The 57,252-nt window shown below is 61.0% G+C and carries 51 protein-coding genes (2 of these 51 only partly in view); 28 read left to right on the forward strand and 23 right to left on the reverse strand.

Annotated features, from left to right (window positions below; all coding sequences use genetic code 11):
- A protein-coding gene (gene mltF, locus HXW87_RS09005; protein ID WP_080963251.1) for a membrane-bound lytic murein transglycosylase MltF crosses the window boundary here: on the reverse strand, window positions 1-269 show its beginning. It extends 1,192 nt beyond the left edge of the window; only the first 269 of its 1,461 coding nucleotides appear in the window; it begins with the start codon at window positions 267-269; its stop codon lies beyond the left edge, outside the window.
- Between the two features lie 285 nt (window positions 270-554).
- Here mltF and purL point away from each other — a divergent pair, with 285 nt between their 5' ends.
- From purL to HXW87_RS09020, 3 genes are all read left to right on the forward strand, one after another.
- Window positions 555-4,451, forward strand: coding sequence for a phosphoribosylformylglycinamidine synthase (gene purL / locus HXW87_RS09010; RefSeq protein WP_239778786.1), 3,897 nt, complete (start codon window positions 555-557; stop codon window positions 4,449-4,451).
- A 5-nt stretch (window positions 4,452-4,456) separates the two neighbouring features.
- Window positions 4,457-4,768 (forward strand): YqfO family protein, encoded by a 312-nt coding sequence (locus tag HXW87_RS09015; protein ID WP_131671492.1) that lies wholly within the window; start codon window positions 4,457-4,459, stop codon window positions 4,766-4,768.
- A 1,150-nt stretch (window positions 4,769-5,918) separates the two neighbouring features.
- Window positions 5,919-6,281, forward strand: a complete 363-nt coding sequence (locus tag HXW87_RS09020; RefSeq protein WP_047292716.1) for a DUF6124 family protein — start codon at window positions 5,919-5,921, stop codon at window positions 6,279-6,281.
- A gap of 122 nt (window positions 6,282-6,403) precedes the next feature.
- Here HXW87_RS09020 and nagE read toward each other — a convergent pair whose 3' ends face one another.
- From nagE to HXW87_RS09055, 7 genes are all read right to left on the reverse strand, one after another.
- Window positions 6,404-8,119: an N-acetylglucosamine-specific PTS transporter subunit IIBC gene (nagE, locus tag HXW87_RS09025; RefSeq protein WP_239778787.1), complete on the reverse strand. Its 1,716-nt coding sequence runs from the start codon at window positions 8,117-8,119 to the stop codon at window positions 6,404-6,406.
- Window positions 8,120-8,154: 35 nt separating this feature from the next.
- Complete coding sequence (gene ptsP, locus HXW87_RS09030) at window positions 8,155-10,668, reverse strand: phosphoenolpyruvate--protein phosphotransferase (RefSeq protein WP_239778788.1); 2,514 nt, start codon at window positions 10,666-10,668, stop codon at window positions 8,155-8,157.
- Window positions 10,669-10,810: 142 nt separating this feature from the next.
- Complete coding sequence (locus HXW87_RS09035; protein WP_121183832.1) at window positions 10,811-11,833, reverse strand: SIS domain-containing protein; 1,023 nt, start codon at window positions 11,831-11,833, stop codon at window positions 10,811-10,813.
- Window positions 11,814-12,920, reverse strand: coding sequence for an N-acetylglucosamine-6-phosphate deacetylase (nagA, locus tag HXW87_RS09040; RefSeq protein ID WP_239778789.1), 1,107 nt, complete (start codon window positions 12,918-12,920; stop codon window positions 11,814-11,816). Before nagA ends, HXW87_RS09035 begins: the two co-directional genes overlap by 20 nt.
- A gap of 30 nt (window positions 12,921-12,950) precedes the next feature.
- Entirely contained in the window at window positions 12,951-13,691 is a 741-nt protein-coding gene (locus HXW87_RS09045) for a GntR family transcriptional regulator (protein WP_179294940.1), read from the reverse strand.
- A gap of 273 nt (window positions 13,692-13,964) precedes the next feature.
- Window positions 13,965-14,480, reverse strand: a complete 516-nt coding sequence (locus tag HXW87_RS09050) for a L,D-transpeptidase family protein (protein ID WP_041063109.1) — start codon at window positions 14,478-14,480, stop codon at window positions 13,965-13,967.
- A gap of 92 nt (window positions 14,481-14,572) precedes the next feature.
- A complete protein-coding gene (locus HXW87_RS09055) occupies window positions 14,573-15,124 on the reverse strand; it encodes an NUDIX hydrolase (protein ID WP_047292729.1) in 552 nt (183 codons plus the stop codon).
- A gap of 146 nt (window positions 15,125-15,270) precedes the next feature.
- On the opposite strand from HXW87_RS09055, the gene HXW87_RS09060 reads away from it, so the two are divergent.
- The 5 genes from HXW87_RS09060 to purT all read left to right on the forward strand — a co-directional run bounded on the left by HXW87_RS09060 (window position 15,271) and on the right by purT (window position 18,539).
- Window positions 15,271-15,870 carry a CoA pyrophosphatase gene (locus tag HXW87_RS09060; RefSeq protein ID WP_239778790.1) on the forward strand — a complete coding sequence of 200 codons (600 nt, stop codon included), beginning with the start codon at window positions 15,271-15,273 and terminating at the stop codon, window positions 15,868-15,870.
- 47 nt (window positions 15,871-15,917) lie between these two features.
- Complete coding sequence (locus HXW87_RS09065; RefSeq protein WP_239778791.1) at window positions 15,918-16,442, forward strand: gamma carbonic anhydrase family protein; 525 nt, start codon at window positions 15,918-15,920, stop codon at window positions 16,440-16,442.
- On the forward strand, window positions 16,439-16,654 hold the full coding sequence (locus tag HXW87_RS09070) for a DUF1289 domain-containing protein (RefSeq protein ID WP_047292731.1): 216 nt from the start codon (window positions 16,439-16,441) through the stop codon (window positions 16,652-16,654). The genes HXW87_RS09065 and HXW87_RS09070 overlap by 4 nt, the downstream gene beginning before the upstream one ends.
- A gap of 136 nt (window positions 16,655-16,790) precedes the next feature.
- Window positions 16,791-17,258 carry a VUT family protein gene (locus HXW87_RS09075; RefSeq protein WP_239778792.1) on the forward strand — a complete coding sequence of 156 codons (468 nt, stop codon included), beginning with the start codon at window positions 16,791-16,793 and terminating at the stop codon, window positions 17,256-17,258.
- Between the two features lie 99 nt (window positions 17,259-17,357).
- Window positions 17,358-18,539, forward strand: a complete 1,182-nt coding sequence (gene purT, locus HXW87_RS09080) for a formate-dependent phosphoribosylglycinamide formyltransferase (protein ID WP_003221968.1) — start codon at window positions 17,358-17,360, stop codon at window positions 18,537-18,539.
- A gap of 118 nt (window positions 18,540-18,657) precedes the next feature.
- On the opposite strand, the gene HXW87_RS09085 is transcribed toward purT, so the two are convergent.
- The 3 genes from HXW87_RS09085 to ccsA all read right to left on the reverse strand — a co-directional run bounded on the left by HXW87_RS09085 (window position 18,658) and on the right by ccsA (window position 22,344).
- Complete coding sequence (locus HXW87_RS09085; RefSeq protein ID WP_239778793.1) at window positions 18,658-19,974, reverse strand: MFS transporter; 1,317 nt, start codon at window positions 19,972-19,974, stop codon at window positions 18,658-18,660.
- Window positions 19,975-20,277: 303 nt separating this feature from the next.
- Entirely contained in the window at window positions 20,278-21,519 is a 1,242-nt protein-coding gene (locus HXW87_RS09090) for a CNNM domain-containing protein (RefSeq protein WP_239778794.1), read from the reverse strand.
- A gap of 12 nt (window positions 21,520-21,531) precedes the next feature.
- Window positions 21,532-22,344, reverse strand: coding sequence for a cytochrome c biogenesis protein CcsA (gene ccsA, locus HXW87_RS09095; protein WP_045122140.1), 813 nt, complete (start codon window positions 22,342-22,344; stop codon window positions 21,532-21,534).
- Between the two features lie 195 nt (window positions 22,345-22,539).
- On the opposite strand from ccsA, the gene ffh reads away from it, so the two are divergent.
- From ffh to HXW87_RS09125, 6 genes are all read left to right on the forward strand, one after another.
- Window positions 22,540-23,916: a signal recognition particle protein gene (ffh, locus tag HXW87_RS09100; protein WP_041063139.1), complete on the forward strand. Its 1,377-nt coding sequence runs from the start codon at window positions 22,540-22,542 to the stop codon at window positions 23,914-23,916.
- A gap of 261 nt (window positions 23,917-24,177) precedes the next feature.
- On the forward strand, window positions 24,178-24,429 hold the full coding sequence (gene rpsP / locus HXW87_RS09105) for a 30S ribosomal protein S16 (protein WP_003185073.1): 252 nt from the start codon (window positions 24,178-24,180) through the stop codon (window positions 24,427-24,429).
- 5 nt (window positions 24,430-24,434) lie between these two features.
- Window positions 24,435-24,971 (forward strand): ribosome maturation factor RimM, encoded by a 537-nt coding sequence (rimM, locus tag HXW87_RS09110; RefSeq protein ID WP_047292745.1) that lies wholly within the window; start codon window positions 24,435-24,437, stop codon window positions 24,969-24,971.
- Window positions 24,972-24,974: 3 nt separating this feature from the next.
- Complete coding sequence (gene trmD / locus HXW87_RS09115; protein ID WP_003221981.1) at window positions 24,975-25,727, forward strand: tRNA (guanosine(37)-N1)-methyltransferase TrmD; 753 nt, start codon at window positions 24,975-24,977, stop codon at window positions 25,725-25,727.
- A 45-nt stretch (window positions 25,728-25,772) separates the two neighbouring features.
- Window positions 25,773-26,123 carry a 50S ribosomal protein L19 gene (gene rplS / locus HXW87_RS09120; RefSeq protein ID WP_003175895.1) on the forward strand — a complete coding sequence of 117 codons (351 nt, stop codon included), beginning with the start codon at window positions 25,773-25,775 and terminating at the stop codon, window positions 26,121-26,123.
- A gap of 149 nt (window positions 26,124-26,272) precedes the next feature.
- The gene (locus HXW87_RS09125; protein ID WP_108181783.1) at window positions 26,273-26,686 is read left to right on the forward strand and encodes an acyl-CoA thioesterase; all 414 of its coding nucleotides are present in this window, start codon (window positions 26,273-26,275) and stop codon (window positions 26,684-26,686) included.
- A 107-nt stretch (window positions 26,687-26,793) separates the two neighbouring features.
- Here HXW87_RS09125 and HXW87_RS09130 read toward each other — a convergent pair whose 3' ends face one another.
- Window positions 26,794-28,602 (reverse strand): sodium:proton antiporter, encoded by a 1,809-nt coding sequence (locus HXW87_RS09130; RefSeq protein ID WP_239778795.1) that lies wholly within the window; start codon window positions 28,600-28,602, stop codon window positions 26,794-26,796.
- A gap of 108 nt (window positions 28,603-28,710) precedes the next feature.
- Here HXW87_RS09130 and xerD point away from each other — a divergent pair, with 108 nt between their 5' ends.
- The 7 genes from xerD (at window position 28,711) to HXW87_RS09165 (ending at window position 35,938) form a co-directional block, all read left to right on the forward strand.
- Window positions 28,711-29,607, forward strand: coding sequence for a site-specific tyrosine recombinase XerD (gene xerD / locus HXW87_RS09135; RefSeq protein ID WP_239778796.1), 897 nt, complete (start codon window positions 28,711-28,713; stop codon window positions 29,605-29,607).
- A 236-nt stretch (window positions 29,608-29,843) separates the two neighbouring features.
- Window positions 29,844-30,575, forward strand: a complete 732-nt coding sequence (dsbC, locus tag HXW87_RS09140; protein WP_007967782.1) for a bifunctional protein-disulfide isomerase/oxidoreductase DsbC — start codon at window positions 29,844-29,846, stop codon at window positions 30,573-30,575.
- A gap of 131 nt (window positions 30,576-30,706) precedes the next feature.
- Window positions 30,707-32,011: a homoserine dehydrogenase gene (locus tag HXW87_RS09145; protein WP_095667423.1), complete on the forward strand. Its 1,305-nt coding sequence runs from the start codon at window positions 30,707-30,709 to the stop codon at window positions 32,009-32,011.
- 66 nt (window positions 32,012-32,077) lie between these two features.
- Window positions 32,078-33,487, forward strand: coding sequence for a threonine synthase (gene thrC / locus HXW87_RS09150; RefSeq protein ID WP_027610971.1), 1,410 nt, complete (start codon window positions 32,078-32,080; stop codon window positions 33,485-33,487).
- A gap of 119 nt (window positions 33,488-33,606) precedes the next feature.
- Window positions 33,607-34,959, forward strand: a complete 1,353-nt coding sequence (locus HXW87_RS09155) for a transporter substrate-binding domain-containing protein (protein WP_239778797.1) — start codon at window positions 33,607-33,609, stop codon at window positions 34,957-34,959.
- 127 nt (window positions 34,960-35,086) lie between these two features.
- A complete protein-coding gene (locus tag HXW87_RS09160; RefSeq protein WP_239778798.1) occupies window positions 35,087-35,494 on the forward strand; it encodes a response regulator in 408 nt (135 codons plus the stop codon).
- A 162-nt stretch (window positions 35,495-35,656) separates the two neighbouring features.
- Window positions 35,657-35,938, forward strand: a complete 282-nt coding sequence (locus HXW87_RS09165) for a DUF3509 domain-containing protein (protein ID WP_027610974.1) — start codon at window positions 35,657-35,659, stop codon at window positions 35,936-35,938.
- 176 nt (window positions 35,939-36,114) lie between these two features.
- Here HXW87_RS09165 and HXW87_RS09170 read toward each other — a convergent pair whose 3' ends face one another.
- Both HXW87_RS09170 and HXW87_RS09175 read right to left on the reverse strand, forming a co-directional pair.
- Window positions 36,115-37,074, reverse strand: coding sequence for a TIGR02285 family protein (locus HXW87_RS09170; protein ID WP_239778799.1), 960 nt, complete (start codon window positions 37,072-37,074; stop codon window positions 36,115-36,117).
- Window positions 37,022-38,221: a CaiB/BaiF CoA-transferase family protein gene (locus HXW87_RS09175; RefSeq protein ID WP_041063181.1), complete on the reverse strand. Its 1,200-nt coding sequence runs from the start codon at window positions 38,219-38,221 to the stop codon at window positions 37,022-37,024. Before HXW87_RS09175 ends, HXW87_RS09170 begins: the two co-directional genes overlap by 53 nt.
- Before the next feature lie 146 nt (window positions 38,222-38,367).
- On the opposite strand from HXW87_RS09175, the gene HXW87_RS09180 reads away from it, so the two are divergent.
- The 4 genes from HXW87_RS09180 to HXW87_RS09195 all read left to right on the forward strand — a co-directional run bounded on the left by HXW87_RS09180 (window position 38,368) and on the right by HXW87_RS09195 (window position 42,652).
- Window positions 38,368-38,910, forward strand: coding sequence for a YaeQ family protein (locus HXW87_RS09180; protein ID WP_041063193.1), 543 nt, complete (start codon window positions 38,368-38,370; stop codon window positions 38,908-38,910).
- Between the two features lie 55 nt (window positions 38,911-38,965).
- Entirely contained in the window at window positions 38,966-40,675 is a 1,710-nt protein-coding gene (gene recJ, locus HXW87_RS09185; RefSeq protein WP_121183852.1) for a single-stranded-DNA-specific exonuclease RecJ, read from the forward strand.
- 253 nt (window positions 40,676-40,928) lie between these two features.
- The gene (locus tag HXW87_RS09190) at window positions 40,929-42,035 is read left to right on the forward strand and encodes an NADH:flavin oxidoreductase/NADH oxidase (protein ID WP_121183854.1); all 1,107 of its coding nucleotides are present in this window, start codon (window positions 40,929-40,931) and stop codon (window positions 42,033-42,035) included.
- An 83-nt stretch (window positions 42,036-42,118) separates the two neighbouring features.
- The gene (locus HXW87_RS09195; protein ID WP_182403936.1) at window positions 42,119-42,652 is read left to right on the forward strand and encodes a GNAT family N-acetyltransferase; all 534 of its coding nucleotides are present in this window, start codon (window positions 42,119-42,121) and stop codon (window positions 42,650-42,652) included.
- A 125-nt stretch (window positions 42,653-42,777) separates the two neighbouring features.
- Here HXW87_RS09195 and HXW87_RS09200 read toward each other — a convergent pair whose 3' ends face one another.
- On the reverse strand, window positions 42,778-44,406 hold the full coding sequence (locus HXW87_RS09200) for a glucan biosynthesis protein D (protein WP_145597587.1): 1,629 nt from the start codon (window positions 44,404-44,406) through the stop codon (window positions 42,778-42,780).
- 393 nt (window positions 44,407-44,799) lie between these two features.
- On the opposite strand from HXW87_RS09200, the gene HXW87_RS09205 reads away from it, so the two are divergent.
- Window positions 44,800-44,985: a hypothetical protein gene (locus tag HXW87_RS09205; protein ID WP_041063212.1), complete on the forward strand. Its 186-nt coding sequence runs from the start codon at window positions 44,800-44,802 to the stop codon at window positions 44,983-44,985.
- 106 nt (window positions 44,986-45,091) lie between these two features.
- Here HXW87_RS09205 and HXW87_RS09210 read toward each other — a convergent pair whose 3' ends face one another.
- The 8 genes from HXW87_RS09210 to HXW87_RS09245 form a co-directional block, all read right to left on the reverse strand.
- Window positions 45,092-46,576, reverse strand: a complete 1,485-nt coding sequence (locus HXW87_RS09210) for an amino acid permease (RefSeq protein ID WP_239778800.1) — start codon at window positions 46,574-46,576, stop codon at window positions 45,092-45,094.
- Window positions 46,577-46,788: 212 nt separating this feature from the next.
- Window positions 46,789-48,213: a gamma-aminobutyraldehyde dehydrogenase gene (locus HXW87_RS09215; protein WP_239778801.1), complete on the reverse strand. Its 1,425-nt coding sequence runs from the start codon at window positions 48,211-48,213 to the stop codon at window positions 46,789-46,791.
- Window positions 48,214-48,377: 164 nt separating this feature from the next.
- Window positions 48,378-49,187, reverse strand: coding sequence for an ABC transporter permease (locus HXW87_RS09220; RefSeq protein WP_047292776.1), 810 nt, complete (start codon window positions 49,185-49,187; stop codon window positions 48,378-48,380).
- On the reverse strand, window positions 49,177-50,112 hold the full coding sequence (locus HXW87_RS09225) for an ABC transporter permease (RefSeq protein WP_047292778.1): 936 nt from the start codon (window positions 50,110-50,112) through the stop codon (window positions 49,177-49,179). Before HXW87_RS09225 ends, HXW87_RS09220 begins: the two co-directional genes overlap by 11 nt.
- 1 nt (window position 50,113) lies before the next feature.
- Window positions 50,114-51,151 carry an ABC transporter ATP-binding protein gene (locus HXW87_RS09230; protein WP_047292780.1) on the reverse strand — a complete coding sequence of 346 codons (1,038 nt, stop codon included), beginning with the start codon at window positions 51,149-51,151 and terminating at the stop codon, window positions 50,114-50,116.
- A 224-nt stretch (window positions 51,152-51,375) separates the two neighbouring features.
- The gene (gene ydcS, locus HXW87_RS09235; RefSeq protein WP_095667415.1) at window positions 51,376-52,527 is read right to left on the reverse strand and encodes a putative ABC transporter substrate-binding protein YdcS; all 1,152 of its coding nucleotides are present in this window, start codon (window positions 52,525-52,527) and stop codon (window positions 51,376-51,378) included.
- An 83-nt stretch (window positions 52,528-52,610) separates the two neighbouring features.
- Complete coding sequence (locus tag HXW87_RS09240) at window positions 52,611-54,068, reverse strand: gamma-aminobutyraldehyde dehydrogenase (protein ID WP_239778802.1); 1,458 nt, start codon at window positions 54,066-54,068, stop codon at window positions 52,611-52,613.
- A 130-nt stretch (window positions 54,069-54,198) separates the two neighbouring features.
- A complete protein-coding gene (locus HXW87_RS09245) occupies window positions 54,199-55,113 on the reverse strand; it encodes a LysR family transcriptional regulator (protein ID WP_007954670.1) in 915 nt (304 codons plus the stop codon).
- A 177-nt stretch (window positions 55,114-55,290) separates the two neighbouring features.
- Here HXW87_RS09245 and HXW87_RS09250 point away from each other — a divergent pair, with 177 nt between their 5' ends.
- Together HXW87_RS09250 and HXW87_RS09255 are read left to right on the forward strand one after the other, a co-directional pair.
- The gene (locus HXW87_RS09250; protein ID WP_047292787.1) at window positions 55,291-56,013 is read left to right on the forward strand and encodes a tellurite resistance TerB family protein; all 723 of its coding nucleotides are present in this window, start codon (window positions 55,291-55,293) and stop codon (window positions 56,011-56,013) included.
- A gap of 354 nt (window positions 56,014-56,367) precedes the next feature.
- Window positions 56,368-57,252, forward strand: the 5' portion of a protein-coding gene (locus tag HXW87_RS09255; protein ID WP_041063242.1) for a methyl-accepting chemotaxis protein. 738 nt of this gene lie beyond the right edge of the window; the window shows 885 of its 1,623 coding nt (coding positions 1-885); it begins with the start codon at window positions 56,368-56,370; its stop codon lies beyond the right edge, outside the window.

The raw sequence follows: 57,252 nt of genomic DNA on the forward strand, positions 1-57,252 counted from the left end.
TCGTCGAGGTTGTCGGCGGTCTCGATCTTCAGTTCGACCCCCAAATCGTCGGCGAAGCGCTTCACCAGCTCGTATTCGAAGCCGGTTTCACCGCTGCGATCCTGAAAGTAGGTGGCGGGGCTGTTACGGGTAATCACCCGCAGCACACCATCCTCCTTTACGCGCTCGAGTGTGTTGGGTTTATCAACACAGCCGCCGAGCATCAGGAAGAGTCCGGTTGCGATCAGCCATTTGGCGTACCGCGGACGCAAAGCCGTTGGGAAAAACATGTGCGCAGTATACGCAAACGGCTGCGGGCGCCATATCTCGACAGTGAGGGGCTTGTCTGCTAGAGATCACAAAACCGCACGAAACCCCGCAGGAATGGGGCTGAACGGCATTTTGTGACAGAAAAAATAAGCGTGGCCCGCACACGCTCGAAATTTGACTTCAAAGGCAGAAACACAGATTGATATCCGAGTGCAACCGTGCGTAGCGTTTCGGGTGATGTTGAGGGCGGTTTAGGCTAGAATGCACGGCCTCAAAGCACACCCCTTCCCGAGGCTGTCCCGAAGATGTTGATCCTGCGCGGCGCTCCTGCCCTTTCTGCCTTTCGCCACAGCAAACTCCTTGAGCAACTGAGCCAGAAGGTTCCAGCTGTCAATGGCCTGTATGCTGAATTCGCTCACTTCGCCGAAGTCACCGGCGTCCTGACCGGCGACGAACAGCAGGTGCTTGCGCGCCTTCTGAAGTACGGCCCAAGCGTTCCGGTACAAGAGCCGACCGGCCGTCTGTTCCTGGTGTTGCCGCGTTTCGGCACCATCTCGCCATGGTCGAGCAAGGCCAGCGACATCGCCCGCAACTGCGGCCTGAGCAAGATCCAGCGTCTGGAGCGCGGCATCGCGTTCTACGTGGCCGGCCAGTTCAGCGACACCGAAGCCCAGCAAATCGCCGACGTGCTGCATGACCGCATGACCCAGATCGTCCTGGGCAATCTGGAACAGGCCGCCGGTCTGTTCAGCCACGCCGAACCGAAGCCGCTGACCGCCATCGACATCCTTGGTGGCGGCCGCGCCGCGCTGGAAAAAGCCAACACCGAGCTGGGCCTGGCCCTGGCCGAAGACGAAATCGACTATCTGGTCAACGCCTTCAACGGTCTCAAGCGCAACCCGCACGACATCGAACTGATGATGTTCGCCCAGGCCAACTCCGAGCACTGCCGCCACAAGATCTTCAACGCCAGTTGGGATATTGACGGCGAGAGCCAGGAAAAAAGCCTGTTCGGCATGATCAAGAATACCTATCAGATGCACAACGAAGGCGTGCTGTCCGCTTATAAGGACAACGCTTCGGTGATCGTCGGTAACGTCGCCGGCCGCTTCTTCCCGGATCCGGAAACCCGCCAGTACGGCGCGGTGCAGGAGCCGGTGCACATCCTGATGAAGGTCGAGACCCACAACCACCCGACCGCGATCGCCCCGTTCCCGGGCGCGTCCACCGGTTCCGGTGGCGAGATCCGCGACGAAGGCGCAACCGGTCGTGGCGCCAAGCCAAAGGCCGGCCTGACCGGTTTCACCGTGTCCAACCTGCAGATCCCGGGCTTCGAACAGCCGTGGGAAGTGCCGTACGGCAAGCCTGAGCGTATCGTCAATGCGCTGGACATCATGATCGAAGGCCCGCTGGGCGGCGCCGCGTTCAACAACGAATTCGGCCGTCCGGCCCTGACCGGCTACTTCCGTACCTTCGAACAGTCGATCAGCACCCCGCACGGTGACGAAGTTCGCGGTTACCACAAGCCGATCATGTTGGCTGGCGGCATGGGCAACATCCGTGAAGAGCACGTCAAGAAAGGCGAGATCGTCGTCGGCTCCAAGCTGATCGTGCTCGGCGGCCCGGCGATGCTGATCGGTCTGGGCGGCGGCGCCGCGTCCTCGATGGCCACCGGCACCAGCTCGGCGGATCTGGACTTCGCTTCGGTTCAGCGTGAAAACCCTGAAATGGAACGTCGCTGCCAGGAAGTCATCGACCGTTGCTGGCAGCTGGGCGACAAGAACCCGATCAGCTTCATCCACGACGTGGGCGCGGGCGGTCTGTCCAACGCCTTCCCGGAACTGGTCAACGACGGCGACCGCGGTGGCCGTTTCGAACTGCGCAACATTCCAAACGACGAGCCGGGCATGGCCCCGCACGAAATCTGGTCCAACGAATCCCAGGAACGTTACGTTCTGGCGGTCGGCCCGGCTGACTTCGAGCGCTTCAAGGCGATCTGCGAACGCGAGCGTTGCCCGTTTGCGGTGGTCGGTGAAGCCACTGCCGAGCCGCAACTGACTGTGACCGACAGCCACTTCGGCAACAACCCGGTGGACATGCCGCTGGAAGTGTTGCTGGGCAAGGCGCCGCGCATGCACCGTTCGGTGGTTCGCGAAGCCGAGTTGGGCGATGATTTCGATCCGTCGAACCTCGACATCGCCGATTCCATCGAGCGCGTCCTGCACCATCCGGCCGTGGCGAGCAAAAGCTTCCTGATCACCATCGGCGACCGCACCATCACCGGCCTCGTGGCCCGTGACCAGATGGTCGGCCCATGGCAGGTTCCGGTGGCCGACGTCGCCGTCACCGCCACCAGTTTCGACGTCTATACCGGTGAAGCGATGGCCATGGGCGAGCGTACTCCGCTGGCGCTGCTGGACGCTCCGGCGTCGGGCCGCATGGCCATCGGCGAAACCCTGACCAACATTGCCGCCTCGCGCATCAACAAGCTCTCCGACATCAAACTGTCGGCGAACTGGATGTCCGCTGCCGGCCACCCGGGCGAAGACGCGCGTCTGTACGACACCGTGAAAGCGGTCGGTATGGAACTGTGCCCTGAGCTGGGCATCACCATTCCGGTCGGCAAGGACTCGATGTCCATGGCCACCCGCTGGAACGACAACGATGAAGAAAAAACCGTGACCTCGCCGATGTCGCTGATCGTGACCGGTTTCGCCCCAGTGGCTGACATCCGTCAGACCCTGACCCCGGAACTGCGCATGGACAAGGGCACCACCGATCTGATCCTGATCGACCTCGGTCGCGGCCAGAACCGCATGGGCGCCTCGATCCTCGCTCAGGTTCACGGCAAGCTCGGCAAGCAGGCTCCGGACGTCGATGACGCCGAAGACCTGAAAGCCTTCTTCGCGGTGATCCAGGGCCTCAACGCCGACGGTCACCTGCTGGCGTACCACGACCGTTCCGACGGTGGTCTGCTGACCTCCGTGGTGGAAATGGCCTTCGCCGGCCACTGCGGTCTGAGCCTGAACCTCGACAGCGTTGCTGAATCCTCGGCAGAAATCGCCGCGATCCTGTTCAACGAAGAACTGGGTGCCGTGATCCAGGTTCGCCAGGACGCGACCCCGGACATCCTCGCCCAATTCAGCGCTGCCGGTCTGGGTGACTGCGTTTCCGTGATCGGTCAGCCGATCAACAATGGCCAGATCAACATCACCTTCAACGGTGACACCGTGTTCGAAGGCCAGCGTCGTCTGCTGCAACGTACCTGGGCTGAAACCAGCTACCAGATCCAGCGCCTGCGCGACAACGCCGACTGCGCCGAGCAAGAGTTCGATGCGCTGCTGGAAGAGGACAACCCGGGCCTGAGCGTCAAGCTGAGCTACGACGTCAACCAGGACATTGCCGCGCCTTACATCAAGAAAGGCATCCGTCCACAGGTTGCCGTGCTGCGTGAGCAGGGCGTCAACGGTCAGGTGGAAATGGCCGCCGCATTCGACCGCGCCGGTTTCAACGCGATCGACGTGCACATGAGCGATATTCTCGCCGGCCGTGTTGACCTGAACGAGTTCAAAGGCCTGGTGGCCTGCGGTGGTTTCTCCTACGGCGACGTCCTCGGCGCCGGTGAAGGCTGGGCCAAGTCGGCACTGTTCAACAGCCGTGCCCGCGATGCATTCCAGGGCTTCTTCGAGCGTAACGACAGCTTCACCCTCGGCGTGTGCAACGGCTGCCAGATGATGTCCAACCTGCACGAGCTGATCCCGGGCAGCGAGTTCTGGCCGCACTTCGTGCGCAACCGCTCCGAGCAGTTCGAAGCGCGCGTGGCGATGGTGCAGATCCAGGAATCGAACTCGATCTTCCTGCAGGGCATGGCCGGTTCGCGCATGCCGATCGCCATCGCGCACGGTGAAGGGCATGCCGAGTTCTCCAGCGAAGAAGCCTTGCTGGAAGCCGATCTGTCCGGTTGCGTGGCGATGCGTTTCGTCGACAACCACGGCAAGGTCACCGAAGCCTACCCGGCCAACCCGAACGGTTCGCCGCGCGGGATCACCGGCCTTACCAGCCGTGACGGTCGTGTGACGATCATGATGCCGCACCCGGAGCGGGTATTCCGCGCGGTGCAGAACTCGTGGCGTTCGGAAGACTGGACCGAGGATGCTCCCTGGATGCGCATGTTCCGTAACGCGCGCGTCTGGGTGAACTGAGGCCTGTGTACAAGCTCGCGTTTTTTGTTCCCGACAGTCATGTCGAGGTGGTCAAGGACGCTGTATTCGCTGCCGGTGGTGGGCGGATCGGGGACTATGACCACTGTGCTTGGCAGGTGCCTGGGTCTGGTCAGTTTCGGCCTTTGCACGGCAGTCAGCCGTTCATTGGCGAGGCGGGGCGGGTTGAGCGGGTCGAGGAATGGAAGGTTGAGCTTGTGGTTTGTGATGCGTTGATTCGTGAGGTGGTGGCTGCTCTTAAGCTGAGCCACCCTTACGAGACGCCGGCTTATGAGGTGTGGCGGCTGGAGGATTTCTGATCTTTCTGCCGCTGGAACGGGAAACCCGCAGATGAGTGATTGTCTGCGGGTTTTTTGTTGCCTGCGATTTTCCTGGCAATGGGGTTCCAATGTGGGAGCGAGCCTGCTCGCGAAGGCGTCGGATCAGGCGATGATGTTCTGACTGATCGGGGACATATCCATTGTTGCGGTAACGGCTTCTTAGGGTTCCGCCCTTACGGCGGGTCACTTTTGACAAACGCCTCAAAAGTAACCAAAAAGGCTTGCTCCTGCGTTCGGCCCGCTCGCTGGGGCTCGGGGTCCCTTCGCTGCGGGCTCGATCCGGGCGCAGCGCCTACGGTTTGCTTCGCTGCACCTCCTCTAGCTGTGTTTGGCTTCGCCAAACGGTCGCTGCGCTCCCACGCCCGGATCAATCCCTCCGCTCAGCCTTCCGATGTCGCCCGTGGATCAAGATCAAAAGCCACAGCCGAGCTTGCGCTCATCCTGGAGTGGGGCGGCTTCGCCGCATGGCGGTGTTCACAAGTTAAAAATATGGGAGCTGGCGTGCCAGCAATGGCGGCCTGACAGCCGACCAATCTCCCACTGGAGTCACTCAATTTCCCTGTGGGAGCGAGCCTGCTCGCGAAGGCGCCCTGCCAGCCAACCGTTCTCCAAATGAATACCCTAATCCATTGTGGGAGCTGGCTTGCCAGCGATGGCGGCCTGACAGCCGACCATTTTCTATCTGGTGCATCTCCCCTCTGTAGGAGCTGCCGAAGGCTGCGATCTTTTGACTTTGGTTTTTTACAGTCAAAGGGCAGATCAAAAGATCGCAGCCTTCGGCAGCTCCTACAGGGGGATGTTTTGTGTTAAAGAGTGTGTGGAATTACCAGAACCTTCCCACAAGGTTTTCAGGTTGTCCCTCGGACGCCAGGTCTCTAGGCTTCGTCTGTCGCTGCCAATTCAGCGACCGGGCGTGAGATCCCCGGAATGCTTGCAACTAGCGCCAACACCACGATAATTGGCGCCAGCTCAATCTGCTGCCTGCTTTATGGCGGCTGTGTGCGGGCAGACTTCGGTCTGGCCGGTTGCCTGCTCCGGTGGATCTCACCCTGCACATAGCTGCCACCTCTTTGCCGCGTGAGATCCGGCGAACGATGGCATCCTCACACGCCCTAGCAGGAGTTGAATTTTGGACAAGCTAATCCCCGATCCACCCCACGAAACTACAGCGCCACCCGCCGACGCCATCCGCGTCGAAGACCTGACAAAAGACCGTGAAGCCATCAAGCGCGCTGTCGATTTCTACTTCACCCCGCAATCCGCTGAGGCGCATCAGCCCAGCACGATGTTCTTGGTCAACCCCAACGTCGACTCCGAAACCCTGCTAGCCCACGCCTACGAATCGTTGGCCTGCGCCAGTGCCATGGCCAGCAACTTCGCCAACGAACTCAGCGGTCTGCAACGCAGCACCGCTCTTGCCATCCAGCAGATCGTCATGCTCGCCGAACTCGCGGTAAATCGAGCGCTGGATCGAGTCGATCCACAGACCTGATCTCTCAGGTTCACCGCGTTATCGTTCTTCGCGAGCAAGCCCGCTCCCACATTTGACCGGCGTACACAGGTCAATGTGGGAGCGAGCTTGCTCGCGAAGAGGCCCGCCCAGACGCCGGCGAGTCAAACCTTGGCGCTGACCTCACTCCGATTAACCAACGCCTCAATCGCCCCACTCAAACTCGCGGCTTTCTCGCCAATCAACAGATGCCAGACCCCACCTTCCAACGGGCTGACACCTTGGCAACCCAGCTCTTTCAGCTGAGCCTCGGACAACGCTTTACCATCGGCCAGTTGCACACGAATACGCGTCAGTGCGATGCAGTCCAGCTGCAGCACATTCTCGCTACCGCCCAACGCCGTCAGCCATTGTTGGGCTTCCGGTGCAGCGACCATTGCAGCTTTCGATTCCTCGACTACCACCGCAGGCGCAGCCACCAACGCACGCCCCAGCGTCGGCATGGCGAGGCGGATTTCGTCGGCGATGCTGTCGGCCAATGGCCCGACCACCACCTGCAAGCTGCCGCCCTTGCCCGGGCGTACCACGGCCATCGCACCCAGAGCTTTCAAATCAGCGTCGGAAGCCTTGTTGCGATCAACCATTTCCAGGCGCAGACGAGTCGTGCAGGCGCCAACTGTGACCAGATTCTCGGCACCGCCCAAGGCTTTGATGTACGCAGCCGCACGTTCGTTTTCTGTCAGCACCGACTTTTCGGCCGACGCCACATCCTCACGCCCCGGCGTCTTCAAATTGAAGCGACGAATACAGAAATCAAACACCGCGTAATACACCACGGCATACGCCAGTCCCACCGGAATCACCAGCCAGCCATTGGTCGAGCGCCCCCAACCGAGCACCATGTCGATGAAGCCGCCGGAGAAGGTGAAACCGAGGTGGATGTTCAGCGCATTGGTGATCGCCATCGACAGGCCGGTCAGCAGCGCATGCAGCAGATACAGCAGCGGGGCGAGAAACATGAAGGCGAATTCAATCGGTTCAGTCACCCCGGTCAAAAACGACGTCAGCGCCATCGACAGGAAGATCCCGCCCATGACCTTACGCCGCTCCGGCAGCGCGTTGCGGTACATCGCCAGGCACGCAGCAGGCAGGCCGAAGATCATCATCGGGAACATGCCGGTCATGAACTGGCCGCCCTTTGGATCGCCGGCGAAGTAGCGTGACAGGTCGCCGGTGACCAGTGCGCCAGTGGTCGGGTCGGTGAAGTTGCCGAATACGAACCACGCCATGTTGTTGAGGATGTGGTGCAGGCCGGTGACGATCAGCAGGCGGTTGAACACGCCAAAGACGAACGCACCAATGCTGCCGCTTTCCATCATCAGCGCGCCGAAGGCATTGATGCCGTGCTGGATCGGCGGCCAGATGTAGCCGAACACTACGCCCAGCCCGACGGCGGCGAACCCGGTGACGATCGGCACGAAGCGCCGGCCGCCGAAGAACGCCAGGTACTCCGGCAGCTTGATGTCTTTGAAGCGGTTGTACAGCGCCCCGGCCATCAGGCCGCTGACGATCCCGGCGAGCATGCCCATGTTGATGCTCGGGTCGAGCACCTTGAGCGTGGAGATCATCACCAGGTAACCGATCACTCCGGCCAGACCCGCGGTGCCGTTGTTGTCCTTGGCAAACCCGACGGCGATGCCGATGGCGAAGATCATTGCCAGGTTGGCAAAAATGACTTGGCCGGCATCGTGAATGATCGCGATGTTCAAAAGGTCGGTGTCACCCAGACGCAGCAGCAAGCCGGCAATCGGCAGGATCGCGATCGGCAGCATCAGCGCGCGGCCGAGGCGTTGCAGGCCTTCGATGAAGAGTTGGTACATGGTGGTTCTCCCTGCTCTTTTTAGAGAGCTTGTTGTTAGTGCAGAGGCCAATGCTGGTGGCAGGCGTGACGAACCGCAGCGGCGCTGTTGAGTTTCAACAGGTCGAGGCTGAGGCGTTGGCATTCGGCCTCGTGCAGCTGGCGCACGCGATCCTTGATTTCACCGATTTGCACCGGGCTCACCGACAACTCGGTTACGCCGAGGCCGATCAGTACCGGCGTCGCCAGTGGATCGGAGGCGAGGGCGCCGCAGACGCCGACCCAGCGTTTGTGCACCGCCGCACCTGCGCAAGTCATGGCGATCAGTCGCAGCAGCGCCGGGTGCAGGGCATCGACCCGGGCGGCCAAACCTGCGTGATCGCGGTCCATGGCCAGGGTATATTGCGACAGGTCGTTGGTGCCGATGGACAGGAAGTCGGCATGTTCGGCCAGTTGCTCGGCTTGCAGCGCGGCGGCGGGGACTTCGATCATCACGCCGATTTCCGGACGTTGATGGATGCCCAGCTCCAGGCACAGCGCATCGACCTGCTGGCGGATGTGCAGCAGTTCATCGACTTCGGTAACCATCGGCAGCAGGATCCGGCAGCGCTGCAACGGGCTGACCTGCAGCAGTGCGCGCAGTTGCTGATCGAGGATTTCCGGACGGGCCTGAGCCAGGCGAATGCCGCGCAAGCCGAGTACCGGGTTGGCTTCGGCGGGCAGCGGCAGGTAGTCGAGTTGCTTGTCGCCGCCGACGTCGATGGTGCGGATGATCACCGAGTGCTCGCCCATGGCATCGAGTACGGCTTGATAGGCGGCGCGCTGCTCTTCGACGTCCGGCGCGGTCTGCCGGTCGACGAACAGAAACTCGGTGCGCAGCAGGCCGACGCCATCGGCACCGTTGGCAAAGGCGTCTGCCGCTTCATGGCTGGAGGCAACATTGGCGACCACTTCGATGGCCACGCCATTGCGGGTTTCAGCGGGCAGATGCGCCTTGGCCTGTTGCGCATCGCGGCGTTGCTGACGGTCGATTTGCGCCTGCTGCACTTCGGTCAGGCGTTCGGTGCTCGGCGCCAGTTCGAGGCGGCCACCATCGGCATCCAGCACCACCGACTGACCTTGCGGCTGATCGAGCAGAGCGGCGCCCAACGCCACCAGGCACGGCAGGCCTTTGCCGCGCGCCAGAATCGCTACATGCGAAGTAGCGCCGCCTTCGGCCATGCACAACCCGGCGACACCCTGCGCGCTGAGTTGCAGCAGATCCGACGGCGTCAGTTCATGCGCAGCAACGATGGCGCCGGCCGGCACGTCGTAATGCCAGGCTTCGCCGAGCACGGCGCGCAGCACCCGTTGCTTGAGGTCGCGCAGGTCGTTGGCACGTTCGGCCAGCAGCGCGCTGCCGGTGTGTTGCAGCACTTCGCACTGCACATCGATCGACTGGCTCCACGCGTGGGTCGCCGCTGTGCCTTGGTCGATAGCATGCTGCGCGGCGTCGAGCAGGGCCGGATCTTCGAGCAGTGCCAGATGCGCGGCGAAGATCGCTTCTTCATCGATGTTCTTGTGCTTTTTTGCTTGGGCGAGCGTGGCGTTGATTTCGCCGCGCACCTGATTCAGCGCCGACTCCAGCACCTGCTGTTGCACCAGCGGATCATGACTGCCCGTATCTGCCGGCAGGCTGATCGCATTCAGGCGAAACAGCGGCCCGCCGACCAGACCCGGTGCGGCGCACACACCCTGCAATACGCCAGCCTCGGCGGGGCGTTTGCGCGGTGCGGCGCTGACCGGCGCAGCGGCGTGATGATCGTCGGGCAGGGCGGTCGCCAGCGTATTGAGCAAAGCCTGCAGCGCAGCTTCGGCGTCCGGCCCCTGACAGCTGACCTGCACTTCATCCCGTTCACCGATGCCCAGGCCCATTAGCCCGATCAGGCTGTTGCACGGCGCCGATTGGCCGGCGAAGTGCAGTTGCGACTGGCTCTTGAAACCTTGTGCGGTCTGGCGAATCAGTGCCGCAGGACGTGCATGCAGACCGCCACGATGGGCCACCAACACCTGACCCTGAACCGCTGGCCCACCCAGCACTTCAGCATTCGCCGCCGTACTGGTGCGGGCAATGATGTGCAGCAGCGGCTCGCCGACTTTCACCGCTTTGAGCGTGATCGGGCGTACCTGGAAGTCCTGGCTGTTGGTCAGGATCAGCAGGCTGACCAGGCTTTTGCACTGCTGGCCGACCTTGTCCAGGTCGTAGCGCAACAACGGTTGGCCCTTGTCGACCCGCGTGCCTTGCTTGACCAGCATCGAGAAGCCTTCGCCGTTCAGTTCGACAGTGTCGAGGCCCAGGTGCAGGAGGATTTCCGCGCCGTTGTCGGCGCGCACGGTCAGCGCGTGGCCGGTGCGGGCGACGTGGATGATCTCCCCGGCGCAGGGCGAGTACAGGGTGTCATTCAACGGGTCGATGGCGATGCCGTCGCCCATCGCGCCACTGGCGAACACCGCGTCCGGGACTTTGGCGAGCGTGAGCACCGGGCCGCTGAGCGGGGCGCTGAGGGTCAGCTCTTTATTGTTGTTGTGCATGGCTCGGTCTCATCAGTAATTTCGCTTTCCCCTGTAGGAGCTGCCGCAGGCTGCGATCTTTTGATCTTGTTTTTTTGAACGTCAAAATCAAAAGATCGCAGCCTTCGGCAGCTCCTACACGGGTTACATGCCTAAACAGTGGTCAGTGCGTACGGGTCACTTTGCTCAGGTGGCGCGGCTGATCCGGGTTCATGCCGCGGGCCACGGCCAGGCCAGCGGCCATCACGTAGAAGCTCTGGATCGCCAGAATCGGGTCGAGGGCCGGGTGTTCGGCGCGGCTCAGGGTCAGGTCGCGTTCGAGAATGTCGTCCGGCGCGGCCAGCAGCACACGGGCGCCGCGTTGACGCATCTCTGCCGCAAGGCTGATCAGGCCGGCCTGTTCGGCACCGCGCGGGGCGAACACCAACAGCGGGTAATGCGCGTCGATCAGCGCCATCGGGCCGTGACGGACTTCGGCGCTGCTGAACGCTTCGGCCTGAATCGCCGAGGTTTCCTTGAACTTCAGCGCGGCCTCTTGGGCGATGGCAAAACCGGCGCCACGGCCGATGACCATCAGCCGTTCACAGTCGCGCAAGGCGTCGATCGCGCTGCTCCAGTCCTGTTGCGCCGCGTCGCGCAGTCCTTCGGCCAGGGCGTTGTGCGCTTCCAGCAGTTCGTTGTCTTCTTTCCAGTGCGCGATCAGGCGGGCGCTGGCGCTGAGGGTGGCGATGAAACTCTTGGTCGCGGCGACGCTGCTTTCGGTGCCGGCGAGCAGCGGCAGGCTGAATTCACATGCGGCTTCCAAAGGCGAATCGGCAGCGTTGACCATCGACACGCTCAGCGCGCCACGCTTGCGCAGCAGACGCAGGCTGTTGACCAGATCCGGGCTTTGCCCCGATTGCGAGAACGCGAACGCGACCTGACCGCTGACCTTCAACGGTGCCTGCTGCATGGTCACCACCGACATCGGCAACGACGCCACCGGCACACCCAGCTGCTGCATGGTCAGGTAGGCGAAGTAGCTCGCCGCGTGGTCGGAACTGCCGCGCGCGACGGTCATTGCCACTTGCGGCGGCTGACGGCGCAGGCGTCCGGCGATCTCGATCATCTGCGGGTCGAGCTGTTGCAGTTGGGCTTGCACGGCCTCGAACGAGGACAGCGCCTCTTCAAGCATTTTTGAAGTCAATGTCTTCTCCTTCGACCATGACGGCGGTCAGTGTGAGTGAGCGATCCAGCCGCACGCAGTCGGCCCAGGCGCCCGGTTGCAGGCGCCCGCGTTCGTTGATGCCGAGGTAGTCGGCGGGGAATTGCGAAAGACGTTGCGAGGCCTCGGCGATCGGCAAACCGATCTTCACCAGGTTGCGCAGGGCCTGATCCATGGTCAGGGTGCTGCCGGCCAGCGTGCCGTCGGGCAGGCGCACGCCGCCCAGGCATTTGGTCACGGTGTGGCTGCCGAGCTTGTATTCACCGTCGGGCATGCCGGCGGCGGCGGTTGAATCGGTGACGCAGTACAGACAAGGGATCGAACGCAGGGCCACGCGGATCGCGCCGGGGTGCACGTGCAGCAAGTCCGGGATCAGTTCGGCGAATTTGGCGTGGGCCAGCGCGGCGCCGACGATGCCCGGCTCGCGGTGATGCAGCGGGCTCATGGCGTTGTACAAATGGGTGAAGCTGGTCGCGCCGGCATCGAGGGCGGCAACGCCTTCCTCGTAGCTGCCGAGGGTGTGGCCAATCTGCATGCGGATGCCGCGGCTGCTGAGTTCGCGGATCAACCCGTCGTGACCGGCGATTTCCGGGGCGATGGTGATCACCCGGATCGGCGCCAGCGCCAGGTACTCCTCGACTTCGGCCATCAACGCGGTGTGGGCGAAATTCGGTTGCGCGCCGAGTTTGCCGGGGTTGATGTACGGGCCTTCGAGGTGTACGCCGAGGACGCGGGCGGCACCGTGCGGACGCTGTTCGCAGAACTCGCCGACCTCTTTCAGCACGCTGGAGATCTCGGCACTCGGCGCGGTCATGGTGGTGGCCAGCAGCGAGGTGGTGCCGAAGCGCACGTGGGTTTTGGTGATGGTTTCGAAGGCGCTGGCGCCTTCCATGATGTCTTTGCCACCACCGCCGTGGACGTGCAGGTCGATGAAACCCGGCAGCAGGTACGGCAGGTCATTGTCGGCCGGATCGCAGGGCACGCCTTCGATCGACACGACTTTGCCGTGTTCGTGGATCAGCCGGCCGCGAACCCAGCCGCTGGCGGTGAGGATGTTGTCTTCGGACATTTTGCTTCTCTCGTTTGGCCTGGCTGCCGGTCAGCGGCGAAGCTCTGCAACAAAGTCGTAGTAGTCGTTGCGGCAATAGGTGTCGGTGACTTCGATCGGCGTGTTGTCTTCCAGATAGCCGACCCGGGTCATCAGCAGCATGGCGGTGCCGGGGGCGATGCCGACCAGTGCGGCGAACTCCTCCGAGGCGTTGATCGCCTGGATGTGCTGCAGGGCGCGGACGATCGGTTTACCGATGCCGTCGAGGTACTCGTAGAGCGAATCGCCGACCAGGTGCGGCTTGGGCATGATCGAGGCGGGCAGGGTGCTCATCTCGATGGCCATCACCGTGTCGTCGGCCTTGCGCAGGCGTTTCATGCGCGCCACCTTGTCGTTCGGCGACAGGCTCAGGCGGATCAGTTCTTCGTGAGTCGGTAGGGTGATTTCGCGCTCCAGCCACTGCGAGCTGGGGACGAAACCCTTGAGGCGGAGCATTTCGCTGAAGCCCGAGAGGCGTGACAGCGGTTGTTCCAGGCGTGGGGTGATGAAGGTGCCGGAACCTTGCAAGCGGCGGATCAGACCTTGATCGAGCAACACCTCCAGCGCCTTGCGCGCGGTGACCCGGGAGATCCCGAGTTGCTCGCTGAGGTTGCGCTCGGAGGGCATGGCCTGCTCGGCCTTCCACTGCCCGGAATGGATCGCCGATTCCAGATTGCGCGCTAGCTGCAGGTACAGCGGCGTCGGCTGGGAGTCATCTGGGCGTAGGGCCTGGAGGTCGTTCATGTAGGTCATTTCCGACGCGAGTATAGGATTGTTGTGGCTCGCTTGTGGGGCGGAAATTAATACCACTTGAATACCATGTCAACGCAGTGAATTGGCGTGTAGCCCAATGAAATGGCGGGTTTCGGGGTTTGTGGTTTGAAGTGGTATTAGGGGTGGGCTGTAAAAAACAAAAGATCGCAGCCTGCGGCAGCTCCTACAGTGGGAAGTGGTATCAACCCCGTAGGAGCTGCCGCAGGCTGCGATCTTTTGATTTATTTTTTTCAGGTGACCAGTGGTCGCTGGTTAAGGACGAATCTCGATCATCGTGCCGTCCGGCACCAGACCCCAGACTTCGCGCATGTCCATGTTGCGCATGGCGATGCAGCCGTCGGTCCAGTCCAGGGTGTGGAACAGGTCTTCGGGGGTTTCTTCCGAATCCGGCGTGCCGTGAATCATGATCATCCCGCCAGGCTCGACGCCTTCGCGGCGGGCGCGGGCCGAATCGCTGATGTTCGGGTAGGAGATGTGCATCGCCAGGTTGAATTTCTCGCTGACCTTGCGCCAGTCGATCCAATAGAAACCTTCCGGCGTGCGCTTGTCGCCTTCAATCAGTTTCGGCCCCTTTTTCGCGCCCTTGCCCAGGGAAATCCGATAGGTCTTGATCGGCTTGCCGTCGGCAATCAACTGCAATTGATGCGCCGATTTGAGCACCAGGATTTTTTCGATCAGCGGGGTGTTCGACGGCGTCACGGTGGTCACGAAGGACGCTTGGGAGACTGAGACGAATGACAGGCAAAACAGAGCAAACAACCAGCGCATTGAAACAATTCCCCAAAGAGTGACGCAACGTTAAGTGTAGGAGCTGCCGAAGGCTGCGATCTTTTGATCTTTTGATCTTTGGATTTTTTGAGTCAGCTAATGGCAGGCTGAGCCAGCGGCGGAATCGATTCGGAGCGAACCGGGTAGGTTTCGGCGCGGCGGTCAGCGAAGAAGCATTCTAAGGTACGCCCCACGGTGCGGAAAGCCAGCTCGTCCCAGGGAATGTCGGCTTCGTCGAATAGTTGCACTTCGAGGCTTTCGGGGCCAGCCGCGAAGTCCAGGTCGGCCAGTTCGGCGCGAAAGAACACATGCACCTGGCTGATGTGCGGCACATCGATCAGGGTATAGATGCTCAGATTGCGCACTCGGGCGCAGGCTTCCTCGGCGGTTTCGCGGATCGCGGCCTGTTCGATGGTCTCGCCGTTTTCCATGAAGCCGGCGGGCAGCGTCCAGTAACCCAGGCGTGGTTCGATAGCACGGCGGCAGAGCAGCACCTGGCGACCCCAGGTCGCAACACAACCGGCGACGATATTGGGGTTTTGATAGTGAATGGTCTGACAGCTGTCACAGACAAATCGCAGTCGCGAGTCGCCTTCGGGAATGCGCTGGGTCACCGGGTTGCCGCACTGGCTGCAAAATTTCATGCTGGGGTTCCTGAATGCTGCGCCTATCTTGGCGTGCAGCGGTGCCGGTCGGCAAGTTGTCGTTTCGCGACATGGCCCGGCGAAGGGCTTGGGCGGCTGCAATGATTGGTGCATGATGCAGGGTAAGGCACAGATCGAGAACACTCATGCTGGACGAGCTACTGCATAGGGTAAGCAACCACACACCGCGCACGCTGGAGACCGATAAACGTTTCCCCGAGGCCGCTGTTCTGGTGCCGATCACCCGCAGTGACGAGCCCGAGCTGGTGCTGACCCTGCGGGCCAGCGGCCTCTCGACCCATGGCGGCGAAGTGGCCTTTCCCGGCGGTCGCCGCGACCCGGAAGACCCTGACCTGATTTTTACCGCACTGCGCGAAGCCGAAGAAGAAATCGGCCTGCCACCGGGGCTGGTCGAAGTCATCGGCCCGCTCAGCCCGCTGATCTCCCTGCATGGCATCAAGGTCACGCCGTATGTCGGGGTGATTCCCGACTTCGTCGAATACCAGGCCAACGATGCCGAGATCGCAGCGGTATTCAACGTGCCGCTGGAGTTCTTCCGCAAAGACCCGCGCGAACACACGCATCGTATCGATTACCAGGGCCGCAGCTGGTACGTGCCGAGTTATCACTACGGCGAATTCAAGATCTGGGGTTTGACCGCTATCATGATCGTCGAACTGATCAATCTGCTCTATGACGAACAGATCAGCCTGCATCACCCGCCCAAAAGCTATATCAACACCTGAAGCCATCGCTTGAATGGCCCGTCATCGTGAGCCCTGAGGAAAACAAGATGAAATACCGCCTGGGCGACGCCCGCGTCGACACCCATCCGCAGAGCTGGGTTGCACCCAATGCCGTGCTGGTGGGCAAGATCAAGCTCGAAGAGGGCGCCAACGTCTGGTTCAACGCCGTGCTGCGCGGCGACAACGAGCTGATCCTGATCGGCAAAAACAGCAACGTCCAGGATGGCACGGTGATGCACACCGACATGGGCTACCCGCTGACCATCGGCACCGGCGTGACCATCGGCCACAACGCCATGCTGCATGGCTGCACCGTTGGCGACTACAGCCTGATTGGCATCAACGCGGTGATTCTCAACGGCGCGAAAATCGGCAAGAACTGCATCATCGGCGCCAACTCGCTGATCGGTGAAGGCAAGGAAATCCCCGATGGTTCTCTGGTGATGGGGTCGCCGGGCAAAGTCGTGCGTGAACTGACCGAGCCGCAGAAGAAAATGCTTGAAGCCAGCGCCGCGCACTATGTGCACAACTCCCAGCGCTATGCGCGTGATCTGGTAGAGCAGGAAGAATGAGCACGCCCGAAAGACCGGTTGCCTCGCCGTGCGTGAATATCTGTGCGCTGGATGAGGACGATATCTGCACCGGTTGCCAGCGCACGGTCGCGGAGATCACCCGCTGGGGCCGCATGACCAACGACGAGCGGCGGGTGGTGCTCGAGTTGTGTCATGAGCGGGCGAAGGCGAGTGGGTTGGTGTGGATGATCCCGGCGCCCCCCAACAAGTAGCGAAGATCAAAAGGTCGCAGCCTGCGGCAGCTCCTACATGGGAATGCGATCTTCCTGTAGGAGCTGCCGCAGGCTGCGATCTTTTGCTTCTGCTTTGCCTGAAGTAACCTGTGCGCCAATTTCCCAGGTCACCGCCATGATTTTCCTCATCGCCTACATCAGCAGCGTCGTGCTGATCAACTTCGCCTTCTCCACCGCGCCACACCTGGACATCATCTGGTCGGCCTGGGGCGGGTTGGTGTTCGTGTTGCGCGACATGGTGCAAACCCGTTTCGGTCACGGTGCACTGGTGGCGATGCTGGCGGCGCTGGTGCTGTCTTACGTCACTTCCGATCCGTCCATCGCCCTGGCCAGCGCCACGGCGTTCGCGGTGTCGGAAATCATCGACTGGCTGGTCTTCAGCATCACCAAACGGCCGCTGCGGGATCGCCTGTGGATCAGTTCGGCGCTGAGCATTCCCCTCGATACCTTCATCTTTTTCGGCATGATCGACCTGATGACGCCACCGGTGATCATCACGGCATTGGCCTCGAAGTTCGCCGGCGTCACTGCCGTCTGGCTGATCATGGCCTGGCGCGAGCGCAAACAGGCTGTCGCCAACTGAGCCAAACCCTGCGGTTCATGTAAAATGCCGCGCTTTCTCCCCATGGAAAGCGCGTCTGGCGTTGCTTTCCTCGATGATCCGCTTCTTTGAGGACCTGAGATGACCCGTATCGGAACTCCATTGTCGCCGACCGCGACCCGCGTATTGCTGTGTGGCTGTGGTGAGTTGGGCAAGGAAGTGGTGATCGAGCTGCAGCGCCTGGGCGTTGAAGTGATTGCTGTCGACCGTTACGCCAACGCGCCGGCCATGCAGGTGGCGCACCGCAGCCACGTGATCAACATGCTCGACGGCGCCGCGCTGCGTGCAGTGATCGAAGCCGAGAAGCCACACTTCATCGTGCCGGAAATCGAAGCCATCGCCACCGCCACCCTGGTCGAACTGGAAGCCGAAGGCTTCACCGTGATCCCGACCGCCCGCGCTGCACAACTGACCATGAACCGCGAAGGCATCCGTCGCCTGGCCGCTGAAGAGCTGGACCTGCCAACCTCGCCGTACCACTTTGCCGACACCTTCGAGGACTACAGCAAAGCCGTTCAGGACCTGGGCTTCCCGTGCGTGGTCAAGCCAGTCATGAGCTCGTCGGGCAAAGGCCAGAGCCTGCTGCGCAGCGCCGATGACGTGCAGAAAGCCTGGGATTACGCGCAAGAGGGCGGTCGCGCCGGCAAAGGTCGGGTTATCATCGAAGGCTTCATCGATTTCGACTACGAAATCACCCTGCTGACCGTGCGCCACATCGGCGGCACCACGTTCTGCGCACCGGTCGGTCACCGTCAGGAAAAGGGCGACTATCAGGAATCCTGGCAGCCGCAGGCCATGAGCCCGATTGCTCTGGCTGAGTCCGAGCGGGTGGCCAAAGCCGTGACCGAGGCGCTGGGTGGTCGCGGGTTGTTCGGCGTCGAGTTGTTCATCAAGGGTGATCAGGTGTGGTTCAGCGAAGTCTCGCCGCGCCCGCATGACACCGGTCTGGTGACCCTGATTTCTCAGGACCTGTCGCAGTTCGCCCTGCACGCCCGCGCCATTCTCGGTCTGCCGGTGCCGCTGATCCGTCAGTTCGGCCCATCCGCTTCGGCGGTGATTCTGGTGGAAGGGCAGTCGACCCAGACCGCGTTCGCCAACCTTGGCGCAGCGCTGAGCGAGCCGGATACCGCACTGCGGCTGTTCGGCAAGCCTGAAGTCAACGGTCAGCGCCGGATGGGCGTGGCGTTGGCGCGGGATGAGTCGATTGAGGCGGCTCGTGCCAAGGCGACCCGTGCGGCTCAGGCTGTTGTTGTAGAGCTGTAAACCGAGGCGCGCCATTCGCGAGCAAGCTCGCTCCCACAGGTTCGGCGGTGTTCACAAATTTTGTGTACTGCGCGGACACTGTGGGAGCGAGCCTGCTCGCGAAGCTTTTGATCTTCCGTCAGGCAACCTGATTCAGATCGTTATTGCGCGTTTCCTTCAGGCACAGCACAGCAATCAAGCTGAGCACCGCTGCCGCCGACACATACCCGCCGACATAACTCAAACCGCCCATCGCCACCAGTTTCTGCGCGAAGAATGGAGCCGCCGAGGCGCCGACGATGCCGCCCAGATTGTAGGCCGCCGATGCGCCGGTGTAGCGCACGTGGGTCGGAAACAGTTCCGGCAGCAGCGCGCCCATCGGGGCAAATGTCACGCCCATCAGGAACAGCTCAATGCACAGGAACAGTGCCACGCCCCAGGTCGAGCCCTGTGTCAGCAACGGCTCCATCAGGAACCCGGACAGGATCGCCAGCACACCGCCGACGATCAGCACCGGTTTGCGTCCGTAACGGTCGCTGGCCCAGGCGGACAACGGTGTAGCCGCGGCCATGAACAGTACGGCAAAACACAGCAGCCCAAGGAACGTCTCACGGCTGTAGCCGAGGGTGGACACGCCGTAGCTCAGGGAAAACACCGTCGAGATGTAAAACAGCGCGTAGCACACCACCATCGCCGCCGCGCCGAGCAGGGTGGGCGCCCAGTACTGGCTGAACAGCTCGACCAGCGGCACTTTCACTCGCTCCTGACGGGCAATCGCGTTGGCGAACACCGGCGTTTCGTGAAGCTTGAGGCGTACATACAGACCGACCATCACCAGCACTGCGCTGAGCAGGAACGGAATCCGCCAGCCCCAGCTGCGGAACTGCTCGTCATTGAGGGTCATGGCCAGGGTCAGGAACAACCCATTGGCCGCGAGAAAACCGATTGAAGGCCCCAGTTGCGGGAACATGCCGAACCACGCCCGCTTGCCCTTCGGCGCATTCTCGGTGGCCAGCAACGCCGCGCCACCCCATTCTCCGCCTAGCCCCAACCCCTGACCGAAACGCAGCACGCACAGCAGAATCGGGGCCCAGGCGCCAATGCTGTCGTAACCCGGCAGCACCCCGATCAGGGTGGTGCACACGCCCATCAGCAAGAGTGAAGCGACCAGCGTCGATTTGCGCCCGATGCGGTCACCGAAGTGGCCGAACAATGCTGAACCCAGGGGGCGGGCGAGGAAGGCGATGCCGAAAGTGAGAAACGCCGAGAGCATCTGCGCCGTGCCGGAGGTCTGCGGAAAGAACACCGGTCCGATCACCAGTGCGGCGGCGGTGGCGTAGACATAGAAGTCGTAAAATTCGATGGCGGTGCCGATGAAACTCGCCGTCGCCACGCGGGTGGCGGAGTTGGTCAGCTGGGCAGGCGCGGTGGCGCTGTAAGCGGTACTGGTCGTCATGCGGTGATCCCTGACAGTCATGGCTCCGTTGGAGCGAATTATTATGGTTGAACACCCAGGGATGTGGGATGAGACGCGAGCGCTGTTTCGAGTAGGAACAGTCGTCGGGGTAGTGCGGAAAATGGCCGAAACCGCTTTAGTGCGGGGTAAGCACAGGGCTCGGCAGCGCTTGGGTAAGCAGCTCGATTATAGGAAGGAGGCTAACGATCAAACAAGAGCAAAAGATCGCAGCCTTCGGCAGCTCCTACAGAGGAACGCATTCCAAAATGTAGGAGCTGCCGAAGGCTGCGATCTTTTGATCTTTTATCTGGCCGGTACCAGAGCAGACACCGAGCTCGTATGCCAGATCAGCACCTTGCTCACCCGGTTGTCCTCGGTTTCGAGAATCTCCAGCCGATAACGCCCGATCTTCAGGCACACCGCGCTGTCCGGAATGGTTTCCAGCGCCTCGGTCACCAGACCGTTGAGGGTTTTCGGCCCGTCGCTCGGCAAGTGCCAGCCCAGGCATTTGTTCAACTCGCGGATCGACGCGGTGCCGTCGATCACCATGCGCCCGTCGGGCTGCGGATGGATGTGCGGGTTGTCGAGGCTGTGCTCGCTTTCGAATTCGCCGACGATCTCTTCGAGAATGTCTTCCAGGGTAACGATGCCCAGCACTTCGCCGTACTCGTCCACCACCATGCCCAGCCGGCGTTGTTGTTTGTGGAAATTGAGCAGTTGCAGTTGCAGCGGCGTGCTTTCCGGAACGAAGTACGGTTCGTAGCTGGCGGCCAGCAGTGCTTCGCGGGTCAGCTCGCCATCGTTGAGCAGATGGCGGATTTGCCGGGTGTTGAGCACCGCTTCGACCTGGTTGATGTCGCTGTGGAACACCGGCAGGCGCGTGCGTTTGTTGTGGCGCAGTTGTTCGATGATCTCCTCGATCGAGTCGTCGAGGTTGATGCCGTCGACATCGCTGCGCGGCACCAGAATGTCGTTGACCGTGATGTTGTCCAGCGCGTGGATCCCGGAAACCGGGTGGACGCGAGACGGGTGTTCCGGGTCGTCGTTCGGGTCGGCAGGTTCTTCGTCTTCGCTTTGCTGCACCACTTGGGTTTTGCGCGCGAAGGGACGCAGCAGCAAACCGCTGATGCGGCTCAGCAGCCAGGCCAGCGGATAAAGAATCTTCAGCGGAACGGCCAGCAGGGTATTGCCGAAGGACAGCACGGCCTCCGGATAGCGCTGGGCCACCGTGCGCGGGAAGTAATCGGCAAACACCAGCAACACGGCAGCGGCGCCGAGGCAGGCTGCCCACGGGCCGTTTTCTTCGCAAAGGAAGATTGCCAGCAGCGTGGCAATGACCACCGCAAGGGCGCGGCACAGGGTGTTGCACAGGATCAGACTGTCGAGCGGGAAGCTCAGCTTCGCCAGCGGTTTATCGCTGGCGCGCGAGGCGGTGCGTTGCGCGAGCAAGTGCTGCTGCGCGATTTCGACGGCGGTAAAGAGTCCCGACCATAAAATCAGTAGGACAAATACAGCGAGCATCGGCCCTATGGGCAAACCGTCCATTTATGCCGCCCGTCAGATGTGCAGGATGTATTCACGAACCAGTTTGCTGCCGAAATACGCCAACATCAGCAGGCAGAAACCGGCGAGGGTCCAGCGGATCGCCTTGTGGCCGCGCCAGCCGAGGCGATTGCGTCCCCACAGCAGCACGCTGAATACCACCCAGGCCAGGCACGCCAGCAGGGTCTTGTGCACCAGATGCTGGGCGAACAGGTTCTCGACGAACAGCCAGCCGGAGATCAGCGACAGCGACAGCAGCGTCCAGCCGGCCCAGAGAAAGCCGAACAACAGGCTTTCCATGGTTTGCAGCGGCGGGAAGTTCTTGATCAGGCCCGACGGGTGCTTGTGCTTGAGCTGGTGATCCTGCACCAGCAGCAGCAAGGCCTGGAATACTGCGATGGTGAACATGCCGTAGGCGAGGATCGACAGCAGGATGTGGGCGAGGATGCCCGGCTCTTCGTCGATGATCTGCACCGTACCGGCCGGCGCGAACTGCGCCAGCAACACCGTCGCCGCGCCGAGCGGGAACAGCAGCACCAGGAGGTTTTCCACCGGGATCCGCGAGCAGGCCAGCAGCGTCAGGGCGATGACGGCCGCGGCGATCAGGCTGGCGGCGCTGAAGAAGTCCAGGCCCAGGCCGATCGGGGTCAGCAGGTGAGTGAGCAGGCTGGCGCTGTGGGCGAGCACGGCGAGGATGCCGAGCGTAACCAGCAGGCGCTTGTTCGCCTTGGCGCCGGAGGCCAGGCGGGTGCCCTGATAAAGGGTCGCAGCGGCATAAAGAAGCGCGGCGGCGATGGTAGTCAGCAAACTGGGTGACAAGGGGAGCATAAATCCTGTTAGGCAGGCCCGAAAGGCGCTGAGTTTGGCATAGAACCGCCACACCACGAAAGTGCGAGGTGTCCGCCCGACGCAGTCTTCGCTATAATCCGCGACCTGCCCACGCCGCAGGCTCGCCGAGCACATGTTGAATCCGGTCTGGGCCGCCATTATCCCGGTCTACACAGGGCCTGAAAGGATCGCGCAATGTTTGAAAACTTAACCGACCGTCTCTCGCAGACGCTGCGCCATGTCACCGGCAAGGCGAAGCTGACTGAAGACAATATCAAAGACACCTTGCGCGAAGTGCGCATGGCGTTGCTCGAAGCCGACGTCGCCCTGCCGGTGGTCAAGGACTTCGTCAATTCGGTCAAGGAGCGCGCTGTCGGCACCGAGGTGTCGCGCAGCCTGACGCCGGGCCAGGCATTCGTGAAGATCGTCCAGGCCGAACTCGAAAGCCTGATGGGCGCGGCCAACGAAGACTTGAACCTGAGCGCCGTGCCGCCCGCCGTCATTCTGATGGCCGGTCTGCAGGGTGCCGGTAAAACCACCACCGCCGGCAAACTCGCGCGCTTCCTTAAAGAGCGCAAGAAGAAGTCGGTGATGGTCGTGTCGGCGGACATCTACCGCCCGGCGGCTATCAAGCAGCTGGAAACCCTGGCCAACGACATCGGCGTGACGTTCTTCCCGTCCGATCTGAGCCAGAAGCCGGTCGACATCGCCAACGCGGCTATTAAAGAAGCAAAACTCAAATTCATCGACGTGGTCATTGTCGACACCGCCGGTCGTCTGCACATCGACGAAGAGATGATGGGCGAGATCAAGGCGCTGCACGCCGCGATCAAACCGGTCGAAACCCTGTTCGTGGTCGACGCCATGACCGGTCAGGACGCCGCCAACACGGCCAAGGCCTTCGGTGATGCGCTGCCGCTGACCGGTGTGATCCTGACCAAGGTCGACGGCGATGCCCGGGGCGGTGCGGCACTGTCGGTACGCGCGATCACCGGCAAGCCGATCAAGTTCATCGGTATGGGCGAGAAGAGCGAAGCGCTCGATCCGTTCCACCCTGAGCGTATCGCTTCGCGGATCCTCGGCATGGGTGACGTGCTTAGCCTGATCGAACAGGCTGAAGCGACCCTCGACAAGGACAAGGCCGACAAGCTGGCCAAGAAGCTGAAGAAGGGCAAGGGCTTCGACCTCGAAGACTTCCGCGATCAGCTGCAACAAATGAAGAACATGGGCGGCCTCGGCGGGCTCATGGACAAGCTGCCGAGCATTGGCGGCGTCAACCTGTCGCAAATGGGCAATGCCCAGAACGCGGCAGAGAAACAGTTCAAGCAGATGGAAGCCATCATCAACTCCATGACCCCGGCCGAGCGTCGCGACCCTGAGCTGATCAGCGGCTCGCGCAAACGCCGGATCGCCATGGGTTCCGGCACCCAGGTGCAGGACATCGGTCGCTTGATCAAGCAGCACAAGCAGATGCAGAAGATGATGAAGAAATTCACCGCCAAAGGCGGTATGGCGAAAATGATGCGCGGCATGGGCGGTATGTTGCCCGGCGGCGGCATGCCGAAAATGTGATACAGGACACTCAGACTTCGCCGGTCGTCGCACCGGCGCAGACCCTGCAAGGATGCAGGATCAACAGCAAACCCGCACTTGGCGGGAGCTGACCGGCCGTTTTCATCGACGGCTCTACATGCAAATCCGCACGGCATGCCATAGGCGCCGGAAAAAGTCATTTGCAAAAGTCCGGATATTCCTTAGAATATGCGGCCTTTCGGGCACCCATGCCCGCTGTGCATTTAGATTTGCAGCACCGACTACAGGAACGATGTTCACATGCTAACAATCCGTCTTGCCCTTGGCGGCTCCAAAAAGCGCCCGTTTTACCACCTGACCGTAACCGACTCGCGTAACCCGCGTGACGGCTCCCACAAAGAACAGGTTGGTTTCTTCAACCCTGTTGCCCGTGGTCAGGAAATCCGTCTGTCCGTTAACCAAGAGCGCGTAGCCTACTGGCTGAGCGTTGGTGCACAGCCTTCTGAGCGTGTTGCTCAGTTGCTGAAGGAATCTGCCAAGGCTGCAGCCTGAGCAGTATGAGCGCGACGCCAGAAAAAGCTGATGACCTGATCGTTGTCGGCAAGATTTTTTCGGTTCACGGCGTTCGCGGCGAGGTGAAGGTCTTTTCCTTTACCGATCCGATTGAAAACCTGTTGGACTACCGCAACTGGACGCTTCGGCGTGAAGGCGTGGTGAAACAGGTCGAGCTGGTCAGCGGCCGATCCACTCAAAAGGATCTGGTTGCCAAGCTCAAAGGCCTCGACGATCGCGATGAAGCCCGTCTTCTGAGCGGTTATGAGATTTGCATCTCGCGAAGCCTTTTGCCCAACCTGACAGGCGACGAGTACTACTGGTACCAGTTGCAAGGTCTGAGCGTCATCAACCAGGACGAGCAATTGTTCGGCAAGGTTGATCACCTGTTGGAGACCGGCGCGAACGATGTATTGGTGGTCAAGCCCTGCGCGGGCAGCCTGGATGATCGTGAGCGGTTGTTGCCCTACACGGAGCAATGCGTGCTGACAATCGATCTGGATGCAGGCGTGATGAGGGTGGAATGGGACGCGGACTTCTAAGCAATGGCCAGCCTGCGCGTAGACGTCATAACGTTGTTCCCCGAGATGTTCTCGGCCATCAGTGAGTACGGCATTACCAGTCGTGCGGTCAAACAGGGGCTGTTGCAGCTGACCTGTTGGAATCCGCGGGATTACACGACGGATCGGCATCACACTGTGGACGATCGCCCGTTTGGTGGTGGTCCGGGCATGGTGATGAAGATCAAGCCCCTGGAAGATGCTCTGGTTCAGGCCAAGGCAGCAGCCGGGGAGGCGGCGAAGGTGATTTACCTGTCCCCCCAAGGCCGTCAACTGACTCAGTCGGCGGTACGCGAACTGGCAAAATCGGATGCATTGATCCTGATTGCCGGTCGCTATGAAGGCATTGACGAGCGCTTTATTGAGGCTCATGTCGATGAAGAGTGGTCGATTGGTGACTATGTATTGTCTGGCGGCGAGCTGCCGGCCATGGTCATGATCGATGCGGTTACACGACTGCTGCCCGGAGCTTTAGGGCATGCGGATTCCGCTGAGGAAGATTCCTTTACGGATGGTCTGCTGGATTGCCCGCACTACACCCGACCTGAGGTGTATGCGGATCAGCGTGTTCCCGACGTGTTGCTAAGTGGCAATCACGCGCATATCCGGCGTTGGCGTTTACAGCAGTCCCTTGGTCGGACCTATGAACGACGCGCCGATCTTCTGGAAAGCCGCTCGCTTTCTGGAGAAGAGAAGAAGCTGCTCGAGGAATACATCCGCGAGCGGGACGATAGTTAACAACGTATCGATGGTAGATCAGTTGATTTACCTTAGGAGCACAGCATGACCAACAAAATCATCCTTGCACTCGAAGCAGAGCAGATGACCAAAGAAATCCCTACCTTTGCCCCAGGCGACACCATTGTCGTTCAGGTGAAAGTGAAGGAAGGCGATCGTTCCCGTCTGCAAGCGTTCGAAGGCGTTGTCATCGCCAAGCGTAACCGCGGCGTGAACAGTGCGTTCACCGTTCGTAAAATCTCCAACGGTGTTGGCGTAGAACGTACTTTCCAGACCTACTCCCCGCAGATCGACAGCATGGCTGTCAAACGTCGCGGTGACGTACGTAAAGCCAAGCTGTACTACCTGCGCGACCTGTCGGGTAAAGCAGCTCGCATCAAGGAAAAACTGGCTTAAGTCCAGCTTCCGATGCAGAAAAAAGCAGCCTACGGGCTGCTTTTTTGTTGCCCGCAATTCAACCCGCCTCCCCTGTAGGAGCTGCCGAAGGCTGCGATCTTTTGATCTTGCTTTCAATTCGGAAGCCCGCGATTTACGAGCAATAACCCATGACCACCCGCGACCAGGAAATCCAGCGCCGTACCGAACTCTCGGTAACCCGCGTGACCAAAGCCGTCTTCCCGCCGACCACCAACCATCACAACACCCTGTTCGGCGGCACCGCGCTGGCGTGGATGGACGAAGTGTCGTTCATCACCGCCACACGCTTCTGCCGTCTGCCATTGGTGACTGTGTCCACCGACCGGATTGACTTCAATCATGCGATCCCGGCTGGTTCGATCGTCGAGCTGGTAGGGCGGGTGATCAAAGTCGGCAACACCAGCCTCAAGGTCGAGGTTGAGGTGTTCGTCGAGAGCATGAGTTGTGACGGCCGCGAGAAAGCGATCCACGGGCAGTTCAGCTTTGTGGCAATTGATGATGACAAGCGGCCGGTGCCGGTGCTACCCGGATTTCCTGCCTGATCCGGAACCGAGTCGCGCCATTCGCGAGCAGGATCGCTCCCACAGGTTTTGTTTCGGACACAATTTCCGATCACAGTGGGAGCGAGCCTGCTCGCGAAGGTGTCAGCTCAGACGCCGCTGGCCTCCGGCTGAATCAATGCCAACAAGGTCCATCCTGATCCTGGTTTCACAGCAGTCTCCGGCGTCACCACATGCACCCAGCCGCTGTCATCACGCATGAACAGCAGGGCCGCCCGATTGCCATGCAATGCCTGGTAATCCTCCCAGCCAAAACCGTCGGTCAGCGTCGTGCTGTACAGTTCGGCGCCGTTGCTGATCAGGCTGGCCAGCTTGGCATAGGTCAGCGCCTCGCTGCCCAGCTGATTACCGCGATGCTCCAGACTCGCGCGATGCTTGTCAGTGCGACGAGTTTCCTGACCGCTGGCCAGACCGAACAAACGCTGGTGACCAAAGTCGTGGCGAAAGCGCATTGCCGCCAAAGTATTCAGTTCGCCCGAGGGCGATAGCGCCAATAGATGCCCCAGCCCCACCAGATCCAGATGCGCATCGGCATGCTGCGACGCCGGGTTACCGAAGTACGTCGGCAAACCCTCCATGCGTGCTGCACGAATATTTTCCCAACTCGAATCGGTCAACAGCACGCGGCTGCCCAGTTGCTGCAACGATTTGCCCAGCAGACGCGCCGGGCCGTTGGCGCCGACGATCAGGAAGCCGCTCGGCGCCGGTTCGGCAACGTTCAGCAAACGTGCCAAGGGTCGTGCTGTTGCGCTTTGCAGCACCACAGTGCCGATGATTACCGCGAAAGTCAGTGGTACCAGCAGCAACGCGCCTTCGTGTCCGGCTTGATCCAGGCGAATCGCGAAAATCGCCGACACCGCCGCCGCCACGATCCCGCGCGGGGCGATCCAGCACAGCAAGGCGCGTTCACGCCAGCTCAGGCTGGAGCCGGCAGTGCTCAGCAGCACGTTCAGCGGGCGCGCGATCAGTTGAATCACCAGCAGCAGAATCAGCACCAACGGCCCGAGGCTGATCAGTGCATGCAGATCCAGCCGCGCTGCGAGCAGAATGAACAGTCCGGAAATCAGCAGCACGCTGAGGTTTTCCTTGAAGTGCAGGATGTGCCGCACATCCACGCCCTTCATGTTCGCCAGCCACATGCCCATCAGCGTCACCGCCAACAGACCGGACTCATGCATCACCTGATTGGCGGCAATGAAAATCCCCAGCACCGCCGCCAGTGAGGCGAGGTTGTGCAGGTATTCCGGCAGCCATTGGCGACGGATGATGGTGCCGAGCACCCAGCCGCCGACCACCCCGAATACGCTGCCGCAGGCAATCACGCCGCCGAAGGTCAACAGGCTCTGTTCGAGGCCGTTACCCTCGGAGCGGGCGATGATGAAGCTGTAGACCACCACCGCAAGCAGGGCGCCGATCGGGTCGATGACGATGCCTTCCCAGCGCAGAATGTTGGCGATCGAGGCTTTCGGTCGCACCACCCGCAGCATCGGCACGATCACTGTCGGCCCGGTCACCAGCGTCAGGCTGCCGAACAGAATTGCCAGCAACCAGTCGAAGCCGAGCAAGTAGTGAGTCGCGACGGCAATCACCACCCAGGTCGTGAGCGCGCCGATAGTCACCAGGCGATGCACGACGCTGCCGATCTCGCGCCATTCCGACAGATGCAGGGTCAGACTGCCCTCAAACAGGATCAACGCGACCGCCAGCGACACCAGCGGCATCAGCAACGGGCCGAACATTTCCTGCGGGTCGAGCCAGCCGAGCACAGGGCCTGCGAGAATCCCGGTCAGCAACAAAAACAGAATGGCCGGCAGCTTCAGGCGCCACGCCAGCCACTGGCAACCCAGCGCAGCGGCGCCGATCCCGCCAAATGCCAAGAGAATTTGTTGTTCGTTCATTGAAGCTCCTTGTTCCTTGAAATGGCGGGCTATGAAAGACTAGCGGCCATTCCTACAGTTCACTCGACATTTGCGCGCAGCCCCGGAGGTTGTGTGTCTTGAGCGCCCATGCCTGCCATCGACCACCCGCTGATTGACCAATTCCTCGACGCCCTGTGGCTGGAAAAGGGCCTGTCCGACAATACCCGCGGCGCCTACCGCAGCGATCTGGCGCTGTTCAATGGCTGGCTGCAGGAGAAAAACCTCGAGCTGATCAATGCTGGTCGCGAGTTGATCCTCGATCACCTGTCCTGGCGTCTGGAGCAGAATTACAAACCGCGCTCCACCGCCCGGTTTCTCTCCGGTGTGCGTGGCTTTTATCGCTATCTGCTGAGGGAGAAGCTGATTACGGTCGATCCGACCTTGCGCGTCGACATGCCGCAACTGGGCAGACCACTGCCCAAATCATTGTCGGAAGCGGACGTCGAAGCGCTGCTCAAGGCGCCGGACCTGAGCGAAGCCATCGGTCAGCGTGATCGCGCGATGCTTGAAGTGCTGTACGCCTGCGGGCTGCGCGTGACCGAACTGGTGAGCCTGACGCTGGAGCAGGTCAACTTGCGTCAGGGCGTGCTGCGGGTGATGGGCAAGGGCAGCAAGGAACGCCTGGTGCCGATGGGCGAGGAGGCGATTGTCTGGGTCGAGCGCTACCTGCGTGATGGCCGCAGCGAGCTGCTGGGCGGACGCCCCAGCGATGTGCTGTTCCCCAGCCAGCGCGGCGAACAGATGACGCGCCAGACCTTCTGGCACCGGATCAAGCATTGGGCCAAGGTCGCCGGGATCGGCAAATCACTGTCGCCGCACACCTTGCGCCACGCCTTCGCCACGCACCTGCTCAACCACGGCGCCGACCTGCGGGTGGTGCAGATGCTGCTGGGGCACAGTGATCTGTCGACCACGCAGATTTACACCCATGTCGCCCGGGCTCGTCTGCGAGACCTGCATGCCAAGCACCACCCAAGAGGCTGATTGCCCCCCCCTGTAGGAGCTGCCGAAGGCTGCGATCTTTTGATCTTGCTTGTGATTCCAAAAGCAAAGTCAAAAGATCGCAGCCTTCGGCAGCTCCTACATGTCTTGTGTCAGGCGCATTCGGCCACCGTGGCCTTATGTGTTAGGCTTTGCCGGTTTGCACGATGGACGGTTATGACCCGGTGTTCCGGCACGGGCGTTCTGACCGTTTCATTTGTCCGCCTTCAGGAGTTCTCATGCGTCTGACCCAGATTTTCGCCGCCGCAGCCATTGCGTTGGTCAGCACCTTTGCCGTCGCCGATGACGCGGCCGACAAAGCCATTCGTCAAAGCCTGGAAAAGCTCGAACTCGAGGTTCCGGTAGAAAGCATCAGTGCCAGCCCGTTGCCGGGCATGTATGAAGTCAAGCTCAAGGGCAGCCGCGTGCTATACGCCAGCGCCGACGGCCAGTACATCGTTCAGGGCTACCTGTTCCAGCTCAAGGACGGCAAACCGGTCAACCTGACCGAGAAAACCGAACGCCTGGGCATCTCCAAACTGATCAATGCCATTCCAGTGGCCGAAACCGTGGTGTATCCGGCTGTCGGCGAGACCAAATCGCACATCACCGTGTTCACCGACACCACTTGCCCGTACTGCCACAAGCTGCACGCCGAAGTGCCCGAACTGAACAAGCGCGGCATCGAAGTGCGTTACGTGGCCTTCCCGCGTCAGGGCCTCGGCTCGCCGGGTGACGAGCAACTGCAGGCCGTGTGGTGCTCGACCGACAAGAAAGCCGCCATGGACAAAATGGTCGATGGCAAGGAAATCAAAGCCGCCAAGTGCGCCAACCCGGTTTCCAAACAGTTCGCTTTGGGCCAGTCGATTGGCGTGAACGGTACACCGGCCATCGTTTTGGCCGACGGACAAGTCATTCCGGGCTACCAGCCGGCGCCACAAGTCGCCAAACTGGCGCTGGGCGCCAAGTAATTCGCATCGTCACGGTCCGCCGTTGACGATCATGGTCCGGCAGCAGCATCGCCGGGCCATTAATAGAGAGCCGCGAATGCGCGGTTGTTTTCCGGCCGACCTTGCGTCGGCCGTTTCATGGGGAGTTCACAGTGAATCCGGTCAAAGTAGGCATCTGTGGGTTAGGGACCGTCGGTGGCGGTACCTTCAACGTACTTCAGCGCAACGCCGAGGAAATTGCTCGTCGTGCCGGGCGTGGGATCGAAGTGGCACAAATTGCCATGCGCACGCCAAAGCCTCAGTTCCAGACGACCGGTATTGCGATTACCAACGATGTCTTCGAAGTGGCCACGAACCCTGAGATCGACATCGTCATAGAGCTCATGGGCGGCTACACCGTTGCCCGCGAGCTGGTACTCAAGGCCATCGAGAATGGCAAGCATGTGGTCACCGCGAACAAGGCACTGATTGCCGTTCACGGTAATGAGATTTTCGCCAAGGCACGCGAGAAAGGCGTGATCGTGGCGTTCGAAGCGGCCGTGGCCGGTGGCATTCCGGTGATCAAGGCGATCCGTGAAGGCCTGTCCGCCAACCGCATCAATTGGGTGGCCGGGATCATCAACGGTACCGGTAACTTCATCCTCACTGAAATGCGCGAGAAGGGTCGCACCTTCGAAGACGTGCTGGCCGAAGCGCAAGCGCTGGGCTACGCCGAAGCCGATCCGACCTTCGACGTCGAAGGCATCGACGCGGCGCACAAGCTGACGATTCTGGCGTCGATCGCGTTCGGCATCCCGCTGCAATTCGACAAGGCCTACACCGAAGGCATCACCCGGCTGACCACCGCTGACGTGAACTACGCCGAAGCGCTGGGCTACCGCATCAAGCACCTCGGTGTAGCGCGCAGCACCGCTGCCGGTATCGAGCTGCGCGTGCACCCGACGCTGATCCCGGCCGATCGTCTGATCGCCAACGTCAACGGCGTGATGAACGCCGTGATGGTCAACGGTGACGCTGCCGGTTCGACCCTGTTCTACGGCGCTGGCGCCGGCATGGAGCCAACCGCTTCGTCGGTGATCGCCGACCTGGTGGACGTGGTTCGCGCGATGACCTCCGATCCGGAAAACCGCGTGCCGCACCTGGCCTTCCAGCCGGACTCGCTGTCGGCCCATCCGATCCTGCCGATCGAAGCCTGCGAAAGCGCCTACTACTTGCGCATCCAGGCCAAGGACCATCCGGGCGTTCTGGCTCAGGTGGCAAGCATCCTTTCGGAGCGCGGTATCAACATCGAGTCGATCATGCAGAAGGAAGTCGAAGAGCATGACGGTCTGGTGCCGATGATCCTGCTGACCCACCGCGTGGTCGAGCAGCGCATCAACGATGCGATCGCTGCCCTCGAAGCGCTGGCGGGCGTCAACGGTCCGGTTGTGCGGATCCGCGTCGAGCACCTGAACTAAGTCGCCATCATTGACCGGGTCCGTGCGCGGGTCCGGCATTGCGAACACTCTGCATTGGAGTCAGTCATGCGTTACATCAGTACCCGCGGCCAGGCACCGGCCCTGAATTTCGAAGACGTCCTGCTGGCCGGTCTCGCGACCGACGGCGGTCTGTACGTCCCGGAAAACCTGCCACGTTTCACCCAGGAAGAAATCGCTTCCTGGGCCGGCCTGCCGTATCACGAGCTGGCTTTCCGGGTCATGCGCCCGTTTGTCACCGGCAGCATTCCTGACGCGGATTTCAAAAAGATCCTCGAAGAAACCTACGGCGTGTTCTCGCACAGCGCTGTGGCGCCGCTGCGTCAGCTCAACGGCAATGAATGGGTGCTGGAGCTGTTCCACGGTCCGACCCTGGCGTTCAAGGACTTTGCCCTGCAACTGCTTGGTCGTCTGCTCGATTACGTGCTGGAAAAGCGCGGCGAGCGCGTGGTGATCGTCGGCGCCACCTCCGGTGATACCGGTTCGGCCGCCATCGAAGGCTGCAAGCACTGCGAAAACGTCGACATCTTCATCCTGCACCCGCACAACCGCGTGTCCGAAGTGCAACGTCGGCAGATGACCACCATTGTCGGCGAGAACATCCACAACATCGCCATCGAAGGCAACTTCGATGACTGCCAGGAAATGGTCAAGAACAGCTTCGCCGACCAGAGCTTCCTCAAGGGCACGCGTCTGGTGGCGGTGAACTCGATCAACTGGGCGCGGATCATGGCCCAGATCGTTTACTACTTCCACGCCGCCCTGCAACTGGGCGGTCCGGCGCGTTCGGTGGCGTTTTCGGTGCCAACCGGCAATTTCGGCGACATCTTCGCCGGGTACCTGGCGCGCAACATGGGCCTGCCGATCAACCAGTTGATCGTCGCCACCAATCGCAACGACATCCTGCACCGCTTCATGAGCGGCAATCAGTACGTCAAGGAAACCCTGCACGCCACGCTGTCGCCGTCGATGGACATCATGGTCTCGTCGAACTTCGAACGCCTGCTGTTCGACTTGCACGGTCGCAACGGTGCGGCGATTGCCGGGTTGATGGATTCGTTCAAACAGGGCGGTGGTTTCAGCGTCGAGCAAGAGCGCTGGACCGAAGCCCGCAAGCTGTTCGACTCACTGGCCGTGGACGATGCACAAACCTGCGAAACCATCGCTGAAGTTTACGCACAGTGCGGTGAAGTGCTGGACCCGCATACCGCTATCGGCGTCAAGGCCGCCCGCGAATGCCGTCGCAGCCTGGACATCCCGATGGTGATTCTGGGCACTGCACATCCGGTGAAATTCCCGGATGCCGTGGAGAAAGCCGGTGTAGGAAAAGCTCTCGAACTGCCTGCACATCTTTCTGATTTGTTTGAGCGAAACGAGCGTTGCACCGTTCTGCCGAACGAACTGAAAGCCGTACAGGCCTTTGTCAGCCAGCATGGCAACCGCGGCAAGCCGTTGTAAGCCGAAAAAGCTGTCACATTTTGAAGCCCGTCTCCTGACGGGCTTTTTTGTTTCTGCTGCCACACTGCTCGGGTTACCGCCCATGAAGGACGGGTGAGTCGATCACGAAGGAAGTGGCAATGCTGTTTGAAAGAGGATGGAAACACACCCTGAAGCAGGTTCTTCTGTTGTGCCTGTTGTACGGCTGGCGCATGAGCGCGGCGGCGCATCTGGCGTATGAGGAAGAGAAGTTGAACATCGGCACCGTGGTGCTGGATGAGGAAGAGCAGCAATGGATTCGCGATAATCCGACAGTGATTGTGGCGGCGGAGCAGTACCCGTTGTACCTGTTTCTCGACGAGCACGGTCATTGGAGCGGCCTCAACAACGATGTGCTCAAGCGCATCAGCGCCATGACCGGCTTGCAGTTCATCTACCGGGAATCCTTTTCCACCGCGCAAATGCTTGAGCGCCTGGAAACCGGTGCTGCGGACATCAGCACAACCCTGGCGATGAATGATGAACGCCGATTGAGCCTGGATTTCAGTCATGCCTTTGGCGGTGCCGGTTGGGTATTTGTCGGCCGGGCTGGCGAGCCGCAGGTGCAGTCGCTGGAGCAGTTGGCCAAACGGGTGCTGGTACTGCCGGGTCGGCATGCACTGGAGGGGGTGATCCGGCGCGATTACCCGTCCATCGAGTTACGTTCGGTGAAAACCTATGCCGAGGCGCGGGCGCTGGTCGAAAGCGGTGAGGCCTATGCCACCATCGAAAATGAAATCGGTGCGCAACTCTATCCTTCCGGCCTGCTGAAGGTCGGCGAATTGCTGGAGGGCAAGTGGGAGGCCGATCTTCTGGCTGTGCGCAAGGGGCAGCCGCAATTACTGAGCATACTGAACAAGGCGCTTGAGGCGTTTCCGGCTTCCGAACTCCGGGCCATTCGCCTGAACTGGCTGGGCGGCATCGGGCCGAAACCTGCCGCCGCCGGTTGGCAGCACTGGCTCCGATCAAGCTGCTGGGGGGTGGTTTTGGTGGGGGGCTTTTGCGTGATGTCGCTGTTATGGAATCGGCGAATGGCGGCCGTGATCAAGCGGCATCGAGACGTGCAAAGCGAGCTCGACGATCAATTAGTCTTCCAGCGTGCATTGATTGATGCCATGCCCGATCCGGTGTTCGTCCGTGACCTGGAAGGGCGCCTGATCCTGTGCAACAAAAGTTACGAAGAGGCGTTGTCGCTCCGCTTTGAGCAGGTGCAGGGATGCCGCTTGATCGAGGTCGATGCGCTACCGCGAGCCACTGCCGCCACGCTGCATGATGAGTTCATGATTCAGTTGAGAACGCGCAGGACCCGCTTCAGCAAGCGCCGTTTGCAGTTCAACGATGGCAATCGGGAAATCTATCAGTGGACCGTGCCGTTCTACAGCGCCAAAGGGGAGTTGCGCGGCCTGCTCGGGGGCTGGACAGATATCACCCAGCGTGAGGCTGAGGCGGGATAAGGTCCGCATTGATATTGGGAAATTTCCTATGTCACGCGCCTCTTTTTCCGATGGGGGACTGAAGGAGGCTCGCCTAAAGTGGGCAGCCACTGCGGCGAGTCCGCGATTGCCGTTTCCGAGGTCGCCCATGCGCTCGCTCAAAGTCCTGATTCTCGAACCTGACCCTTATCGAATGATGGCGTTGCACCAGATGCTCAACGCGTTCGGTATCTATGACGTACTCACGGCGTCATCGCTGGCCGCGGCACGCTGCTCGCTGAAACGTCGTACCCGGGTCGACATCGCGATCTGCGATCCGCAGCTGAAAGGCGGGGAAGGCCTGGCGCTGATCCGGCATCTGGCGGCCGAGCGGGAGGCCAGTGCTGTCATTCTGTTGGGGCGAGTAGCGCCAGGCCTGCTGAGCGATCTCGAAAGCCTGCTGCAAACACAGGCGTTGACGCTGCTGGGGCGTCTGCAAACGCCGGTTTCGGCGGTGCTGATGCGCGGGCTGCTGGACCGCTACCTGCAAACGGCAGCCCAGCCGGCCGGTGCCTGAACCGACGGTTATGTTTCTGTCATCTTCACCGTGCATGCTCTGACAGACCGCTAACTGCTTCGACAGCAGCGCGGCATTCAGAACTTTCTTCTCGGGCCGGTGGTCACTTAATGTGAACACGCCCCAGGCACAATGTTTTCGGACTATTGAGTGGAGATCGAGATGGAAAGTATCAGTCTATTGCTCGGTGAGGCTCTGAGCCCGTATCAGGTGACGTTGACTCCGTGTGGCGCCCATGGCGAATGCCTGGTGACGCTGAAGAACAGCAACGGCGCCCTTGTGGTCGAGCGCGAATTCAATCAGGCGCAGTTGAGCGACAAACGTCTGCTGACCGATGTGGTCGATGGTTTGCACCGCGACGTCCTGATTGCCGAAGGGCGGTTGGAGCCCTGTGTCATCGCGGCTTTGCGCAATGCGGCGCTGGATAAGCGTGCGGCACTGTAAAGATGAAATATTTTTTGTGGGAACCTTCCTGCATCCCCGTCAGTCAGACCCCGTAACAGCAGGATCAAGCATTGTGCTCCGGTGCTTGTCGCTTGCTGCTACGGGTCTTTATGTAGACCGCGTTTAACCCCGAGTCGTCTCCCCACTTCTCGGGGTTTCTTTTTGCCCGCAGGTTTTTATTGCGCGGCCTGTTGTTCGAAAAAGATTCGTGCCTGTTGCAGGTAATCCGTGCGCATTTCGGGGTCCAGCCAGTCGGCATACGACTGGTTAAGTTGCTCATGGGGCAGGGTACGCAGCAGTTGGTTGATCTCACTGATCGCCTGACGGCCCTGAGGCGTATCGGAACACCCAACATAGCCGGACAGATATTTGCCGGTGCCACGAATCGGATAGAACACCAGTTGGTCTTCGGCGATTTGCGCCTGATGCGCCTGATAGCGGATCTCCGGCCAGTAACCCAACACCACTTGCAGACGCCCCAGGCGCTGCATCGATAGCAGGCTGCTCAGGGCGTCGTTGCCATAATGCGGCGTCAGCGCACCGTCCGGGGCCTGCTTGAGCAGCGTGTCGAGATACTCGCCGTAACTGCGTTCTGCGACGACGCCGACCTTGATTTCGCCGTTGGCCAGAAATGCCGTCAGATCAACCTCACCGTCGACCAGGTATGGCGCCAGTACCTCGCGATCTTGCTGACGCACCACCAGACCATTACTGACAGCGCGAAACGCCGGAATAGAGAAGGCGATCCATTGCGTGCGCTCCTTGCTCCAGATCAGCGACGGATCGCAAGTGAAGGTCGGCTCGTGCAGCATCTGCATGCCCCGGGCGCGATTGACCCGCATCAGTGTGTGTTCGTATTGCGGCATGCCGGCGATCAGCATCGGCATCAGTTGATCGATCACGCCCTGGCCCTTTTTCGGGCCTTCGAAAATGGTCAGGGGCGGCAGGTCGCGCAACAACCAGATCAGCGTGGGTTTCGCTTGCGCCCAGGCGGGCAGGGCCAGCAGAAACAGCAGGCCGAACAGCCGCCACGTCCACCATGGTTGGGCGCGGTTGGCGGCCGATGTCTGGCGATGTTTCAGCTTAAATGGCTCCGTCTGTGCGCAACCGGGCGATCTGCTGTTCGTCGTAGCCAAGATCGTGCAGCACTTGCGCATTGTGTTCACCGAGTTGTGGCCCGACCCATTCGGAAGTACCCGGCGTCTCGGAGAGTTTCGGCACGATGCCCGGCATCTTGAAAGGCTTGCCGTCCGGCAGTTTCGCCTGCAGGAACATTTCCCGGGCGAGGTACTGCGGGTCGCTGAACATGTCCTCGGCACTGAAGATCCGGCTGGCCGGCACTTCCGCCTGGTTGAGCAGGTCGAGCACGCTTTGCAGCGGTAGCGAATTGACCCAGCGGTCGATCACCCCATACAGCTCGTCACGGCGAGTGTCGCGCCCGTCATTGCTCGCCAGCGTCGGGTCGTTAGCCAGATCCTCGCGGCCGATGATCAGCATGAAACGTTTGAAGATCGCGTCGCCATTCGCACCGATCTGCACATGCTTGCCGTCGGCGCTGGTGTGGATCGATGACGGCGTGATGCCCGGCATGATGTTGCCGGTGCGTTCGCGGATGAAGCCGAACACGTCGAACTCCGGCACCATGCTTTCCATCATGGCGAAAATCGCCTCGTACAACGCGACATCGACGACCTGGCCGAGACCGCCGTTGACCTCGCGGTGACGCAGGGCCATCAGCGCACCGATCACGCCCCATAACGCGGCAATCGAATCACCGATGGAAATGCCGGTGCGCACCGGTGGCCGATCCTCGAAACCGGTGATGTAGCGCAAACCGCCCATGGATTCACCGACCGCGCCGAAACCCGGTTGATCCTTCATCGGCCCGCTCTGGCCGAAGCCCGAGAGACGCACCATCACCAGTTTCGGGTTCAGGGCATGCAGGGTTTCCCAGCTCAGCCCGAGTTTTTCCAGGACGCCGGGGCGAAAGTTCTCGATCAGGATGTCGGCTTCGCCCAGCAGTTTTTTCAGGATCACCAGACCCTCGGGGTGCTTGAGGTTCAGCGTCAGCGACTTTTTGTTGCGCGCCTGAACGAACCACCACAACGAAGTGCCTTCATACAATTTGCGCCATTTGCGCAGCGGATCGCCGCCGTCGGGCGATTCGACCTTGATCACTTCGGCGCCGAACTCGCCGCAAATGCGTGAGGCGAACGGCCCGGCAATCAACGTACCCAATTCAATGACTTTCACACCGCTGAGCGGTTTGTTGGCGAACGGCATACTGAATCCTGTAGGACAAGGCTGAGCAGATACAGCGTTTTAACATAGCCGGCTGTCAGACGCCGCAGCTTGATCGCCATCAATTCGATGATTGCCTACCGCATCGGTTAGACTTGCCGACTTTCCTCGTATCAAGAAGCCCGTTCATGGCCCAGCCGTCTACCACTTACAAATTCGAACTGAACCTCACTGACCTCGACCGTGGTGTCTACGAGAGCGTCAAGCAGACCATCGCCCGTCACCCTTCGGAAACTGAAGAGCGCATGACCGTGCGGCTGCTGGCCTACGCCCTCTGGTACAACGAACTGCTGTCGTTTGGCCGTGGTCTGTCGGATGTGGATGAACCTGCGCTGTGGGAAAAAAGCCTGGACGACCGCGTTCTGCACTGGATCGAAGTCGGCCAGCCGGATGCCGATCGCCTGACCTGGTGCTCGCGTCGCACTGAACGCACCAGCCTGCTGGCCTATGGCAGCCTGCGCGTATGGGAAGGCAAAGTGGTGCCGGTGGCGAAGAACCTGAAAAACGTCAACATCGCCGCCGTGCCGCAAGAGGTGCTGGAAACCCTGGCCAAGGACATGCCGCGTGTCATCAAGTGGGATGTGATGATCAGCGAAGGCACGATCTTCGTCACCGACGACCGTGGTCAGCATGAAGTCCAGCTGGAATGGCTGGCAGGCGAGCGCGGCTGATCCTGCGTCGTCCGCTGATTAATCCCACGTATTCAAGAGAAGTTTCCGTTACCCCATGCGTATTGATCCTCGACCGTTGCCTGCCACGCTACCGTTTCTCGGTGACCTGCCACCTCTGCTGACCCGTTTGTACGCGGCGCGGGGCGTTCAATCCGAGGCAGAGCTGGATAAAAGTCTGGCGCGGCTGATTCCGTTCCAGCAGCTCAAGGGCATCGAGGCGGCGGTGGATCTGCTGGTGACGGCGCTGGAGCAGCGTCAACGGATTCTGATCGTCGGTGACTTCGATGCGGACGGGGCGACGGCCAGTACGGTCGGCGTGCTCGGCTTGCGTCTGCTGGGCGCGGCACATGTCGATTATCTGGTGCCGAACCGCTTCGAATACGGCTATGGCCTGACCCCGGAAATCGTCGAAGTCGCCCTGACCCGTGAGCCGCAATTGTTGATCACTGTCGACAACGGCATCTCCAGCGTCGAAGGCGTGGCTGCTGCCAGGCGCGCGGGACTGAAGGTGTTGATCACCGACCACCACTTGCCCGGCGATGAACTGCCGCTGGCCGATGCACTGGTCAACCCGAATCAGCCAGGCTGCGAGTTTCCGAGCAAGGCGCTGGCCGGGGTCGGGGTGATTTTCTACGTGCTGATGGCCTTGCGCGCGCGCCTGCGCAGCCTCGGCTGGTATGAGAGCAAACCACAGCCGAACATCGGTGAGTTGCTCGATCTGGTGGCGCTGGGCAGCGTCGCCGACGTGGTGCCGCTGGACGCCAACAACCGGATTCTGGTGCATCAGGGCCTTGAACGGATTCGCGCCGGGCGCGCACGGCCGGGGATCAAGGCGATTCTTGAAGTGGCCAAGCGTGACGCGGCGCGGATTACCTCAACCGATCTGGGTTTCATCGTCGGCCCGCGCTTGAATGCAGCGGGGCGCCTGGATGACATGAGCCTCGGGATCGAATGCCTGCTCACCGCCGACGCCAATCTGGCGCGGGAAATGGCCGCGCAACTGGACGGCATGAACCAGGACCGCAAATCCATCGAGCAGGGCATGCAGCGCGAGGCGCTGGCCCAGCTCAAGGATTTGCCAGTGGAATCGATGCCGTTCGGCCTGTGCCTGTTCGATCCCGAATGGCATCAGGGCGTGATCGGCATTCTCGCCTCGCGGATGAAAGAGCGTTATTTCCGTCCGACCATTGCTTTCGCCGATGCTGGCGACGGGCTGCTCAAGGGCTCTGGGCGTTCGGTGCAAGGCTTCCACATTCGTGACGCGCTGAGCGTGGTGGCCGCGCAGCATCCGAACCTGATTGCCAAGTACGGTGGTCACGCGATGGCGGCGGGCCTGACCTTGCCGCAGGAGAATTTTGCGCTGTTCGCCGAGGCTTTCGATGCCGAAGTGCGTCGGCAACTCCGCGAAGAAGACCTGACCGGGCGGATGCTCTCCGACGGCACGCTCGCCGTCGAGGAATTCCACCTCGAACTGGCCCGCGCCCTGCGCCATGCCGGGCCTTGGGGCCAGCATTTCCCGGAGCCGCTGTTCCATGGTGTGTTCCAGTTGGTCGAGCAGCGCGTGGTCGGCGAGCGCCATCTGAAAGTAGTGCTGAAAAGCGAGTGCGGGTCGGTGAAGCTGGATGGCATCGCTTTCGGCATTGACCGCGATGTATGGCCGAACCCGACCATTCAGTGGGTCGAGCTGGCTTACAAGCTCGACGTCAACGAGTTTCGGGGCAACGAGACGGTGCAGTTGATGATTGCCCACATCGAACCACGCTGAAATCAAAAGATCGCAGCCTGCGGCAGCTCCTACAGGGGATCGCATTCCATTGCAGGAGCTGCCGCAGGCTGCGATCTTTTCAGGAACCCCCCGAGAACCCCCGTTGTCGACTAGGCTCTAAGCACTGCTTGATTGGCCTTGTGACGTCTTGTCGAATTTTTTGCCCGCGGGGGCGGGTGCTGCGCCTTTTTTGTCACTCGTCGACTTTTCAAACAGAACCCTGGAGCCTGCCCACTGATTTGAGAGGTGCCCCATGAGTCTGCTGCTCGAACCCTTTACCCTTCGCCAACTGACCCTACCCAACCGCATCGCCGTGTCACCGATGTGCCAGTACTCCAGCGTCGACGGTCTGGCCAACGACTGGCATCTGGTGCACCTGGGCAGCCGCGCGGTGGGCGGTGCCGGACTGATTTTCACCGAGGCCACGGCGGTCACCGCCGACGGGCGAATCACCGCCGAAGACCTCGGTTTGTGGAACGACAAACAGATCGAACCGCTGCAACGCATCACCCGTTTCATCACGGCCCAGGGCGCGGTTGCTGGCATTCAACTGGCCCACGCCGGGCGCAAGGCCAGTACCCATCGGCCATGGATCGGCAAACACGGTAGCGTCAAACCGGAGGATGGCGGCTGGACCCCGGTCGGGCCATCGCCGATAGCCTTCGATCCGCAACACACGCAACCGAAACAGCTCGATGAAGCGCAGATCGCCGACGTCATCCAGGCCTTCGTGGCCGCGGCCAAACGCGCACTGACCGCAGGTTTCAGCGTGGTCGAGGTGCATGCCGCGCACGGTTATCTGCTGCATCAGTTCCTGTCACCGTTGAGCAACCAGCGCCGCGATCAATACGGTGGTTCGTTCGAAAACCGTATTCGGCTGGTCTTGCAAGTCACCGAGGCCGTGCGCGAGGTCTGGCCGCAAGAGTTGCCGGTGTTTGTCCGGGTCTCGGCCACCGATTGGGTCGAAGATGGCTGGAACCCGGATGAAACCGTCGAACTGGCGCGTCGCCTCAAGGCACTGGGCGCGGATCTGATTGATGTCTCGTCTGGTGGTACCGCCGCCAACGCCGAGATTCCGGTAGGGCCGGGGTATCAGACACGCTTCGCCGAACGGGTGCGCAAGGAGTCAGGCATCGCCACCGGCACCGTCGGCATGATTACCGAGCCGGCGCAGGCCGAGCACATTCTGCGCACCTGTCAGGCTGACATCATCTTCCTCGCCCGCGAACTGCTGCGTGACCCTTATTGGCCGCTGCACGCCGACGATGACCTGGGCGGGCGCAAAGCGGTGTGGCCGGCGCAGTATCAGCGCGCAACCCATCGTGATCAGCCGATCCATGAGTCTGACCTGCGCGATTGATTTCAAAACCGCGTAAGGTCTATAAAACCCGCCATTGAACCGGCGGGTTTTTTCTTGCCTGCCATTTGCCAAGGAAGTCGAGCATGTTGATCGAACGAGAACTGAGCGAACACGACTTGCCGTTGCTGGCGCAGATCGACCGCAGTGAGCGGGTTGAGGCGAACTATCGTTTGGAAAACGGTGCGCTGATTCTGTACCCGGTGCATGTCGACATGCGTGGTTGGCCGGAAGGGGAGGCCGAAGAAAACGCGTGGGTGCTGGAAAAGTGTTTGCGGCGCGGAGGTTGGCTGTATGGCGTTTTCGACGGGCAGGCGCTGGTCGCGGCGGTGGTTGTGGATAACCGGGTTATCCACAATCAGGGGCTGAGCATGCGGCAATTGACGTTTCTGCACATCAGCCGCGACTACCGGGGGCAGGGACTGGGGGCGAAACTGTTTGCATTGGCCTGTGAGCAGGGGCGGCGGTTCGGTGCCGAGGCGTTGTATGTCTCAGCGACTGAATCGCGCAACACTGTGGAGTTTTATCAGCGACAGGGTTGCCGGTTGGTTGATCAACCGGATCCGGAGTTATTCGCTCTGGAACCCCGCGACATCCATTTGTATTTGCCGCTGACCTGACGGACGCCATCGCTGGCAAGCCAGCTCCCACAGTGGTCGGTGTCGATCACGAAATTTGTGTACGGCACCGAACTTGTGGGAGCTGGCTTGCCAGCGATGAGGCCCGATCAGACGCTAGACAACCTTCAAGGATATTTGCGCTTGTCCGGCGCCGGCGGGAAGTACTGGTACAACCAGGTCTCGCTCAGCGTGCGGTCATTGGTGCGGATGAACAGGCGCAGTTCCACCGGGTCGACGCTGTCGCTGGTCGGGTACCAGTCGAACAGGATCCGGTAGCCCTTGATGTCATCCAGCACCAGCACGCTGAAGTCCTGCACCTTGCCATTGGAACAGGTGACCACCGGTTCGATCCCGGTACCCTGTGGCAGGCGATCCAGGCCGCCGCCGGTGAAGTCCACGGCAAAGCGCCGTGCCCAGACCGGCGGATAATGCTCGCCCGGTGCCCAGCCTTCGACGAAGCCCCCCATACCCGAGCGAGTCGCATGCACCCGCGCCAGCGGTGTGCCAACCGGCGGCAGAGCGCTCCAGTAGAGCTTGTAGCCGTAATTCAGCGAGTCACCGGCAGCCACCGGCTTCTTCGGGGTCCAGAACGCGACGATGTTATCGAGGGTTTCGCCGGTGGTCGGAATTTCCAGCAGATCGATCGAGCCTTCGCCCCACGCGGTTGTAGGCTCGACCCACAGGCTCGGGCGCTTGCTGTACCAGTCGACAGTGTCCTGATAGTTGGCGAATTCGTGGTCGGTCTGTACCAGACCGAAGCCTTTCGGATCGGTGTCGGCAAACGCGTTGAACTGCAGGGTCGCCGGGTTGTTCAGCGGACGGCAAATCCACTCGCCATTGCCACGCCACATCGCCAGGCGATCGGAGTCATGGATCTGCGGGTGAATGGTGTCGCACATGCGGCGTTCGTGGGTGCCGCAACTGAACATGCTGGTCATCGGGGCAATGCCCAGCTGTTCGATGGCGGTTCGCGCGTTGATGTGGGCGTCGATCTCCATCACCACGCGCTCGGCCTGGCAATCGATGTCGAAGCGATAGGCGCCAGTCGCACTCGGCGAGTCGAGCAACGCATAGACCACAAAACGCGTGGCGTTCTGCTCCGGTGTCTCGAACCAGAACTTGGTGAAGTCAGGAAACTCTTCGCGCTTCTTGGCGTAGGTGTCGATGGCCAGACCCCGGGCGGAGAGGCCATATTGGCCAGTGGCGTCCACCGCGCGGAAATAGCTGGCGCCGAGGAACGACACCACGTCGTGACGATCCAGCTCCGGCGCCTTGAACAGCTTGAAGCCGGCAAAGCCCAGGTCGCCCTTGAGCTGCTGGGTATCGACCGAGGTGTTCTCGTAGTTGAACAACGTCGGGCGGAAATGCACTTCGCGCGCGGTGCGGGTCTTTGGATCGACGCTGTACATGCGCACCGGCTGGCGGAAACCCATGCCGACGTGGAAGAACTGCACGTCCAGCTGACCCTTGTTCTCTTTCCACAGCGAATGATCGCCGTCGTAGCGGATCGCGTTGAAATTCTGCGGGGTCATGGTCGCCAGGGTCGGCGGCAGCACCTGTTTAGTGTCCTGATAGGCCGAACCGGCCAGTTGCTTGGCCTGACGCTTGAGCGCTTCGAAGTCGAAGGCCTGCGCTTCGCCATCAGCGGCGCCACCATTGGCGGCCCAGGCACGGGCGGCCAGCAGGCCGGAAGCCGAGAGACCGGTGTAAGCCGCAATGGCCATCGACGCTTTGAGCAAGTTCCTGCGGTGCATAAATACAACCTGTCGTGAGCAATCCCGCGCCTTTCCTGGCACGTGCTGGATCAGAAATTACGGTTCGGACAAGCCTTCGGCCAAACGCAACGGACTATAAACAGATGCCGGCTAGCTTAAACGGTTCGCTCGCCGAGCAAAATTCGTTGATACACGATGAGAGAGTGTCAATGAAACAAGACGTGTCGGTTAAATGTCTGACGGCTCTTTCTGATTTACAGGGCATATCTGCTTTTTTCGACTAATTACTCTAAAAACCGCTTTTCAGCGCTGATTAAATTTCTATTCTATGGGCATGGCCGGTGCGACCGGCAGGGCACAGGCGCTGCTGTAAGGGACAGGGCGATGTGGTGATCAAGCAATTCTTCGACGTATCAGAGAAGGACATCGTCCATGGCAAAAATACAAGGCATCGCCGAAATGCTCGGCATCTTTCCCTGCCTGAGCAGCGGACGCAGAAGGCGTCGATTGAGTTCTGAAGAGCTGAAGCTGGTGGAGCGTTATCGCGAGTTGTCGGAGAGTGACCGGATTGCGATGCGCTATCTGGTGGATGCGATGCGCAGCGTTTCGCGGTTTTGAGTGTGTCTAGCCCTGAAACAGGCTTACACCTGTTTCAGGGCTAGACAATTGATGACGGCGCTTCGAGGAGGCCCCGGAATCAAAATTCGATTCCGGGGAACTCGTCTTAGCGACTCACCTTCCACGCATCCCCAGCCGGCGCCTTCCCATGGTCATACGGCTTGCCAATCCACATATAAATCAACCCCAGTCCAATCACGATCGCCGTGCTCAACACCATCGCATAGTTCACGTACCACGCCGCATCCGGCGTGCGTGGCCAGGCCATGTTGATGATTGCGCCGACGCCGTACACCAGCGCGCCGATGTTTACCGGCCAGCCCCACGCGCCGAGGGTGAATTTGCCGCTCGGTTTCCAGCCTTTCATCCGCGCATACAAAGCGGCCAGCACGATCATCTGGAACGCGAGGTAGATGCCGATGGCGGCGAAGCTGACGATCGTGGCCACAGCGTCCTGCAGGAAGAAGCCGAGGGCGATGATCAGGGCGGGCAGGACGCCGGAAACGAACAGCGCGGCAACCGGCACCTGAGTGGTAGGAGAAATCTTTTTCAGCAGTCGGCTGCCGATCACCATTTCATCGCGAGCGTAGGAGTACAGCAGACGACTGGCTGCTGCCTGCAGGCTGATGACGCAGGAGATGAAGGAAATCATCACCACGCCCATCACCACTTTCGAGCCGATCGGGCCGAAGGCGTTGTTGAGGATGGTGGTGACCGGGTCCTTGTCGGTGCCGTTGATCACCGCTTGCATGTCCGGCACGGCGAGGATCAGCGCCAGGCAGGCGAACATCGCCGCGATGCCGCCGATGTAGATGGTCATGCGCATGGCCACCGGAATTTTTGCGCTGGGGTTCGGGGTTTCCTCGGCGACGTCGCCGCAGGCTTCGAAACCGTAATAGAGGAACATCCCTGCCAGCGAAGCGGTGAGGAACGCCGGCAGGTACGAGCCGTCAACGCTGATGTCGAAGGTGTTGAACAGCACGCTCAGCGGCTGATGTCGTTCGAAAACCAGCAGGTAGACGCCGACGATCACCGCGCCGACCAGTTCGCAGAGGAAGCCGAACATGGCGATCCGCGCCAGCACTTGGGTGCCGCTCAGATTGACCAGCGTGGCGAACAGTGTCAGCACCAGCGCGATAACGATATTGGTGTTGTTGCTCGGCTCAAACCCGAGCATCGCCGCCAGATACGGGCCGGCACCGACAGCCACTGCCGCAATGGTCACGCACAGGGCGATGGAGTAGATCCAGCCGACCATCCATGCCCATTTCTTGCCGACCAGACGCCGCGCCCAAGGATAGACGCCGCCGGAAATCGGGAACTGCGACACCACTTCGCCGAAGATCAGGCACACCAGCAGTTGGCCGCAACCGACCAGCAAGTAAGCCCAGAACATCGGTGGTCCGCCAGCGGCGAGGCACAGGCCGAACAGGGTATAAACCCCTACGACCGGCGACAGATAAGTGAAGCCCAGCGCGAAGTTTTCCCACAGGCTCATGCTGCGGTTGAAGTTGGAGGTGTAGCCCAGTTTGCGCAGTTGTTCGGCATCGCTGTCGGCAACGGCGGCCGAGAATTCGGGTGAGGCACTCATGTGTGTTTGCTCCGTGAAATCGGCAGATTTCGGATGGCCGAGGCCGTGGCGGTGCTTTGCGGCGCCGCCCGGTTCGGTAGTTATTGTTTTGGTGTCCTGGTGGTGCGTAATGCCGGTTTCCTTCCTGAAACCGGGGTGACGCCTTCGCTGGCAAGCCAGCTCCCACAAGAGCTGCATTGAACCTTGTGGGAGCTGGCTTGCCAGCGATGCTTTTAGTGCTTGAACATCACATGCCGGACCGTGGTGTAGTCCTCCAGCCCATACATGGACATGTCCTTGCCATAACCGGACAATTTCTGACCGCCATGGGGCATTTCGCTGACGAGCATGAAGTGCGTGTTGACCCAGGTGCAGCCGTACTGCAACCGCGCGGACAAGCGATGCGCGCGTCCGACGTCCGCCGTCCACACCGAGGAGGCGAGGCCGTAGTCCGAATCGTTGGCCCACTCCAGCGCCTGCGCTTCATCGGTGAACTTGGTTACCGACACCACCGGCCCGAATACTTCACGGCGCACGATTTCGTCATCCTGCTGCGCGTCGGCCAGCACCGTCGGTTCGAAGAAGAAGCCGTTGCCTTCCACAGCCTTGCCGCCGGTGATCAAGCGAATGTGCGGCTGCGCCACGGCACGTTCGACAAAACCAGCGACGCGGTCGCGATGTTGCGCAGTGATCAACGGCCCAAGCTCAGTCGATGGATCTTCCTGCAAGCCATACTTGATGCTGCTGACCGCCGCGCCGAGCTTCTCGACGAATTTTTCGTAAATGCCCTGCTGCGCATAGATCCGGCACGCGGCGGTGCAGTCCTGCCCGGCGTTGTAGAAACCGAAGGTGCGAATACCTTCCACCGCAGCATCGATATCGGCGTCGTCGAAGATGATCACCGGCGCCTTGCCGCCCAGTTCCATGTGCAGGCGTTTGACGCTGTCGGCGGTGCTGGAAATGATGTTCGAGCCTGTGGCAATCGAGCCGGTCAGAGAAACCATGCGCACTTTCGGATGCGTGACCAACGGGCTGCCGACGGTAGGCCCACGCCCGAACACCAGATTGAGTACACCGGCCGGGAAGATGTCCGACGCCAGTTCGGCCAGACGCAACGCGGTCAGCGGGGTTTGTTCCGACGGCTTGAGCACCACGGTATTACCGGCAGCGAGGGCCGGGGCGATTTTCCAGGCGACCATCATCAGCGGGTAGTTCCACGGCGCAATCGAGGCGATCACGCCCACCGGGTCGCGGCGAATCATTGAGGTGTGGCCGGGCAGGTATTCACCACCGGCCGAACCGCTCATGCAACGGCTGGCGCCGGCGAAGAAACGGAACACGTCGGCAATCGCCGGAATCTCGTCATTCAGCGCGGCGCTGTAGGGTTTGCCGCAGTTGTCCGATTCCAGTTTGGCCAGTTCTTCGCCGTGGGCTTCGATGGCGTCGGCGAGTTTGAGCAGCAGCAGCGAACGGTCTTTCGGTGTGGTTTGCGACCACTCGGCGAATGCGTTATCGGCGGCGCGCACGGCGGCATCGACCTGGGCCTCGGAGGCTTCATTGATTTCCACCAGTACGCTGCCGAGCGCCGGGTTGAGCACCGGTTGCGCCGGGCCTTCGCCGTTGACCAGGTGGCCGTTGATCAAGAGTCTGGTTTGCATTTCATTGTCCTCGCTAACACTTTTATTGTTCTGTCCGAATCGAGATCCCTGTGGGAGCGAGCTTGCTCGCGAAAGCGGTGCGCCAGTCGACATCAATGTTGGATGTCATGGCCTCTTCGCGAGCAAGCTCGCTCCCACAGGGGGAAAGTGGTGTCTGTCATGAATTATTTGCCACCGCTACCGGCGACACTCTCGCCACCCCGGGTCAGGTAATACGCTCCTAGGATCGGCAGCATGGTCACCATCATCACCAGCATCGCGACGACATTGGTCACCGGCACGTCTCGAGGACGGCTGAGTTGATTGAGCAACCACAGCGGCAATGTGCGCTCATGCCCGGCGGTAAACGTGGTGACGATGATTTCGTCGAACGACAGCGCAAAGGCGAGCATGCCGCCGGCCAACAGCGCCGAGCCGAGGTTCGGCAGGATGATGTAGCGGAAGGTCTGCCAGCCATCGGCACCCAGATCCATCGAGGCCTCGATCAAGCTGTGCGAAGTACGCCGCAGGCGGGCGATGACGTTGTTGTAGACGATCACCACGCAGAACGTCGCGTGACCAACAATGATGGTGAACATCCCCGGCTCGATCCCCAGCGTTTTGAACGTCGCCAGCAGCGCGATCCCGGTGATGATCCCCGGCAGCGCAATCGGCAAGATCAGCATCAGCGAAATGCCCTGCTTGCCGAAGAAGTCCCGGCGATACAACGCAGCTGAAGCCAATGTGCCGAGCACCATCGCGATCAAGGTGGCGATAGCGGCAATCTGCAACGAGAGCTTGATCGCCTCCAGCACATCCGGGCGCGAAAACGCCACGCTGAACCAGTGCAGGGTGAAGCCCTTTGGCGGAAAGCTGAACGCCGCTTCCTCGGTGTTGAAGGCGTAAAGGAAGATGATCAGGATCGGGAAGTGCAGAAACACCAACCCGCCCCAGGCTGCGATGCGCAGACCGATAGAGGCTTTTTCAGAGTGCATCGAAGGCCCCCAGTCGTTTGACGATGGACAGGTAAATGGCGATCAACACAATCGGCACCAGCGTGAACGCCGCCGCCATCGGCATGTTGCCGATCGCGCCTTGCTGGGCGTAGACCATGCTGCCGACGAAGTAGCCCGGCGGGCCGACCAGTTGCGGCACGATGAAGTCGCCCAGGGTCAGCGAAAACGTGAAGATCGAGCCGGCAGCAATACCCGGCACCGACAGCGGCAGAATCACCTGCATGAAGGTCTGGCGCGGCTTGGCCCCGAGGTCGGCGGAGGCCTGCAGCAGCGACGGCGGCAGACGCTCCAGCGAGGCCTGAATCGGCAGGATCATGAACGGCAACCAGATATAGACAAAGACCATGAAGCGTCCCAGATGCGAGGTCGACAAGGTGCTGCCGCCGACCCCGGGAATGCCGAGGATGAACTGCAACACCGGCTCCAGCCCCAGATGCTGCACGAACCACTGCGCCACGCCGCCCTTGGCCAGCAGCAACGTCCACGCATAGGCCTTGACGATGTAACTGGCCCACATCGGCAGCATCACCGCGATGTAGAAAAACGCCTTGGTCTTGCCCGTGGTGTAGCGGGCCATGTAATAGGCAATCGGGAACGCGACGATGGCGCTGGCGATCGACACCACGATGGCCATGCTCAGCGTGCGCAGGATGATGTCGAAGTTCGACGGCTGGAACAGCGCGGCAAAATTGGCCAGGGTCAGGTCAGGGGTGACCGCCATGGTGAAGTCGTCGAAGGTGTAGAAACCCTGCCACAACAGCACCAGCAGCGAGCCGAGGTAGATCGCGCCAAACCACAGCAATGGTGGTACCAGCAGCAGCGACAGATACAGATTCGGCTTGCGATAGAGCAGGTTGGAAAATCGCCGCAAGGGCGGTGCTTGAGTCATTGCGAGCGTGCTCATCTCACACCCCGCTCGAGACAGTGTCGTGCAGCGCAATCATGGCTTCCCGCGCCCAGCGTGCACGCAGACGCTGGCCGGTCTGGTGCTGCGCGCTGCTGTCGATCCACTGATTGTTGGCGTGGCTGATGCTCAGGGTCTGGCCGTTTTCCAGGGTCAGTTCATAGCGCGTCGCGCTGCCCTGATACTGGATGTCATGCAGCACGCCACTGACTTCGATTTCGTGGCTGGCCAGCGGGCCGTCGGCGAAGCGCACGTGCTCGGGGCGAATCGAAAACGGCTGCGGATGACCGCTGAGCTGGCGCGCCAGGTCGCCGCGAATCACATTGGAAGTGCCGACGAATTCGGCGACGAAGGTGGTGGTCGGTTTCATGTACAAATTGCGCGGGGTGTCGACCTGTTCGATGCGGCCCTTGTTGAACACCGCCACGCGATCGGACATCGACAGCGCCTCGGTCTGGTCGTGAGTGACGAAGATGAAAGTGATGCCGAGCTGGCGTTGCAGCTTCTTCAGTTCGCTCTGCATTTGCTCGCGCAGTTTCAGGTCGAGGGCGCCGAGCGGCTCGTCGAGCAGCAGCACGCGCGGGCGATTGACCAAGGCGCGGGCGAGGGCGACACGCTGGCGCTGACCGCCGGACAACTGCACCGGTTTGCGTGCGCCGTAGCCGCCGAGGGCGACCATGGCCAACGCCTCTTCGGCGCGCTTGTGGCGCTCGGTTTTACTCACGCCTTTGACCTTCAAGCCGTAGGCGACGTTGTCCAGCACGTTCATGTGCGGGAACAGCGCGTAGTCCTGGAAGACAGTGTTTACATCACGTTGATACGGTGGCAGACCGGCCGCTTCAGCGCCGTGAATGCGGATCGAGCCGGCGCTCGGTTGTTCGAACCCGGCGATCAGGCGCAGGCAGGTGGTTTTGCCCGAGCCGGATGGGCCGAGCATGGAAAAGAACTCGCCGTCCTGGATATCGATGGAAACCCGGTCAACGGCCTTCACCTCGCCGAACTGCCGGGAAACGTTGGTGAACTGGACTGCAAGCGTCATGGTGCGGTGCTCCAAAAAGGCGCGGGCTGTCGCAGCGGCCCTACCTGGACTTCTGAAAAAGCTGAATCTTGTTTCTTTTGTGGCGAGGGAGCTTGCTCCCGCTGGAGTGCGCAGCACTCCCAAATTGGCCACATGCGATTTGACTGGCAAACCGCATTGACAGGTCTTGGGGCGGCTTCGCCACCCAGCGGGAGCAAGCTCCCTCGCCACAGGTGAGCGGCGTGTCAGCGGCCGCCCATGATCGCGATGTAGTCCTGGGTCCAGCGGCTGTACGGCACGAATTTGCCGCCTTCAGCCTGCGGGGTTTTCCAGAAGGCGATCTTGTCGAACTGGTCGAAGCCATTGGTCTTGCAACCCTCGGCGCCGAGCAGTTCGCTTTCCTTGCACGCTGCCGGCACGGCTGGCAGCGAACCAAACCACGCCGCCACGTCACCCTGGACTTTCGGCTGCAGTGACCAGTCCATCCACTTGTACGCGCAGTTCGGGTGCTTGGCCTCGGCGTGCAGCATGGTGGTGTCGGCCCAACCGGTGGCGCCTTCTTTCGGAATGGTCGAGGCAATCGGCTGTTTCTCATTGATCAGGCCGTTGACCTGATACGGCCAGGCACTCGACGCCACCACACCTTCGTTCTTGAAGTCGCTCATCTGCACCGTGGTGTCATGCCAGTAGCGGTGGATCAATGGCTGCTGCGCACGCAACAGATCGAGCACCGCTTTGTACTGTGCTTCGGTCAATTGATACGGATCCTTGATCCCCAGCTCAGGCTTGGCGGTTTTCAGGTACAGCGCCGCATCAGCGATGTAGATCGGCCCGTCATAGGCCTGCACGCGGCCCTTGTTCGGCTTGCCGTCGGGGAAGTTCTGCGCGTCGAACAGCACATTCCAGCTGGTCGGCGGCGTCTTGAACACGTTGGTGTTGTACATCAGCACGTTCGGGCCCCACTGATACGGGGTGCCGTAGGTCTGCTTGTTGACCACGTACCATGGCGCATCTTTCAGGCGTGGATCGAGGGTGTTCCAGTTCGGGATCAACGCGGTGTTGATCGGTTGCACGCGTTTGCCGACGATCAAGCGCAACGACGCATCACCGGACGCGGTGACTAGGTCGTAACCGCCCTTGGCCATCAGGCTGACCATTTCGTCGGAGGTGGCGGCAGTCTTCACATTGACCTTGCAGCCGGTTTCTTTTTCGAAACCGGTGACCCAGTCGTAAGCCTTGTCGCTCTCGCCACGTTCGATGTAGCCGGGCCAGGCCACGATATCCAGCTGACCTTCGCCGGCGCCGACGGCCTTCAGCGGCTCGGCGGCTTGCAGGCTGGCGCTGGCCAGCAGGGCCGTGGTGATTGCACTGAGCAGTGCGGTCTTGTGCACGAACATGGTTGAACCCTCTTCTTTAAATTATGGTCGGGGCAGTTGTGAACGCGGTGCAGCATGCCGTTGGCGGCTTGTTATTAGCGTAGTCAGAGATGCTGGCCGTGGCGGGCCATGATGTGCCGCACCACGCTGTAGTCCTGCAGCGAATCACTGGACAAGTCTTTGCCGTATCCGGAACGTTTCAGTCCGCCGTGGGGCATTTCGCTGACCAGCATGAAATGGCTGTTGATCCAGGTGCAGCCGTACTGCAAGCGGGCGGCGACCTGCATTGCCTTGTCCAGATTCTGTGTCCACACCGACGAGGCGAGGCCGTATTCGGAGTCGTTGGCCCACTCCACCGCTTGTGCGAGTTCGTCGAAGCGGGTCACGGTCACCACCGGGCCGAACACTTCGCGCTGGACGATTTCATCCGTTTGCTTGCAACCGGCCAGCAGCGTCGGCTGGTAAAAGAACCCGGCGCCGGAATGCACCGCCGCGCCGGTCACCCGCTCGATGTGCGGCTGGCCGAGGGCACGTTCGACGAAACTGGCGACGCGGTCGCGCTGGCGGGTACTGATCAGCGGGCCGATCTCGTTGTCGGCATCGCGCTTGCCGGCGAAGCGCAGGCTGCTGACTGCCGCACCCAGTTCGGCAACCAGTTTGTCGTGAATCCCGGCTTGCGCGTAGATGCGGCACGCGGCGGTGCAGTCCTGACCGGCGTTGTAGTAACCGTAGGTGCGCACGCCGTCGACCACCGCTTGCAGGTCGGCGTCGTTGCAGACGATCACCGGGGCTTTGCCGCCGAGTTCCAGATGCGTGCGCTTGAGGGTTTTTGCAGCGGCTTGCAGGATTTTCTGCCCGGTAACGATATCGCCGGTCAGCGAGACCATGCGCACCTTGGCATGTCCGACCAGATGGCTGCCGACGCCTTCACCGCCACCGCAGAGGATGTTGATCACCCCGCGCGGCAGGATCTCGGCCAGCGCTGGCGCCAGCGCGAGGATCGACAGCGGTGTGTGTTCCGAGGGTTTGAACACCAGCGTATTGCCAGCGGCGAGGGCCGGGGCGATTTTCCACGCGGCCATCATGATCGGGTAGTTCCACGGCGCAATCGAGGCGACGACCCCAATCGGATCGCGGCGCACCATGCTGGTGTAGCCCGGCAGGTATTCGCCGCTGAGCTGACCGGTCTGGCAGCGTACGGCACCGGCAAAGAAGCGGAACACATCGACAGTCGCAGACAGGTCGTCCTGCCGCGCCAGGTGCAGCGGCTTGCCGCAATTCAGCGCTTCGAGGCGGGCGAGGTGATCGGCGTGTTTTTCCACCGCGTTGGCGATGTCCAGCAACAGATTCGAGCGTTGTTGCGGTGTGGTGCGCGACCATTCGGCAAACGCGCGGTGGGCGGCGAGAATCGCGGTTTCGACCTGCTCGGTGCTGGCCTCGGCGATGTGGGTGAGGATTTCACCGGTGGCCGGGTTAAGGATCGGTTCGACAAAACCCTGCCCGGCGACCAGTTCGCCGTCGATCAGCAACGCGGTACACATCGGGGTCTGCACGCCAGCCATTTTCCGCGATCTCTTTTCTTGTGTGGTCATTGTGGCTCCCATGCCCGGGAGCCGACCGTCTTATAGATGCAGCAAGACTAGTGCGCGGCTCCGAGGTCGACAAATTCTAAATACTGAAGGTGGCATTCGATTAAATAGATGGCTTGCGTCCGCCGTGCGGTTGCTCGCGGGCCACGGTCAGGAATGGATCGACCAGAGCGGGGCGCGCTGTCCCACGGCGCCAGGCCAGACCGACGTCGAGGGTCTGGTTGAGGTCGGCGATCGGCCGTGCTTCGATGATGTCGCCCTCCAGTGACCACGGGCGGTACGTCATGTCCGGCTGGATCGACACGCCCAGACCGGCTGCGACAAGGCTTCGCACGGCTTCGGTGGATGCCGTGCGCAGGGTGATCTTCGGTTGCAGCCCGGCACCGCGCCACAGGCGTTGGGCATTGCGATCCATCTCGTCGACGTTCAGTTGAATCAGCGGTTCGCGGGCAACATCGGCGAGGTTGATACTGTCGTGCTCCAGCAGCGGATGCTGGGCCGGCAGCCACAGACGGTGCGGCGAGTGCGTCAGCACTTCGGTTTGCAAGGCGTGGCGGTCTTCGAGGTTGGACAGGATCAGCACGCCGACATCGATCTCGCCGCTGACCAGCAAATGTTCGATGTACGGTCGCTCGTCCTCCATCACCCGGATCTCGACATTGGGATAGGCGCGCTGAAAACGGGTGAGCAAATCGGCGAGGTAATAACCGGCCACCAGACTGGTCACGCCGACAATCAACTGCCCGGCCACTTGGTCGGTGCTTTGTTGCAGGCTGCGCTTGGCGTTATCCACCGTTGCCAGAATCAGATGCGCCTGGCGCAGGAATTGATGACCCTGATGAGTCAAGGTCATGCCCTTGGCGTGACGGTTGAACAGGCTGACGCCGATTTCCTCTTCCAGTTGCTGAATGGCGAGGGTCAGGGTCGATTGGGAAATAAACGCGGTTTGCGCGGCGGCGGAAATCGAGCCGGTCTCGGCCACCGCGATGAAGTGACGGATCTGACGCAGGGTCATCATGAGGAGGGTACCCGGTGGGCAGTTTTTATCGATTGGCCTGAGTGTATATCTATTTTCACGAAGGGCTGCTACAGGCGGAGCAACATCTGGAAGCACACTCGCAGGCCGGGCCAGGGCACTTTCGAACTAGGCTGAGGGCCTGATAGATCCGGATAACCCCTGCTTTGGAGGCGGAACATGAACACCCGTGGATTGCTCGACCAACTACTCAAATCCGGCCAGGATCTGTTGCAGAACAAGGCCGGCGGCGCGCAGAACAAACCGACGGCTGGCGGCCTGGGCGGTTTGCTGGGTGGGTCTTCAGGCTCAGGGGCGCTGGGAGGACTGCTGTCGGGAGCCGGCGGTGGTGCGCTGGCGGCCGGAGCGATGGGGCTGCTTCTCGGCAACAAGAAAGTACGCAAGGTCGGCGGCAAGGTCGCGATCTACGGCGGCCTCGCAGCACTGGGTGTGCTGGCCTACAAGGCCTACGGCAACTGGAACGCGCAAAAAGGCACCGCCCCACAAACCGAACCGCAAACCCTCGACCGCTTGCCACCGGCGCAAGCCGAGCAACACAGCCAGGCCATTCTCAAAGCACTGGTCGCCGCTGCAAAGGCTGATGGCCATATCGATGATCGCGAGCGCCAATTGATCGAAGGCGAATTCATCAAACTCGACAACGATCAGGAACTGCAACACTGGCTGCACGCCGAACTCAACAAACCCCTCGACCCAAGCGACGTCGCCCGCGCCGCGAGTACGCCGGAGATGGCGGCGGAAATGTACATCGCCAGCGTGATGCTGGTGGATGAGGAGAGCTTTATGGAAAAGGCGTATCTGGAGGAACTGGCCAAGCAACTGAAGCTAGAGCCGGGGTTGAAGGTGGAGCTGGAGAAGCAGGTGCGCCTGGCATCGCAATAGAACTGCCTGAGCACGGTATTCATGTAGGAGCTGCGGTACGCTGCGATCTTTTGATTTTTTAAGCCAACAGCAAAAGATCGCAGCGTGCCGCAGCTCCTACAAGGTTTTGGGCCAGACGCCGAAGCCTGCTCACGATTGCGTTTTCAGGCCGCGCATCCACAGCAATGGCCGATCCAGCGCCCCTTTTTGCCGTTCCGGCACTGGCACGCCAGCCCCGGATTGTCGGACAGTCCCACCCCAGAGCCTCCCGGCCATCCATGCCTGGCAGGCCCGAGGGTTAAAAAGCGTCTTATAAATGAAACACCGCCCTCGGCTATACTCCCCCGCATTTCGACTTAGGCACGAGGAATCACTGTGAAGAACTGGACGTTGCGCCAACGCATTTTGGCGAGCTTTGCGGTGATTATCGCCATCATGTTGCTGATGGTCGTTGTTTCGTATTCCCGCCTGCTGAAAATCGAAGCCAGTGAAAGCAGCGTGCGTGATGACGCCGTTCCCGGCGTCTATTACAGCTCGATGATTCGCGGTGCGTGGGTCGACAGTTACCTGCAGACCCAGGAGTTGCTGGGGCTCAAGGAGGGGCAGGGCATCAGCAGTGAAGATGCGGCGGACTACAAGGCGTTCGAGACGCGCCTGCAAGAGCAGATGGCCAACTATCGCAGCACCGTCACCACCGACGAAGACCGGGTCGAGTTCGCTGCGTTCGAGAAGGATCACGACACCTACATGCAGATTCAGGATCAGGTACTCGATCTGCACAAGCGCAATCTCGAAGCCGAGGCGGTCAAGCTGTTTACCGAGAAGCTGACCCCGGCCTGGTACACCGGCCGCATGAAACTCAACGACATCATCGGTGAGAACAAGCGGGTCGCCGATCAGGCCATGGCCAACATCGACGAGGCGGTAGCGGCGGCCAAGGTCAGCATGTTTGTCTCGCTGCTGGTGGCCGTGCTGGCGGCAGGTGCCTGTGGCCTGCTGCTGATGCGCGCAATCATGGCGCCGATGAACCGCATCGTGAAGATCCTCGAAATCATGCGCACCGGTGACTTGAGCAGCCGTCTGAATCTGGATCGCAAGGACGAGTTCGGCGCGGTGGAAACCGGCTTCAACGACATGATGACCGAGCTGACCTCGCTGGTGTCTCAGGCCCAGCGTTCGTCGGTGCAGGTGACCACCTCGGTGACCGAGATCGCCGCCACATCGAAGCAGCAACAGGCCACCGCCACCGAAACCGCCGCC

The sequence above is a fragment of the Pseudomonas sp. Y5-11 genome (assembly GCF_022368695.1).
Taxonomy (GTDB): domain Bacteria; phylum Pseudomonadota; class Gammaproteobacteria; order Pseudomonadales; family Pseudomonadaceae; genus Aquipseudomonas; species Aquipseudomonas parakoreensis.

What these genes read in the sequence shown, in the direction of transcription:
- HXW87_RS09060 (WP_239778790.1), top strand. Translation starts at nt 15,271, where the DNA reads ATGCTGGACGAGCTACTGCATAGGGTAAGCAACCACACACCGCGCACG.
- HXW87_RS09230 (WP_047292780.1), bottom strand. Translation starts at nt 51,151, where the DNA reads ATGACGCTTGCAGTCCAGTTCACCAACGTTTCCCGGCAGTTCGGCGAG.
- HXW87_RS09200 (WP_145597587.1), bottom strand. Translation starts at nt 44,406, where the DNA reads ATGCACCGCAGGAACTTGCTCAAAGCGTCGATGGCCATTGCGGCTTAC.
- HXW87_RS09055 (WP_047292729.1), bottom strand. Translation starts at nt 15,124, where the DNA reads ATGAAATTTTGCAGCCAGTGCGGCAACCCGGTGACCCAGCGCATTCCC.
- HXW87_RS09190 (WP_121183854.1), top strand. Translation starts at nt 40,929, where the DNA reads ATGAGTCTGCTGCTCGAACCCTTTACCCTTCGCCAACTGACCCTACCC.
- HXW87_RS09085 (WP_239778793.1), bottom strand. Translation starts at nt 19,974, where the DNA reads ATGACGACCAGTACCGCTTACAGCGCCACCGCGCCTGCCCAGCTGACC.
- HXW87_RS09225 (WP_047292778.1), bottom strand. Translation starts at nt 50,112, where the DNA reads ATGAGCACGCTCGCAATGACTCAAGCACCGCCCTTGCGGCGATTTTCC.
- ccsA (WP_045122140.1), bottom strand. Translation starts at nt 22,344, where the DNA reads ATGCTCCCCTTGTCACCCAGTTTGCTGACTACCATCGCCGCCGCGCTT.
- HXW87_RS09155 (WP_239778797.1), top strand. Translation starts at nt 33,607, where the DNA reads ATGCTGTTTGAAAGAGGATGGAAACACACCCTGAAGCAGGTTCTTCTG.
- HXW87_RS09050 (WP_041063109.1), bottom strand. Translation starts at nt 14,480, where the DNA reads ATGCGCTGGTTGTTTGCTCTGTTTTGCCTGTCATTCGTCTCAGTCTCC.
- recJ (WP_121183852.1), top strand. Translation starts at nt 38,966, where the DNA reads ATGCGTATTGATCCTCGACCGTTGCCTGCCACGCTACCGTTTCTCGGT.
- HXW87_RS09240 (WP_239778802.1), bottom strand. Translation starts at nt 54,068, where the DNA reads ATGGCTGGCGTGCAGACCCCGATGTGTACCGCGTTGCTGATCGACGGC.
- HXW87_RS09125 (WP_108181783.1), top strand. Translation starts at nt 26,273, where the DNA reads ATGACCACCCGCGACCAGGAAATCCAGCGCCGTACCGAACTCTCGGTA.
- rimM (WP_047292745.1), top strand. Translation starts at nt 24,435, where the DNA reads ATGAGCGCGACGCCAGAAAAAGCTGATGACCTGATCGTTGTCGGCAAG.
- HXW87_RS09250 (WP_047292787.1), top strand. Translation starts at nt 55,291, where the DNA reads ATGAACACCCGTGGATTGCTCGACCAACTACTCAAATCCGGCCAGGAT.
- HXW87_RS09070 (WP_047292731.1), top strand. Translation starts at nt 16,439, where the DNA reads ATGAGCACGCCCGAAAGACCGGTTGCCTCGCCGTGCGTGAATATCTGT.
- HXW87_RS09215 (WP_239778801.1), bottom strand. Translation starts at nt 48,213, where the DNA reads ATGCAAACCAGACTCTTGATCAACGGCCACCTGGTCAACGGCGAAGGC.
- ptsP (WP_239778788.1), bottom strand. Translation starts at nt 10,668, where the DNA reads ATGCACAACAACAATAAAGAGCTGACCCTCAGCGCCCCGCTCAGCGGC.
- purL (WP_239778786.1), top strand. Translation starts at nt 555, where the DNA reads ATGTTGATCCTGCGCGGCGCTCCTGCCCTTTCTGCCTTTCGCCACAGC.
- xerD (WP_239778796.1), top strand. Translation starts at nt 28,711, where the DNA reads ATGCCTGCCATCGACCACCCGCTGATTGACCAATTCCTCGACGCCCTG.
- ydcS (WP_095667415.1), bottom strand. Translation starts at nt 52,527, where the DNA reads ATGTTCGTGCACAAGACCGCACTGCTCAGTGCAATCACCACGGCCCTG.
- HXW87_RS09195 (WP_182403936.1), top strand. Translation starts at nt 42,119, where the DNA reads ATGTTGATCGAACGAGAACTGAGCGAACACGACTTGCCGTTGCTGGCG.
- HXW87_RS09165 (WP_027610974.1), top strand. Translation starts at nt 35,657, where the DNA reads ATGGAAAGTATCAGTCTATTGCTCGGTGAGGCTCTGAGCCCGTATCAG.
- rpsP (WP_003185073.1), top strand. Translation starts at nt 24,178, where the DNA reads ATGCTAACAATCCGTCTTGCCCTTGGCGGCTCCAAAAAGCGCCCGTTT.
- ffh (WP_041063139.1), top strand. Translation starts at nt 22,540, where the DNA reads ATGTTTGAAAACTTAACCGACCGTCTCTCGCAGACGCTGCGCCATGTC.
- rplS (WP_003175895.1), top strand. Translation starts at nt 25,773, where the DNA reads ATGACCAACAAAATCATCCTTGCACTCGAAGCAGAGCAGATGACCAAA.
- HXW87_RS09205 (WP_041063212.1), top strand. Translation starts at nt 44,800, where the DNA reads ATGGCAAAAATACAAGGCATCGCCGAAATGCTCGGCATCTTTCCCTGC.
- HXW87_RS09065 (WP_239778791.1), top strand. Translation starts at nt 15,918, where the DNA reads ATGAAATACCGCCTGGGCGACGCCCGCGTCGACACCCATCCGCAGAGC.
- HXW87_RS09220 (WP_047292776.1), bottom strand. Translation starts at nt 49,187, where the DNA reads ATGCACTCTGAAAAAGCCTCTATCGGTCTGCGCATCGCAGCCTGGGGC.
- HXW87_RS09075 (WP_239778792.1), top strand. Translation starts at nt 16,791, where the DNA reads ATGATTTTCCTCATCGCCTACATCAGCAGCGTCGTGCTGATCAACTTC.
- nagE (WP_239778787.1), bottom strand. Translation starts at nt 8,119, where the DNA reads ATGTACCAACTCTTCATCGAAGGCCTGCAACGCCTCGGCCGCGCGCTG.
- dsbC (WP_007967782.1), top strand. Translation starts at nt 29,844, where the DNA reads ATGCGTCTGACCCAGATTTTCGCCGCCGCAGCCATTGCGTTGGTCAGC.
- HXW87_RS09160 (WP_239778798.1), top strand. Translation starts at nt 35,087, where the DNA reads ATGCGCTCGCTCAAAGTCCTGATTCTCGAACCTGACCCTTATCGAATG.
- HXW87_RS09045 (WP_179294940.1), bottom strand. Translation starts at nt 13,691, where the DNA reads ATGACCTACATGAACGACCTCCAGGCCCTACGCCCAGATGACTCCCAG.
- HXW87_RS09180 (WP_041063193.1), top strand. Translation starts at nt 38,368, where the DNA reads ATGGCCCAGCCGTCTACCACTTACAAATTCGAACTGAACCTCACTGAC.
- HXW87_RS09210 (WP_239778800.1), bottom strand. Translation starts at nt 46,576, where the DNA reads ATGAGTGCCTCACCCGAATTCTCGGCCGCCGTTGCCGACAGCGATGCC.
- trmD (WP_003221981.1), top strand. Translation starts at nt 24,975, where the DNA reads ATGGCCAGCCTGCGCGTAGACGTCATAACGTTGTTCCCCGAGATGTTC.
- HXW87_RS09175 (WP_041063181.1), bottom strand. Translation starts at nt 38,221, where the DNA reads ATGCCGTTCGCCAACAAACCGCTCAGCGGTGTGAAAGTCATTGAATTG.
- purT (WP_003221968.1), top strand. Translation starts at nt 17,358, where the DNA reads ATGACCCGTATCGGAACTCCATTGTCGCCGACCGCGACCCGCGTATTG.
- nagA (WP_239778789.1), bottom strand. Translation starts at nt 12,920, where the DNA reads ATGTCCGAAGACAACATCCTCACCGCCAGCGGCTGGGTTCGCGGCCGG.
- HXW87_RS09245 (WP_007954670.1), bottom strand. Translation starts at nt 55,113, where the DNA reads ATGATGACCCTGCGTCAGATCCGTCACTTCATCGCGGTGGCCGAGACC.
- HXW87_RS09130 (WP_239778795.1), bottom strand. Translation starts at nt 28,602, where the DNA reads ATGAACGAACAACAAATTCTCTTGGCATTTGGCGGGATCGGCGCCGCT.
- thrC (WP_027610971.1), top strand. Translation starts at nt 32,078, where the DNA reads ATGCGTTACATCAGTACCCGCGGCCAGGCACCGGCCCTGAATTTCGAA.
- HXW87_RS09090 (WP_239778794.1), bottom strand. Translation starts at nt 21,519, where the DNA reads ATGGACGGTTTGCCCATAGGGCCGATGCTCGCTGTATTTGTCCTACTG.